Below are 57,671 nucleotides of genomic sequence, written 5' to 3'. Positions count from 1 at the left end.
TACGACATAATTGATGTTATAGGCAGTGTGACACCACTGAATGATTTGCTCCATCATGCGTTTGCTTTCTCCGTAAGGATTTTTAGGGATGGTTACAGTATCTTCTGTGATTACCTCTTCTGAAGTATCTCCGTAAACTGCTGCGGTGGAAGAGAAAATGATTGTTTTTACAGCAAACTCATTCATGATTTCTAAAAGAGCGATCAAGCCGGAAACATTATTATCGAAATAAAGTAGCGGATCTTTCATGGATTCTTCCACTGAAGAATTAGCAGCAAAATGAAACACGACATCAAAAGTTGTTTCAGTGAAAATCTTTCTAAGTAAGCTTTTGTCTTTGACATTTCCTTTGATAAACGTTGCTGGTTTGGTCACAGCTTCAGCGTGTCCTGTTTGTAGATTATCTAAAACGATGACGTTGTGGTTTGAATCAGTTAACTGTTTGACGATATGTGAGCCGATATAGCCAGCTCCTCCGACGACTAAAATATTCATGAAGTACCTCCTTGATTTAAGAGCATAGAGAGCTTGTTTAATTTTGATAGAAAAATTGTATCTGCTTTCATTATAAATTATCGAAATTTATATAGATAGATTTCAGCTGTGTAGTTATGAAATCATTAATGATTTCAGTGGAAATTTAAATAAGTTTAAGGATAAATAATTTATAGGGAAGTTATAATATGAACATGAAATTTTACTATAATAGTATTATTTCGCTCTTTTTTATTATTTTAGTTAATGATAAGATTGTATTATATTACTAAAAGTCGGAAGGGGTTTTTGAATGACAAAAATCAGTACAGATCAGGGAATTGTTAGTGAGATTACAAATAAATTTACTAGTAGTTTATCAGATGTTTCCTTTTCACAAAAAAAATCATTTTCTTTCTCTCAAAGTTCTGCTGCTTCGGGATTAAAGAGTAGTTTATCCTCCTTATCTTCAAGTATTAGTAATTTTGAAAGCTATGCATCTAGTGATGTGCAAAAGCTTACAATGATTCATCAAGCGATTGAAAAAGCTGAAAGTGGAAAAGGATAGAGGATGACTGAAGACAAGAAAAGAAAACTACGATGGCAAGCAGAAGAGGTAGAAGATCGTGTAAGAGACTTGAAAAAGAAAGAAACTGAAACGACACATCTGGTACAGGATATTGCTCGTTTGCATCAAAGGCAAAGAGAAGTCTTAAATGAAATTCTGTATTACAGTAAAGGAACGCATGCAGAACGTTCGGCAACAATTGATCTAGAAGATTTAGAACAAGAGCAGCATTCAGTCATGCGCCATTTCGAAGAAGGGCAAGAGGCGTTACATATATTAAGAAAATCAGAACAAACGAAGCAAGATCAACTAGAAGATGACCTCCTCATGCTGCAACGAAAAGAAGAGGAGGAAAAAGATGCCGAAAATTGATTATAGCGAATGGACGGAATTATCAAGTGAAATCACCACACAACGATTAAAAATCGTCAGCCAGTTCAAATCATTCAATCAAGCACAGCAACATTTTAAAGGAGCAAAAGAATTATCTGGAACAGGCTGGGATTCTTCGAGAGATTACTTTGAAGGATACACAACAGTATCAGATGCGATATTTAACGCTCTCTATGAAGTGGATGATGCAACAACGGAATATGTCTCGGCATTTACATCAGAAGTCGGTGCTGCTAAAAATCAGTTAGACACAGATCATTTGCAACGATTAAAATCAGAATTACGAAGCCTGCAAGCCGAGAATGATATGTTGATGGAAGCTGCGGCGAAAGCCTTTGAAAATGTGCCGTTTATCAATAAATTTTTTATGGAACGTAGCATGCTTGGAAAAGTGAAAGAAATCGAGATTTTGGAAAAGTATCAAGCCTTTGAAGCAACGCACGGAAGTGATTTTTCAGAAGTCCAAAGCATTATTTCTTCTATCGAACAAGGTTTAGCATTACTTGGAAACTCTGGAAATTTTATTGGCGGTGTGAATGGTTATAAGAAAATTTCATGGAAAGATCAAGACTGGTTTAAAACTATTCAAGCATTTAATGAAAAAAATAAAGAAGACCGTTATGAGATCGTTGTGATTCATGAAGATCATGATGGAAAACAGTTTGCGATTTATAAAAATGGAAAACTGGATGAAGGACGAACGCTTGATTATAATAAGTTGTTAGGGAAACAAGATTGGGAAATGTTGATGAAGCTTGGACCTGAGGCCATCAAGATGTTGCTCAATTTAGATGATGTGGAAGTTTTACTGGATGATGGATCAAGCACTGGGCAAAAAGTAAAGTCGAGTATTTTTCTTATTTTAGCAATTACGCCTGCTGATAAGGTAAAAGATCTGATTAGGGCAGCGAAGTTGTTGAAAAGAGGAGATCACTTATTAGATGGTGTGAAGTTGACTGCCAAAGAGTTGGATATGTTAAGGGATTTGGAAAAATCTGGTGAACGGGTTAAGATAGTGGAGAAAGCAAGTGGGACTAAAATTCCAACTTTAAATTCTTTGTCAGATGAAGTAGCAAGTTCTTTAGGTGGCAAAGCTTCACCATTAAAGAATGGCTATAAAGTTGAAATTTTGAACGGAAGAAAGCCTATTGTTGTACGAATTATGGATGAAGGAAGTGGCGGACGAGGTAAACCATATTATAGAGTTAGTATAGATGGTAAAGGTTCATTAACACCTGAAGGTATAATTTCTAGTGATAGAGGGTTAACTCATATTGACCTTAGCGAGAACTCAATGGGTGAAATTACTAATATCATAAATAATTATTTGGGAAGGAAGTAAATCAAAGTGTCTATTCAGCAAAGAATGAATGAATTATTTGAATCAAAAATAGTATCTTATTCAATGGATATTTTAGAAAATAAGTTAAGTTTGGAATTAGAATTGTTAGAAAATGAGGTAATAACAAATTATAGTGTAGAATTCATGAACATTAGCACATTCTATTTTATAAATAATACTACTGATGAGCGAAAAGAGATATTTCCTCCTGAAAAAGATGATTATTTAGAATTAACAAGTATCAATCTATCAAATGGCATAATCAATATTTCTTTGGATTGTGAAGAAGAAGTCTGGCTGAAACAATATAATGGTTGTGGAAAAGTTATATTAGAAATTTGGAGTAAATTAGTAGTTTTAGAAGCCGATAAGTTTAAAGTAAATAATGATATATATGATTTATAAGTGTTATTAAATAAAAAGGCACTCAATCACAAGACTGATAATCAAGTGACTGAGCCTTGACTAGTAAGAAAGAATCTCACTAATCAAGTTGCCAATAGCTAACAAAAACTAGCTGTATTTATTTAAAAAAACGCAAAGGATTTTTTAAATCATTTTGAACGGTTATTAAGTGTACAGTCGTTTTAGCTAGAAAAATGTGAGTTATTGAAACGGTATTAGTGAGAGTTTAACGACTGATATCGTTTTTTCGTGTATCAAAAATCGAAATGAACAACTAGATGATGGATCAAGTACTGGGCAAAAAGTAAAGTCGAGTATTTTTCTTATTTTAGCAATTACGCCTGCTGATAAGGTGAAAGATCTGATTAGGGCAGCGAAGTTGACTGTCAAAGAGTTGGATATGTTAAGGGATTTGGAAAAATCTGGTGAACGGGTTAAGATAGTGGATAGAGGAACAGATTCTGCAAAAACTATTGATAAAGCAAATGATATTAGGAAATATAATAACGCTGTGATGGAAGAGATTACAAGGCGAAAAGAATTTTATAGAAAGAATGATCGTTTTGATTGTTCAGAAATTACTGATGATTTGTTAGATGCTGCTGGAGGGAAGGGCAAGATTATTGAAATAACTCCAAAATCAGGTATGCCAGGTGACTTACAAGTCAAAGAGTACGGAAAAATACAAGATTTTGATTTTCATACAGTATATTCTGATGGGAAATATATCTATGATCCACGATATAATGATTTACCAATATTAGAAAATGACTATTTTAAAATGTTAGAGAGTTTGAATCCGTCTGGCATTAGCAAAAAAATTCAATAGGTAAGAAGGAGGAAGTAAAAAGTGAACAATGAAAGAATAATTGCAGAATATCTTAAAGAAAATTTTTCGATGGAACAATTAAAATATAAAATGTATTTTTCAGACGATATATATTATAAAGTTCCTGAACTCGTATTTCGCTTTTCAGATTATTTAACACCAGAAGTTTATGACGATTTCAAAAGATGCGTAGAGTCTTTCACAGGAAAAATGAAGTGGACGATTATAGAAGACTTCTTTGGAAAAAGGAAAGTAAATTACAGTTTATCACCAAATGTAATGTATCAATACTACAAAGATCAATTTGATAAAGAGGAATTTCCATCACAAGAAGAATATTTTTCAGAAGAGACTTATAGAAAGATATGTGAAGATGCAATCGAGGATATTCCAAGATTATATAAATACATTGTAGATAACTTTAAATGGAAAAAAGAATACATGAAATTTATTATAAATAGTGAAGATTAGAAATGGATCACTTGAGTAGAAAAAGACTTCGAATTTTTTTGGATGGCAACACAAAAAAGCATCTTATAATTATTAGATTTTACGTCTAATAATTATAAGATGCTTTTCATTACGCAAAATTAGTATTTTTCTATTTATAAATTAAAACTTTCTTACATAAAAGATTCCCTATTTTGAAAATAATTGTTACAATGTGTTTGGGAGAGTGTAGATTATGAATTATGAAGATGATAGTATACAAATACAGCTCAAAGAATATGATTTTTGTGAAAAAGAGGTTGAAAAGTTAAAAGATCCTTTTGAAACAAATTATCCTATTTTGTATATCTTATATAATACGGACAAAAAGAAGATGCCAGAAGCATATGTTGGACAAAGTCACCGCTTTGATAGACGAATGTCAGAACATCTAAAAAGTAATAAGAAAAATATGATGAAGAAAATCGTCATGATTGGTCATGACACATTGAATGTATCTGCAGCATTAAATATAGAAACGAACTTAATCAGTTGTTTTGTCGCTGATGAAAAATACAAAGTTGAAAATAGAAGTCAAATCAAAGGAAGTGAATCGCATAATTATTATGACAAAAAATATTATGATGAAGTGCTATTTCCAAAAATATGGACACGACTAAAAGAAGAAAAAATTGTTGAGCATAGCGTGGATTTTTTAAGAAATAAGGACACTTTCAAATTATCACCATTTCGTGGATTATCACCTGAGCAACAAGATTTAAAAGAAAAAGTAATTGATTTTTGTAAGCGAAGCTTAACTGATAAAGAGAATGAACACTATGTCTTTTTTATTGCAGGAGAAGCAGGAACAGGTAAAAGTGTTGTTTTGAGTTCTATATTTAAAACGATTCAAGATCTAGCTGAAAAGAAAGAAGATAACGAGTTTGCTGACTTTAATCAGGATAATAATTATCTTCTAGTAAACCATAATGAGATGCTGAAAACTTATAAAAGTATTGCTGAGAGTTTGCCTAATTTAAAAAAGAAAAACTTTATGAAACCAACTAGTTTTATCAATGATATTGACAAAGGAAGACGAAAACAAGCAGACATCGTGTTAGTGGATGAATCTCATTTATTACTTTCTACGAAAGACAAATACAATAGTTTTGAATATGAGAACCAATTAGAAGAGGTTATCAAAAGAAGTAAAGTCACGATTGTTGTATTCGATGAAAAACAAGTTCTAAAGCTAAAAAGTCATTGGAATGTAGATAGTCTTGTTGAAATAAAAGATAAATATCCAATTCATGAAGAGTATCATTTAACGACTCAGTTTAGAATGAAAGCTGCTCCTGAAATTGTTCATTGGGTAGATTCATTTGTGGATCGAAAAATTTTGCCATTTCCTAAAGTGACAAAACGAGAAAAAACGGAAGCAGAAAAAAGATATGGCGATGAAGAGTTTGATTTTCGTTTTTTCTCTAGTGCTGAAGATATGCGAATGGAAATAAAAGCAAGAAATCAGAAATCAGGTTTAAGTAGAATCGTTTCTACCTTTGACTATATACATAAAAAGGATGGCGGAGACTATCTTGTTGAAGAAGGGGATTTTTCTGCTCCATGGAACCGTACAGATTACAAAAAAAGCTGGGCAGAGGAAGAAGCAACGATCAATGAGGTTGGTTCAATTTATACAATACAAGGTTTTGATTTAAACTATGTGGGTGTGATTTTGGGCCCTTCGATTGGTTACGATGCTGAAAAGAATGAGTTGAAAATCGATATTGAAAAATACAAAGATTCAGAAGCATTCAAAAGTCGTGAAGGAATCGAAAATATCGACAAAGTGAAAGAACAAATCATTTTGAATTCAATCAATGTTTTGTTAAAACGAGGAATCAATGGTTTATATATTTACGCAAGTGATGATAAACTGAGAGAGAAGTTAATGACAATTCAAAAGGAGAAATCAAGATGGACGAATTAATCAAGAAAGTTAATCAATTTAGAGATGACCGAGACTGGCGACAATTTCATAATCCAAAAGATTTAGCAATTTCGATTTCTTTGGAGGCTTCTGAATTACTGGAGAATTTTCAGTGGAAAACAAGTGAAGAAGCGAAAGAGAAGAATCAAGAGAATATTGAACAGGAATTGGCGGATGTGTTGATTTATAGTTTGATGTTGGCCTCTGATTTGGAGTTGGATGTTGAGCGGATTATTGAGAAGAAGTTGGAGTTGAATGATAAGAAGTATCCAGTTGAGAAAAGTAAGGGGAAGAAAGAGAAGTATACAGGATTGTAAATTATTTATGAAATTGGTATTTATGATATTTTAAAGAAATAAATATAACTCAATTAGAATAAAAAAACAATTTATAAGGTAGTAATATAAAACTATAGGGCTTTATCTTTTTAATACTTTATGTTATTATGAAGTTGCTACAACTAATAATATTATTATATTGTTGAGTTGTAGGAATTTTGTATAACAAAGTAAAGTGATTTGACTTCGACAGTTGAAGCTTGCTTGACGTATACTAAACTTAATCTTAATATTAATATTAAGTTTAGCATACTAAGAGTAATGACCGATATGGTAAGAATGTTCAATTCTACACACCTCCAATAGATAATTGTTGGAACTACTTTCTTAGTTATATTATATACTATTTGTATTCTGTGAGCGTAGGCTCACCTCGCCATATTACAGACGCGGTAATAGTCAAGTATCCTTTTGACAAGAGTAGAGCTTAGAGGTCGCGCTTTAGGCAGGCGTACAAAGTGAGCAATTAAGTAGCGAGGCTTAGCTTATTTTTTGTTCGAATCAAAATTAGAATGGAGGAAGGAATAGATGAAAGCTCCTTATAAGTATCCCTCCAAAACATATCTTCATTTTGATAAAATTACTAGTTTTAATCGAAAGGTAGAAAACTATGTGTATGATTTTGAAGAAAATCCTACACATAGTTTTTTGCCTTTAATTTTTAATGAAGTCACTATGGACAAATTTAGGGATATGAAAAATGATGTGAAAAGTGAAAATAAGATAAGAAATGGGAAAAAGACTCCAGTTAAAGAAAAATTACGTCCGATTATGTATGCATCACATATTGATAATTACATATATAAACATTATGGAATGCAGTTAAACTCGTTGTTTAATTTGCATGTAAGTAGATTTGGATTCGACAATTCAGTAACGGCTTATAGAACTAATAAAAATGGAAAGAATAATGTTTACTTTGCTGCAGAAGTAATTAACTATATAGTTAAAAATCCTATGTGTTATGTTTATGTAGGAGATTATACAGGTTTTTTTGATAATTTGGATCATAATTATTTGAAAGATATGATTAATCTTTTATATGAGGAAAAAAGAATGCCAGATTACCAATATAAAATTTTTAAAAGTTTGACAAAGTATTCATTTATCCATAAAAAAGATATCAATCATATTGTTGGTGAAGATAAGGAGTTATATAAAAAGAAACGAAATAGTTATTTTCTAAATTTTCAAGAGTTTAGAGAATTTAAAAATAAAAAAAGTGTTCATTATAATGATGGAGATAAGATTATTAGAGTAAATGATAAAAATATAGGGATTCCTCAAGGTACCGCAGTAAGTGCAATATATTCAAATATTTATATGCTGCAAATTGATGAATACATAACTAAAACAGTTGAAGTCTTGGGAGGAATATACAGAAGATATTCTGATGACTTTATAATGGTTTTACCTAATATAAATAGAAAAAGTTTCGATCAATTATGTGAAGATATAGAAAAAGAAATACTTTCAAAAGCTAAGATGAAGATACATCCTGATAAAACTAATATTATGATTTTTGATGGTACATATTTGAAAACTTTGGATTCTGGTAAGAATACAAAGTTGGACTATCTAGGTTTTGTATTTGATGGGAAAAATGTAAAAATGCGTGAAAAAAGCATATATAAATTCTATAGAACAGCCTATAAGTTAATAAGAAAAGGAGAAATAATTTCTAAAAAGAAGGGGCATGTTGGTAAAAAGACACGCCTAACGTACAAAAGAAAACTTTATCAAAACTATCACCTTTTAGGGGAAGGCACAGATTTTAAATATAAATACAAAAAGAGAAAATTTGGTACTTTTATAACTTACGCTAGAAAAGCGCAGAAAATTTTTGAAGAATTGTCACCCATGACAAATAATTTAATGACTAGACAAATAAAAAATCATCCTAAAAATATTAGGCAAAGAATGAATAAATCTATTCGACAATTGGAACTAAAGTCCTAAAAATAATATTATCAATTAAATCTGTTCTATAAGCTAGGCTCACTTCCATAGTGAACCTAGTTTATTTTTTATCAACATCACTTCCTCAAAACTCCAACCGAAACTTTCCTCTCCCCATCCAATTTCCTAACCTTCTCCTCCTCAATCTCCATCAACCTGATAAACTCTTCAAAAAAAGCATGAAACAAATGCCCACAAGCATAATACTCCTTCACAACCTGTTTCTTATTAATCGACCCTTTCCGAAACTGAAAAAAATGATCCAATACAGCAAGCGGCTCCTCCCAAGACTGCAAGCGATCCAACGTATGCTGCAAATCCGTAATATCCTGATAAGGAATCACCTTTAAACTCTGACCTTCTTTTTTCATAACCCATTTCCTCCCATTTTAAAAGTATTCTTAAAACAATTAATTCGAAGCGCTGAACAATAGCATCCAACGCTTCATATGCTTAACACATCTATCTGCACATTAACTTAGGCAACTATTTAAATAAACCAGTGACAAAAACGACTTATGTCTGATTTTTCCAAGCCCTGCTGATGTTCCAGTCACTTTCTTCTCAAAGCAAAACAAAAAACGCTATTGTAGTTTTTGCGAACCACCAATACCGTCATCAATCCTCTAGATAAAGCCCAAACCCTCCATAAAATACAAAACCTCAACCAAAATTTTCCAGACAGACTAGAAAATCCCACTAAAATTAGGTACAATAAAAAGAGCTAGTACTTTTGTGCTAGCAATTGGCAACTTGTACAGGCAGATACCACTGTCTATGCAAGGCTTCATCATGTGATTGCTGTCAGATGATGAAGTGCCTTTTTGTTTTGCATAACCACAACTGACCAAAGAACAGAGTGGATAATGCAAAGTACAAGGTGAACGAAGTGAACGTTGTCTCCTTGTCTTATATCTATCATTGATCATTTGCTTTACTTTGAACAAAACCTCCTTTCATTAAATTTGTAGAATAGAAAAAACGATATCAGGTAGCATCACCCAATATCGTTCACAATAGTCCCAAAGAATCACCTACCACTTTTTCAGCATAACCCAAAGAGAATCCAAGAAACCTATAGAAAAATAGGCAAACTTTGGGTACAATGAAAGAAGCTAGTACATGTTGCTAGCACTATTGGCAACTTGTTTGGGCAGATACCACTGTCTTTACAAGCCTTCAACAGTCTGGTTGCTGCCGGACGTTGAAGTGCCAATTTATTTTTATATTCTAATTTGAACAGTTCATGTCACTATGAGCTGTTTTTTTTGTTGCACATCACAACGATTACTTGAAGAGCTGATGATGCGCAATACTTGGCGACCGAAGGGAAGATGTTTCCCTCGTTCTATTCTACCTCTTAAGTATATCCGAAAAGAATACGAACACGCAACATAATTTTTCTTACACATACCATTAAATAACACTAAAAATCGTTCCCCTATATATAAGAAAAAATAACAAAAAAAATCTTCTGAAACCATATCAAAATCTTCTAATAACAACCCTATAAAAGTAAAGTTATTCATTTTAAAAATTCGAAGAGTAAAAAATGCTCACTGTTAGAAAATCAACTTGAGAACATCAATGCAAAAAAATAGAGATTAGATTGGAAAATTCTAACATTGGTACTGGAAACATACTAGAGATAAAGTTCTCAAAAAAACAAGAGTTTCAAAAATATATTGATAAAAATAAGTATGTTCATATGTTAGACTGGTAAATGGAATAGATTTTATACAATAAGGATAAAAAATGGTTGGGGATCTAATTCAATTATTCCCACAAGAAATACGTACAAACAAAAATGCACAGAAAATTCGCAACAAGTATAAGAACTTTTACCGAGACTGCAATCGGAGCAAACCGCGATTCGATTAAATTAGAAAGGTAGAAATTAGAATGAAAAAGAAACATAGAGTTTTGTTAGTCATAACAATTATCGTACTAATAATATTAACGATAGGTGGCAAAATATATCTTGATGAAAAGTCTTTTAACGATGAAATGGTGAAGGTTGTAAAGAGTGAGGAAGCAAAAAAAGTTTACGAAAAAACGATTAAAAATAATGATCCTAAAGCTTTTACAGCAGATGGTATTATTCAATCTTATGAAATAGATTACGATACGATCAAACATAATCCGATGGGAGGAATTATGCTTAATTTAATTATTAATAATAACAAAAATCTTTATATACACGTGACTTTAGATAAGGAAAGTGATGGAAGATTACGAAATAGTTCTGGAGGTCCTTCTTCTGAACTAGATGATTTATTGAATGAGAGGGAAGCTACTAATGATTAGTTTTTCGAACAGGGAAATGGTTCTAATAGCTGAACAAGAATATTCTAAAGAAGTAGTAGCTAATATCATTAACTCGAGGGGAACAACAAAGAAATAGAAGAACTCTAGTCACCCAAAAAAAATACGGGGAGTAGTCAGAATGAAAAAGAAACATAAAATGTTATTAGTTATAACAATAATTTTAATAATAATCTTAGCTATAGGAGGAAAAACATATCTGGATGAAAAGTCCTTTAACGATGAAATGATGAAGGTTGTAAAGAGTAATGAAGCAAAGAAAGTTCATGAGAGAACTATAAAAAATAATGATCCTAAAGCTTTTACTACTGCTGGAGTTATTCAATCTTATGAAGTTGATTATGATACTGTCAAACATAATCCGATGGGAGGAATTATGGTAGATTTGATTGTTAACGGCAATAAAAATTTGATAATAGACGTAATTTTAGATAAAAACAATGAAGGTATTTTAAAAAATAGTACCGGTGGTACATCTTCTGAATTAGATGACTTGTTAACTAATGAGAAGGTAGATGATGAGTAAAGGGGCGAGATAGCTAAGTAATAATCTGAAGAAGGTAAAACAATAAAGATTGATAGCGGATCCATAGTAATCCGCTATGTCTCAAAATTATTCAATAATAAAAAGTAGAAGAATTGTTAGTTGAGGGGTTATTAGAGTGAAAAATAAACGGTTGAAACGTTTATTGATAATAATGATGATGCTAGGATTAATTATATTAGGCATAGGTGTTAAGGCATATATGGACTCAAAAAAATATATGACTGAAATAGTTAGAAAAAATGAATCGCTTATAGAAAATGAACTAAAAAAAGTGGCAAAATATATTTTGATGAAAAGTCCTTTAATGATGAAATGGGGAAGGTTGTAACGAGTGAGGAAGCAAAAGAAGTTTTTTAAAAAATAGAGATCCAAAAGCCTTTATAACAGAAGCTATTATTCATTCTTATAAAAGTGTTGAGCATAACCCGATGGGAGGAATAATGCTTGATTTAATTATTAATAATAATAAGTCTCTAAACATAGCCGTTATTCTTAGAAAAAGAGAATGAAATAAACACATTAAGAAATGGAGCGGGTGGAGCTTCTCCTAAGTTGAGTCAACTGTTAGAGGGCATAGAAGATTTTTAGTTAAGGAGCTATTAAAATGAAAAGTAAGCAGCTAAAATATTTAGTAGTAGTAATAGTGACAATTATGGTAATAGGAATCGGAATCGGAGGAAAGATTTATATGGATAGAAAAACTTTAAAGGATGAGATGTTGAAAATTGTAACTGATAATAAAGACATAGTAGAAAAAGAATTAAAAGCGCAAGATACATCCAATAGGATCCATAAAATCGACATTGATTATTCTACGATAAAGCACAATCCAATGGGAGGAATAATGTTTGAAGGATATATTAATGGTGAAAAAAAATTAGCATTTTCAACTGGCTTGAATAAATATGTTATGTCAGAAACTGGAGAATACAGTGATGTTCAATCTACAGGTGTAGATATAACAAAAGAATTAGATCATTATTTATCAGGAGGTCGTTTAAATGACAGGTAATCTTACAGATAAGGATAGAGAAAATATAGGCTACGTTTCAAAAGCAGTAAAAAACAAAGAAACAGACGAACAAGCCTATATCATTACAGATGCAAAGCTACCCAATAACCCAACGCCAGAACAAATAGCAAGTGTGAGCAATGTGACTGTAATTTACCGCATGCTTTATTGAAAGAAAAACAAAAACAAGCAGAAAAAGCAATAATTCAAGCATCAATCGCAAGCGCAGCACTCTCAAAGATGCAAAGAAAAGTAAATAAAATAGAGCAGAGTACCAAAGATACTATGAATGTAACAAAAGAAAGTGTTAACAATGTAACGGAGGACATGTCCAGTTCTTTAAAAGGATCTTGGGGAAATAAAGCAAAAGAAAGTTTTAAAAACAATAGTCAAAAATTAGATGGTGTTTAAATAAAGAGGAAATAGGTCAGAAAAAATAGTTTGGCATATTTCATTAGTGATAAAGTAGTGTTATTGCATCGACATCAGCTTATTAGAGAATTATGTAAGATACTCCTAAACTATGCCAATACCTGCTAAATAGTTTAGACCTACAAGTTTACTATGTATCGTAAAGGAATGACATTGTTGTTTTTAATAAAAGCTGAGCAACAAGAGGCTAAAATATCGAAATCGATTTAAAATGATTGAGACACTGGAAGAATTATTTTCAGTGTCTTTTTTTATCTAGTCTCATTATTAAAACAATTGTTCAGTAGAAATATTGATTGACAATGAAAAAATTTAAATATATCATATGATATATAACAAGTGATATATTTAAAATAAAGTCTAATTTGAGTATAAACAAAGGAGATATAAACATGCCGCCATCAGTCAGAATTGACAAAGCGACTATCTTAAAAGCAGCTCTTGACCTACTAAACGAAAAAGGAATGAGTGCGATAAATTCACGAAGTGTTGCCAAGCGTATCGGATGCTCTACACAGCCCATTTTTAGTGTGTATGGAAATATGGCGAACTTACGAGAAGACATCATTTTATCCACCGAGAATTTTCTTTTTAGCTATTTAAAAAAAGTTCCATTTAATGATTACTTTTTTTTGAATATAGGATTATCGTACATTCAGTTTGCGCAAGAATATAAACATTATTTTGAGGTATTATTTCTCTTAAATAATTTTAAAAATAGGACGATTGAAGAGTATATCAATTCCGATAATATGAAATTTATAAAAGATGGAGTCAAACAATTATTTAGTATGGATGAAGCAGGAGCAACGAGTTTATTTATTGACATGTTTATTTATTCCCATGGGATTGCCTGTATGATATCAACCAATAACCTTAATCTAAATACTGAGACAATTGAAACAATGTTGAATAATTTAGTATTCAGCTTATTGGATAGAAGTAAAAAATTGGAGGACTAAATATGAAGGTGAAAAATTATGTAATTTTTGGAACAAGGGCTCTAGGTATTCATTTTGCTAAAGCTTTACAATCAAGTGAAAATGAAATGATTATGGTAAATAGAAGTGGAATATGCCCGGAACCTAGTGTTACCGCAACAATTCAAATGGTCGATGCATTGAATAAAAAACAAGTTGTTGAGGTATTAATATGAAAAATGAAAGGTTAAAAAAACAATTGCTTGTTTGCTTGCGCTACATTTTAATTCCTCTGTTAATAGGCACAATTGCAAGCATATGGATTAAAATGTCGATTTTCACTATTACAGCAATCATTTATGCAATCTTGCTCGTTTTTATGATTCCTTCAGACATATTTTTCAGTAGTACGTTAGATTACAACACAAAATCTGTTAACCCAAGTTATAAACATGAAATATCCGACTATATTGGTAGTACGAAGCATCAACTAATTAATTTTACTGTGGTTGCTTTGGGGTTAGTGGCTTGTTTATTGATTGCTTTTTTGAACTAATTCACTTACAGATGAAAAACTAAACAGTGAACTTCAAAATAAACAATCAGAATTTTATTTTATTTATTTCAATCTGAAAAGATGGAGAACGATGCACTTGAAATCGAACGGATTTATATCGATTTAATGATGAAGCAGGAATTAGTTTGAATATAAAAAAATACTCAACAAAATTGATGTAGTCGTAGTTAATTTTGCTGGGTATTTTTATTGAAGCTAAAAGAATTATTTGGTCATAGATATGTTAGCTTCATTTATCGGAAAATCAAATTGGAGTAAGAAATATTGAGAATGGCAATAAAAATGAAAAGAAGTATTTTTATATTTATTTAGTATTTTTTTGACAGGATATAAATCAGATTTTTTTATATTCTTCTGCATATCACTTTGATTTTTGAGTAAATTTTCCGCAACGTTGCGATCCGTTGCTTGGTTGCTTATCTCTATAAAAATGTTATTTTTTTCCTTTTTTAGTGTAAGCAAAATATCATCCTGTTCGTTCAAAGCATATGAAAGTGAATGTGACAGACAATGAATAAGATCTGCAATTTGGATAGATATATCGGTTTCTTGAATAGGAGTAGGAATAGATAAATGAAGAGTAGCGTCCTTCCTTTTAGCAAGATCAAGAAATTGAATCAATAACCCTTGAATAGACGGAATTTCTATATAAGCCAATTGTTCATAAGGTGTATCTTCTAAAAGCGGTTGAGAATAATTAACAATGGAAGAAATAAATTCTAAGGCTTCTTTTGATTCTCCATTTTGAATGTAGCTATTTAGACTCAGTAAAATATTTCGATAATCATGGCGAAACTCATCAGATAATGTAATTTTCTCCATCTCTTGATTAAATTGTCGGGAAAGAATATTTTTTTCTAACACTTGTTGATCGTATTGACTATAGATAAAAGCAGTAAGGTGAACAGTGACACTTAAAATCAATAAGACAGCAGTGATATAAAAAAAGGATTCTGTAAAATAACCATTTACCATAATTCTTCTTACCGTCCCTAAAAGAATTAAAAAAATGATTCCTATAATAGACTGAATTTTGTACTTTTTATTGATCCTAGAAATTGAATCGAAGATTAAAAATCGCTTATCAAAATAGTTAAATCCTTGAATAAAAAGAAACAATAATAATTGTTGTAAGAGGATCGACACATTTGTATACTGTTGAAATTGCTGCAAACTGATATAATTCGTTTCAAATAGTAACTTTAAAAAATCGTAAGTAAATAACCAAGAAAGAATTAAAAATGAACTGTTTAGAAAAAGAAATAATACCATCAAAATCCAACTATTTAGGTGGCGAAGGACTAAAATCGGTTGGAGTATGAAGAATAGTAGTAAAAATAAATCACTATTTCCTACTTGAAAAAAATTTGAAATAAATTCAATGATTAAAAGTAATGTAAGTACTAGAGTTTGTTTCTTACTAGTATATTTTTTATAACCTAAAAACCAGGTCAGCTGCAAGAAACTCAATGTGAAAAAACTATAGTAATAAACTTGACTCTCCATTGATAATAGACACCTTCTTTTTTAGCCAGAGGAGTAAAACTTTTTCGGAAGATTTTACTCCTCTGGATTTTTAATTTTAGGTACAGAGAAAACGATGATAAAAAAATGATCTTTTTTAGAAATTCTAAAGGTTGCTTTTTTGTATGCGGCGACGATTTTGGAAAAGATATGTAGTCCTTTTCCTTGATGATTTTCCTTAGTCGAAAAATTATTTTGGAAAAACTCTTGCAAGGCGATTTCAGGATTATCCACATAAGTATTTTTGACAGTGATTGTTATGTAATCAACAGTCCCATCAATGCTAAGAGAAATTTCTTTTTCTTGACTGGTAAGAGCTGCTTCATAAGCGTTATCCAAAAGAATTGAAAAACAGCGAATGAAATCAACGAGGTTCATTGCACTAGCACGTAGATCTTGTGTGATTTGTATCGTTAGGTCAATTGAAGAGCTATCACACTTCTTAATAAAGTTTGTCAAAAGACCTTGAATAGATGGTGCATTCACAATAGCAATTTTTCTATAGAGATTAGGCGTAAGAAATGAATCAGAATAATCAATAATATCATTTAGTTGTTTAGAAGCATGAGCCAAATCATTTGCTTCCAAATCCTTTGTTAGGCTAGCAAGTAATTTTTTGTATGCATGTCTAAAGGTTGTTGCAAGCTCAATCTTTTGTTTTTCTCGTACATACATATCTGATAAGAGGATAGAATATTGTTTTTCTTTATAGTATTTTGTCAGTAAAAAAATATTCCAAGAAAAAAATGCAGTAAAGCCAACAACGATAAATGTGCTGTAAAAATAAGCAGCAGAATAGCCTCTGAATACGCCAGATTGCTGCAATCCAATTGAAACAAATAAACAAACAAGAATAGCAAGTGAGAGTCCTCGATGCTTTTTCGGAAGTAAAGTTAACGAATTGATTATCGACGATTTCTTTAATGAATAACGGGCGATAAAGAAAAAGAATGCGAGTAAAAGTTGCTGAGCGATGACGAATAAAAAAAGATAGCCTCTATATATATGCGGAGAAATAACTTTATTAAGCAATAGCATATTCCATAAATCAATAGTAGGTAGCCACGAAATCAAGATAATCGCATCTTCAAAAACCAATAAAAGGGCTGAAATCAGCCAATCATTTAATTTTCTAGTAATGAAAATAAATTGAGTGATAAAAAAAAGAAACAATAACAATGTAAAGTATGTATTATGAAGAAAAATACTAAAAGTTCCTTGAAGTAAGAGCAAACTGGTTAAAATAAGCGACTCTCTAACGGACAGAAACTGTTTATAAACAAGCATCCAAATGGCTTGGATATAATTAAGCGATAATAAAGCCACAAAATAGATATTATCAATCATCATTATATACCCGCAAAGCCTTTTTTACTTTATCAATGATCTTTGCTCCAATCGGAAGTACTTGCTTTCCTTCAAAGAAAATGTGCTCATTTTTTCTATCAATTGCCATAATATTTCCAAGATTAATAATATAAGACTGCAAAGAAGTCATCATGTAGTCCTGATTCAATTGTTTTTTTATTTTTCCGATTTTGGCTTCAATGATCATTTCTTCAGATAAAGTTTTGATTAGTAATCGTCCACTTAGTCCTTTCAACGATTCAATATAGCAAATATCCCGTGCATTAATAAAAAGTGTTTCAGAACCGTTAGAAAATTCAACTTTATCTTGCTTTAAACGCCAAAAATTTTTTGAAGTCAATTGGCTTTTATTTAACATGTCATTGATTAGCTGTTCAGTTTCAGAGGGATTTTTAAAATTTTTAACAAGATAACCCAAAGGGAAAATATTATTATTTAATACATTTATTGCTTTATCTTCTAAGCTAGTTAGAAAAATAATCGAACATTTTTTATTATACTTCCGAATTTCTAAGGCTAAATCAATTCCAGTATATGTAGTCTTTAGATCAATATCTAAGAAAAAAACATCATTATCAGTAATTGTCAATGTAGGAATTTCTTCCATAAAAGTTAAATGATTTGAAACGTTTGATAATTTTAAATCAAAAAAATTATTTTTACATTCATTTAAATAATGAATGATTTGTTTTCGCTGCTGATTATCGTCTTCAATAACATATACAATCATGTCTATCTCCCTATGTACATTTATTTACGAATGATAGTAACACTATTTATAAAAAAAATAAAGATAAAATAGTTCAGCAGTTAGTAAAATAGAACGCTTACATGGCATTTCCTTCTTTTACTGAAAAGAATAAACTATGTTTGTAAATATAAAAAAAAAATAATTTTGCAATAAAATTTAAATAGGAGGGCAACAATGGTTAAATTAGGATTTATTTCATTAAATAGTAAAAGCGAAGAATTGTGCAATCAATTACAAACATATTCTGATATTGAAGTGGTTTGTCGAGAAGAATTTAATGATTCCGACGATTATGATGCGTACTTTATTCTTGGAGGAGATGCTCAACTTGCTGATATCTGTAATTATTATATGAAAATAGAGAATTATTCTTTTTGTCCAGTTTGGATTTATAAGGAAAATTGTAGTAGAAATGATCGACTTTTACTATATAACTTGGGTGCAATCAGTGTGTTTCATAATGAAATGGATCAAGAAGAAATAGTCAAAGCAATACATAATGGACTGGTTTTAGTGCAACAAAACATGGAATCTGACAATCTTGCAAAGGCTAAAAGAAAAAATGAAAAGTATTTCAAAATGATTAGTGAAAATCTTTGTGTACTTTTGGATAATAGAAAAACGGTCTATTTAACAAAAATGGAGTATAAAGCACTTTCTATTTTGTATTCTTCTTCTCCAAAAGCTGTACCATATAAAAAAATGTACGAAGAGCTTTGGGGGATACCTTACGAGAATCAAAAATATAAAATAGCGAATATCATTTTTCACTTAAGAACAAAACTGGAAAAGGATATCAGTTCTCCAAAAATTGTCAAGACAGTCAGATCAAATGGTTATTTATTTAATGATAATTATAAATAGACTGGTAGTGATTTGGAAACTAAGGAGAGACAAAGAACGATTATATACAGGAAATGGAAGGTAAACAATGTGAGTAAGAAAAGCTATGACTATTTTCAAAAGTATCGACTCTACTACTATGGTAGTGGAATTCTATTCGTTGGGTGGATTATTTATTTCACTTTTTTTGGGTCTTTTTATGAAAAAATGATCTATTGGGTAGATGATAATGCAAGGTACCTCATTAAGTTAATATTTATATCGAATTTTTATCTTCCAGAATTATTAATGTATACATTCATCTATTTTATTTTGATGCTTGTCAGTTTGTATCTTCTTTTTTTCTTCTATTTCAAAAATAAAAAACAAGAGGATATTCAGAAAAAAACAAAATATTTTCTATTTATATATCTGTGTTTCATTATCATTGCGTCTGGGGTATTACTATGTACAATTTCTTGGCCCTATTTTTTTGCCATTTTTATTGCCTCTTTCACAGTTGTCTATATCACATATGCTATAACTAAATTTCTTTATGAAGATTCACAAATAAAATATAAAGATGGTGACTGTATCAAAGAGGCGAGTACGTTTCATACAGAAGAAGAAGCCAGAAAGAGTGTACGAGAGTTTTATGAATATTGGGCGTCGTATTTTAATGATAGAGACTTTCAGGTAGTAGAAGAAATAAAACAAGAAGGAAATGGCACATATAAGATTGCTATTTATATAAAAAAAAAGAATGATTAAATTCATTCTAGATAGGAGAATTTTTTTGAAAAAAAGAATTTATAGTTTATTTATCGTAATAAGCTGTCTTATGACATTAATGATTCCCAGCAATACAGTAGTTGCCAAAGAGGATAACACATTAGGTTTTACGGTTTCACCTGTCCAGCCTAAAACACAGCTGGATAGTGAAAAGAGTTATTTTTATATAAAAACAACACCAAGCGAAATGCAAACATTAGAAGTCCGAGTGCAAAGTACAAAGAAAGAAGAAGTCCGACTACATGTCTATGCAGTCAATGCATACACTGGGAATAATGGCACGATTGAATATACTGATGATTTATCGACTAAAGATGAATCACTTCAACAACCGCTAACTGACTTAGTGAAGATTGATACGCCCGAGATTACGATTGGGAATTTTGAAGAAAAAACAGTCAAAATTCAGGTGACACCAGCAAAAGATAAGTATTCTGGTATTAAAATGGGTGCCATCGTTTTTCAATTAGAAAGTGAGAAGAAAAAGCAAGGGGTTTCGACAGAATTTTCTTACAAGATTGGGCTGATCACTGCAGAAAATGGAGATGAATTCAACAATGGTAAAACGTTAAAGTTAAATTCTGTAAAAGCTTCTATGACGCGTGGGAAAAAAATGGTCTTAGCTCATTTACAAAACCCTGAACCTAAAACGTTAGAAGATCTAAATATTGTTGCAACCATGACAAAAAAAGGATCCAATGAAGTAATCAAACAAAAAACGGTTCAAAATTATAAATTAGCGCCCAACAGTTTTCTTGACTTTGAACTTGACTGGGGCGTGAGTAATTTACCTTCAGGATCTTATACGTTAAGTCTAAAGGCAAAAAATTATAATGAAAGCTGGGATTTAACTAAAGATTTTACGATTACAAATCAAGAAGCACAAAAAATCAATGAGGAAAGTGCCTTTAAAATCATTACGCCAACTTGGCTAAAAATCACAAGTAGTTTCTTTCTACTAATCAGTATTGTCTTAATTATTATTCTATTTTTAAGAAGAAGAAAATGGGAAAAAAGATGGAGGAAATTAAGAATAGCAAATAGGAAGAAAAAGAAAAAAAATAAACGAGAAAAAAGGTGAGGAGTATGAAAAAAGTGTTGCTTGCTTTTGGCTTGCTCGCTATGTTACTTCTTTATTTTACTCAAGTAGTGTGGGCAGTGGATGGTACAAGACAAAACGATGTGGGAATCACTTTTGAGTCACCTATAGTGGAGTCAACGAAAAAAAAACCTCCTAAAAAGTCAAATCATGAGCTTCCATCTACAAAAGGAAAAAGCGGGTATTTGCCTCATTTAGGACAAATGCTCACCTCATTTATTCTCTTATTGACGGGTGTCTCTTGTTTAGTTGCCTTTTGTGGCATCGTACTGTTTAGGAAAATTTATTATATATAATGTATGGGAGTAAACTATGACTGATTATTTATGGATATATATTCTTGGGGGTATTTCCTCTGTAACACTGATTTATTTTTTAATTACTTTTTCACGAGATGTGTTTTTAACTAGAAAATTAAAGTTGAAGAAGACCAATTTAGTACTGAACTTTTGTTTGCTATTTCTGACGTTAGCTAGTTTAGCGCTGATCATTTATTTGTTTATATTACTAAAAGATCAAATCAAATTATTAGAATAAAGCGTTATGCGAACAACTTACAACAATAACTGTCACTATTTATCTACATTTAACGAAAGGTGATGGGAAATGAAAAAGGTTCTTTTAACTATGTTAGTAGCATCAGCAGCAGTTGCTTTATTTGCTGTTCCAGCAAATGCTGATGAGGTTTCAAATGATACAACAGATTTGGGGATTAGTTTTGATACGAATGGTGATAATAAACCAGGGGAAGGCCCATTTAAAGATAATTTAGCCATTGCTTGGGTACCATCAAGATTTGATTTTGGTAAGCAAAAAGCAACTGGAAACGTTGCAACCTATAATGCAGCTTCAACTGATAATAAACAATACTTTGTTGTTAATGATGATAGAACACCGGATAAAGATGGTTCTGTTTCTGCTTGGAAAGCGAGTGCAACTTTATCAGAATTTAAAACTACAGGAGATGATACAGGCCTGAATGCAACATTAAGTTTTAATCTTGGTAATGTTCAAAAATATGATATCGGGACAACTATAGATGAAACTCTAAATGATTATACGCCGCAAGATCCTACCGCATCTGGTGTATTAACTGCTTTTAATCCAGTTGATCCTTCTATCGTACTTGGAGACGGTAGTGCCCAAACTGTAACCTTGGATGCTGATGCTAAGTCAAGTGTCACTATCTTAGGCAAAAAAGAAGCCAATCCATTAAAAGGCGGTTTTGCAACAGAGATTACAGACCAAAAACTAAAAGTAACAGCATCTAAAGAAGCAGCTGGAAAATCTTATTCAGCTACATTATCTTGGAGCTTAAACAACACATATTAAGAAAAATTATGGATTTTAAATAGAATAATTAGAAAAACGTAGATAAATAGTTCACAGTTATTGTTGTAAGTTGTTCACAAAAGTCAGAAATTAGTAAAACATAGAGTTGCATTTGAATCAAAAAAATGAGAGATGGATAAATATGAGAATAGGCAAACTGTGCTTTTTGATTTTAATGTATATAACATTGATGATGAGTCCTATTGTTGGACAAGCAGAATCAACTCATCAAATAAACTTAAATGATTTCTCCTATGAAGTAATCATGCCAAAAAATCAAAAAAACAAGGATATAGGCTATTATGATTTATTAGTTGAGCCAGAAAAATCTGAAATAGTCCAGTTAAAATTGAATAATGTATCGTCTAAGTCAATGGCTTTAGCATTAAAGTACAATAGTGCGAAAACTAATAGTAACGGTGTTATTGAATATGGTCCAAATAATTTGATGAAAGATCAATCATTACTTTACGATTTCGCAGAAATTGTTACCGGACCGGATAAGATTACGATCGAACCGAAAAGCAGTAAAACTATCAGTATAATGGTTCGCCCGCCAAAGGAGCGATTCAAGGGATACATTGCTGGAGGCATTCAAATCATGCCAGTGGATAAATCAAATGTAGATAAAGATGTAGATGAAAGTGTTGTTACAAATAAATTTGCTTTTCTTGTTGGAATGTTGCTAAGTGAAGAACGTACAATAGAAACTAAAAGTGAATTGTTATTTAATTCAATTAATGTAGATAATGAAATGGATTTCCATCAGTTGATCTTAAATTTTTCAAACGTTAGACCTGTGTTTGTAGAGGATATGAGTGTTGATATTGAAGTAAAGAGCAAACAAAACGGAGAAACGAAGTTTGAGTTAAGAAATACTGGTATGAGAATGGCACCTAATACGCAAATAAATTTACCCATTGATATAAAAGATAAATTAACTGAAGTAGGCAAATACGTAATGGAGGCTACTATTAAAACCAGAGATGGTGGTTCTTGGAATTGGGAGCAAGAGTTTACGTTGAGCGAATCAGAGGTAGAGCATTTTAATGAGCGGCTAAAGGAGAAAGAGGTTGGTTTTAACTACGTATTATTGAGCATGATTGGCGGGACAATAGTACTGTTCATTTTAATTTTATGGATGTATATCATAAAAAGGAGGAAAAAAAATGAAAATAAATAGGAGGCTAATAATAAAGTTTGTTTTGTATATTTCTGTTAGCTTACTTTTTATAGTTTTGTCAAACTCAGATGTCTCTTATGCTGTAACTGTTTCTGATGTATACACAGGTGTTTTTGCTGATGGGAAAGCCGACAATCCTAAGCCCTGGAGAGCTGATAAACCAGTAATTCGACCTATTTATAATGGTAATTCCGAAACAATTCTACAGGATGTTACTTTGAATGGGGCAAATTTTGTAGGATTTGGATGGGCTAATAGGAAACCATATGTAAAAGGTACTGTTATTCTGTACACAAATGTAGGGGTATATAATGGTAGAAAGTTAACTTTATCTATAACTTTATTGCGTCCGTTTTACCTAAATGGAGGTTTTCAGGCGTATCTTACTGATTCGTGGGGAATGCGTATGGAGCAAATTTACACAGATTCGGCTGAAACTATTAAATATCAATTAGTTTATGATGATACAAAAGAACCTGTTAAAGATATTTTGTTAGAAATTCCGATTAAGGATATTCCCGATTGGGGTAAGGCTGTAACGTGGAGGAAAATATACTATAATTTAGATAATTTGGAGCATGTATATATTAGATATAGAAATTTAAATTTAAAAACTAGTACTATATCAATCGGTTTAGATGAATTTGACAAAACAGCTACGAAGCAAAAACTCATTGTATCTCCAAGTGCCTCAGACTTTAATTCTGAGCCACCAGATGAGTATGGGACCGTTCTCCAGGCTGTTCCAACAATAGTTATTACAGATAACAACGTTCCTACTATTGTTGGTATCAGAGCTAGCTGGAAAGCGTCTCAAACATTTTTTGATAATTCTTACTCTTTACCACATTTGCCGTATTATCTAGCTCCCGATGGTACTGATAGTACGACAAAAGATGGTAAATTTATGAGTGAGTATGAAGTGTATCAAGATGTCATTGAAGCAATGGACCCGTTTTACCCAGATGTTTTTTCAATTTACTTTGAGGATGAAAAGAAATATTTTACTAATTTCGATTCAAATAATTTTGTAGTCAAAGATAAAGATGATAAAGATATTACTAAGTTGTTATCTTATACTAAAATTAGTGAGAATAAATTTAAAGTAGATATTCCAACTTCTGTTTTGAGTAGTTTGAAAAATAATTCGCTTAAATTTATTTATTCAAGTTCTGAATATGATAAGTCAAAATTATCATCTGCTTATGATGCGTCAAAAAATGCATTTGTTTTTCCTATAACTGCCTACAATTATTATAAAAAAGATGGTCTTGAGAGTACGTCCAAAAAGTCAACAATCAATAGTATTGTTCCTGTCATACTATCAGCAACAGCAGTAGATCAAAGAGTTTCTTTAAATAGTTCAACAGACGATTTGGATTTGACAAAGGTATTAAAAGACCCAGTGAGTAATATACCTGACGATCAAGTTAAACTAAGTTTAGATAGCCCTGAAAAACGATTTACAAAAGTGGGAACAGAATCGATTGCTGTAAAAGTTTCAAGTAGTAAAATACCTTCAATTACGAAATCGTATACTATAAAAGTGAACGTTGTAGATGATCTTGTAACATCAAGTTTTTTTGAAAATCAGTCATGGATAATTAATGAACTAAATAAGCAACTATCACCAAAAAAAATTGATGTAAACATGTATTTCAGTGATCTTGTGAAAATTACAAAAATTAATTTAACGAATATATCGGGAAATCAGTACATACCGAGATCCATTAGTGGATTAATCAATCTAAATGAACTGTCTTTGACAGGAAAATCCGCTCAGAATAGTGGATTGGTAGGAACAATTCCTAAAGAAATGGGTCGCCTATCTGAATTAATGATTCTTGATTTATCAGATAACAAGCTAGAAGGAACCTTGCCAGACGAATTAAATAATTTAAAGAAGTTGACTGTATTTAATGTATCAAAAAATATTTTTTTTGGTCAACTTCCTACTTTCTCAACGGTGATAGACTCATTTAATGTTAGTGAAACAGAACTAACGTATAATACGAATAGTTTACCTGCATTTATTTCACCAAAAAATGGGCTTACAAAAGATAGTTTTGTTTACAATGCTAGGGATCGTTATCTTCAACTGATATCTCCAGAAGTGAAAATCTATAATGAGCATTTGACTGAAATTAAGCCATTTGATCCATCCGAGCGCTCTAAATTTGAGCTAGGAGCAAAAGTTTATAAATCAGGTGCAGCACTTAGTGAGGTTGATAAGCCCAAGAAACTCCTGGAAGGACACATATTTACAATAAGAGATGCTGTATCAAATAAGCTATACTATGAAGGCAAAGCGGATCCGAATATATCAATTCCATATTCTAAAGGAATTATTTACAAAGTAATTATGGACAATGCTGAAAGCAATCCTAATAGTACCATTCAGATTACCACGAAAGTACAAAAACAAAAAGTTACCGTTAAATTTGTAGATGAGACAGATGAAGCTTTACATGAGCCAATCACCTTTGAAGGAATTATCGGGACTAAGCTAAACTTAACGCAAGAATCAAATGTACAAAAGGTCCTCAAAGATCTCGTAGGAAAAAACTATCAAATAAAACAAACTCCAGAGCCTGAAAATGCTGTCAAAATTCAAGAGAAAGAATCAACGGTAACCTATCAGTTTGAAGGAACTTTATTTGTTTATTCCAAACCGAATATCCTTAGTTTTGGGCTTCAGACCTTAAGAAAAGGGCATCGATTTATTAGGGTGGAAAAAGCACATTTTGATCAGTCGCTAATCATTTGGGATAATCGTAAAAAAAGTAATTCTTGGACAATCAGTGCGACATTAGAAAAGCCGCTGACAAGTGTAACAGATCCCAATTATACGCTGCCTGATGCAATTAAGTATAAAAGAAGCGAAACGGATACTCTCCCCCTTTTAACTGGAAATGCAGTAGAATTGGCTAAGAAAACAAGTAATGGTTCCAATAAATATAATGTAAGTAATGAGTGGAAAGCAGGAAAAAGTGGTTTCCAACTAGAAGTCCCGACTGGAAAAGTTATTCAGCCTGGAGGGTATCGAGCAACGATTTTATGGCAAGTAGGAGATACGCCGTAAAGCTTGTTTAAGTTATTCTTTACTAAAATATTGAGAAAATCTGATATGAGCGTTAAAATTGCATTCGTTATGTGCAGTTTTAACGCTCGTATTCTTTAAAAAGAAGTCATCAGTAAGACTAGTCTGACTATAAGCAAAATAACCTAAAAATCTCTTATGAACCTGTATAATAAGTTTATCGGTTTATAAGGGGAATGATCATGAAAGACGGTTTGTACTACGCAACACAATTTCGCGAGAAAAAACTGAGTGTAACAGAATGGATCGATGAGCGAGTGCAACAAGTAAAAAAGCTAAATCCTGAACTAAATGCAGTTGTGGATTGGGATGCTGAATCAGCGAAAAAACAATACGAAACAAAAGGAGCAGAAACTGGTCCTTTTTTTGGCTTGCCTATTCCTTATTTTAAGCAAGGATCATCTTGTAATAAGCGGCTACTATGCAAGAAAGAATTCAAACGTTTTCGACAGAAAAGTTGATATCTTAGACATAAAAAAATTAGTGAAGTTTGGTTTACCAAAAGATTTAGGGACAGTAATTCAAGAACCTACATTACGTGGAACAAAAGGAACTTACGTTTCTCAAGAGATTCAGTTTCTTTTTGAGGATGGAACGATCATTGGTTGGAATGTTCGTCCGTATACAAAAAAGTAAATAAGAGAGTTATCAGAATTGCTCTATCTAAGACATGGCATTGTGGCATGTGATGAATTGCAAAAAGAAGTGAGAAACAACAGATTCAATTGAATTTAATTTTCTGTTCGCTAGTCAAACTCAAACCTATCATCTAAAATTTAGATTAAAGGAGCGTGAGAATATGGATTGTTATAAAGGGGCATGTTTTTGTGGAGCTGTCCAATTTGAACTGAACTTAAAAAATTTGGATTTAACGATTTGTCACTGTTCCATGTGTAGAAAACTGACTGGTTCTACAGGTTTTGCCAGTTTAGAAGCAGGAGAAAGTCTTCATTTAACGGATACAGATGGCCTATCTATTTTAGATTCTTCTACGGTAGGAGAACGCGCTTTTTGCAATAAATGTGGGACGAGCTTATTCTATCGATTTAAATCTTCAAACGAATATTTTGTACCGCCAGCAATCATTTCTGATTTGCCTGAAGAAAATATTAAGTTGATTGAAGAAATATTTTATGATAATAAACCGTGTTACTATGAATTTTCAAATAATACAATCAAGAAAAATGAAGTAGATTTTCAATAAAGAACTGTTGAAATAGAATAAAAAAGAGTTTAGGAACAAAACCTGAACTCTTTTTAATACCCTTAAAAACAATTTAAGTAGACAGTAGGAGATGGTTCAGAGATGAAAAACAAAAGCTTAAAAAATCAATTACTTATTTGCTTCCTTTATATTGTAATTCCTTTAATACTAGGCGCAATTGCAAGTATATGGATCAAATTATCAATTTTCGCTATCACAGCGATTATCTACGGCATCATGCTTGTTTTCATGATTCCCTCAGATGTTTTTTTCAGTAGTACTTGTAGATTACAATATAAAGTCTGTAAATCCAAGTTATAAAGATGAGAAGCCAGATTTTATTGGCGGAACGAAGCAACAATTAATCAATTTTGCTGTTGTTGCTTTGGGTCTAGTAGTTTGTTTACTGTTTATTTTGATTGAGTGATGTAAGACTAGAAATCAAAATAAACAATGTAGAATATCTAGTAACGTTTAAAGTATTAAGTATCCAAACATTTACTGATACCTTAGCGAAGCGTAAAAACAATATATTTATCAAGCCCACACGGATGAAAAATTGATGGATGGGTTTCAAAATAAAGAGTCTGAATTTATTTCAATAAAGGACTTGCTGCATACTTAAAGATAAATAGTGATGATGCGCAAACTGAAAAAAATGAGAACGATGCACTTGAAATCAAACGGATTTATATCGATTTGAATTTTAAGAGACTGGGTCTTGGTAAGATGCTTTATAATAAAGCGATAGAACGAGCGAAAGAGTTAAACAAGTTTTCTATTTGGTTAGGTGTTTGGGAGTGTAACTTTGCTGTGATGAAATTTTATCATAAGATGGGCTTTACCCAGATAGGCGGGCATTCTTTTATATGGGAGAGGATGAACAGATTGATTTAATTATGAAGAAAGAGTTATCTTGATCTTTTGAGTATTTGAATGAAACGTATGAGTAATCAGTTGCTGAACTAAGATAAACTAGAACTGTTAAAAAGCTTGAGAAAGATTTCTCAAGCTTTTTTATATACTAAGAACAACAGAAGATACTTTTTAGTGGCTGTTCGATTACGATAATAAGTGAAACTACAAGCATGGTATACTCTATTTTATCGATGAAAGAAAGGCTATTTCATGTTGATAATAGATGATTCCTTATTGATCTCAATGAATTAGTTGAATGAGTATACGTTGTTTGATAAAAAAGAATGAAACACAAGTACTAAGATAGGAAGCAACTACATTAGACAGGAATGGATAATTATACAAAAAAAATAATTTTTTATTTAAAGAAATAAACCATAGAAACAAAATCCATTTAGTTATTATAACTTTCGTTATATCCGTTTGATAGCGCATATATTTTTTGTTTTAAAAAAAATAAAATCAAATGATTTTATTTATAATTTATAATTTAAATGTTTTTTAAAATTTATTTCTTGTTATATTAACAAATAAGTAATTTTGGTAAAAAATGAAAAACACTTATTTGATATAACCAATAATATACTCTAATTATCGTGTTGTCAACATTTTTTTTATTTTGTATTTTTTAAATCAATCTATTTTCTTTTGTATTTAGTTATTTATTGGTATTATGAAGTGGTATTTATACGCCGTCAAATCGCCGTCAAAATAAGGGAGGAAATGTTCATGGTTAGAAAAGGAGAAAATATTTATAAAAGAAAAGATGGTCGTTGGGAAGGGAGATATATAAAGGGAAGAAAGGAGAATGGAAGTGCTATATATGGTTATATCTACAATAAGAAGTACCTAGATTTAAAAGAAAAATTAATGAATATGAAAGCGCTGTATTCGAATAACTATACATTTAAAACAATCATCTATAAAGGGACACTTAATGATTGGGTGACTTGTTGGCTGAATGAAGCACAAGCACATTTAAAACCAAGTACTTTCGCTGGTTATACGAATAAGATGACAAAACATGTTCTACCATTTTTAGGAGATATTCTATTACAATCCATCACAACACCGATTTTGAATGACTGGATAAAAAAAATAGAGAATGATTTATCGCCCAACTCTGTCCGTATTGTTCATCAAGTTTTGACATCTTGCTTCATTGGGGCAGTAAAGAGAGGTCTCATCAAAGAAAATCCGTGTAAATATGTCGTTTTGCCTAAAAAAACAATTAATAAGGTTAGTGCACTTACTTCATATGAACAAAAGCAATTAAAAAAACAAGCTGCTACACATGCTAAAGGCTTAGCAATCTTAATCGCTTTGGAAACTGGAATGAGAATTGGAGAAATTTCTGGATTAAAATGGGAAGATATCAACTTTTCATCAAACATTATTACTGTAGAACGCACAGTACAAAGAATTCAAATGAACAATGATAGGAATAAAAAAACGAAAGTTATTGAAGGGACACCTAAAAGCTTTTCTTCTAAACGGACCATACCGCTTTCTAAAAATTTAAGCAAGCTTTTAATTAAACAGAAACTAAAAAATAATGGTAGCTATGTATTGGGGGGAACAAAACCAGCGGAACCACGATTGATATCTATTTGGTTGAAAAAAATATGTCAAAGTATGAAATTTACCAATATTCACTTTCATCAACTTAGACATAGTTTTGCTACTAGATGTCTTGAAAAAGGGGTAAACATAGCGACCATTAGCGCTTTATTAGGGCATCATTCGCCTAAAATGACCTTAGATACTTATTTAAGTTCCTTTATGTCAGAAAAAAGAAAAGCAATTAAATTAATAAGTTAGTCTATCTACTTTTCAAAAAAATACAAGTTTTGGAAATAGATAGATTTTTTTGTGATTTTCAAATAACGATGGTTTTATGAAAAAGGTAGGGACTTATTTTTTTAGTTGAATAGTGTAATGAAGAATATAAAGATTAATATAATTTACGCCGTCAATTTTGCCGTCAGATAGTCCTTTAAGTACTGATATCAATAGCTTAAAGAAGTTTTTCATATTTGTTAATAAAACAAGAAGTAAATATAAAAAAATCAGAATGGGAGGGACGAGTATATGCAAGATATAATTGGTATATTACATATCGGAACGAACATTGAGCAAAAAAATAATATTGATCTCTCGATTAAAGGTACTCTTAGCGATCTCAGTTACACATTGATTGAAATCACAGAAAAAAAGCAAATTGGTTCGTTAGATGGTTTGATTATTAATTTGGAACAATCATCTGCTTCTATAGAAGTGTTTCAATGGTTGATTAACCTGCAAGAAGATCATTCCTTATTTATCTGGATTCTTTGTGAAGATGAAGAATCAGAGTTAATCAAATTGTATCCTCATTTAAGTAAGAATTCAGTAATAGAAGTTTTTCAATCAAGTCACGGTGTTGAAATGTTAAGCATTGCAATAAAAAATGCACTCAATTATAAACGATATTTGTTAAATAAAACAGAATTTAAAAAAAATAAGAAGGAAATTTTTCTAGATCCATCTAAACTAAGCTTCGTTGTTCACAATAAAAGCATACCATTGACAAGAAAAGAATTCAAAATCATTGCGTTATTATATAGAAATATAGGCAATGTCGTTACTTATAATGAGATTAATAAAGAAGTCTATGGTGATTCCGAAGGTAGAACAGTTGGAAAGTATAGAGTAGCAAATTTTATTTTTGGTATTAGAAATAAGCTTAAAGAACAAACTTATTTTGAAATAGAAATTGTTCGAACAAAAGGATATATTCTCAGATGTTCAGAAAATGAGGAACAGTTTATCGAAAATACTAATGAAATGCTCTTATAAAAGACATGTTTATTGATACTATTTAAGAATGCACAATTTGTGGAGCCGGAGTGATTATGTAAAGAAATGGATGGAAATATTTGTGAAAAACAAAAAGAAATATTATGAAAAATATAAAGTGTATTATTTCTGCGAAATTCTACTTTTAATTGGGTGGGTCATTAATTTTATTCTTTTCTCAAGATTTTATGAAGAGAGTGTATTCTACATTGATAAACAAGCCAAGCTACTTATTCAGCTAATATTTATGGTGAATTACTACTTGGAAGATTTATTACTATACTTATTTGTTTCATTTGTGTTAATGACCTTAAATTTACTTCTTATTTTAACATTTTATATCAAGAGCAAGCAATCGGTGAGTGATCAAAGAGCATCAAAGTATCTAATAATGTTGTTCTTAATCATTATTGGAATCAATGCTTTAGCGCTTCTTAAAATGATTGTTTGGCCACTGTTTTTACTATTATTTATTTTTTCACTAGTGATCATTTATGTTATTTATGTTGTTACAAATTATTTGCACGAAGAGAAAGATGAATCGTATGAAGAAAATGAATTGGTAAAAAAAGAAGAAGGATTTCAAACAAAAGAAGAAGCAGAAAAATATACTAGAAAATTTTTAGATTATTGGGCAGAAGACTTTGAAAATAAAGGTTATTGTTTAGTAGATACTATAAAAAAAGACCAGAAAAATGAATGGTATGTTGAAATTAGCGTGCAAATGATTAAGTGAGAAGAGAGTTAAGAATAATTAGGAGGAAATTTATTCATGAAAAAAATGAATATACTATATACTACATTGATTTGTGTCTTTTCAATATTTTTTTTTTCAGATCGAGTGAGTGCAGCAAGTGGAAAGGACAATTTAGGCTACACAGTAACTCTTGTGCAGCCGAACACCCAGATAGATTTAACTAAAAGCTATTTTTATGTAAAAACTACTCCAGGAGAAGTTCAAACATTAGAAGTAAGAATCAAAAGTACTAAGAAAGAGAATGTTCGAATAAAAATATATGGAACAAATGCAATTACAGGTGATGGAGGGACGATCGAATATAGTGATGATAAAGCTTATTACGATAAGACCTTAAAGGAACCTGTAACATCCATGATTAAAATCCCAATGGCGAGTGTTACTGTTGGTAATTATGAAGAGAAGACAGTGAAAATCCAGTTGACACCACCTAAAAATAGTTATGATGGCATAAAAATGGGTGCTTTAGTTTTTGCTTTAGATCAAAAAGAAGAGACAAAAAGCGCTGTTTCAACAGAATTTTCCTATCGAGTTGGATTGATTACGTCACAAACAGGAGATGAATTTAATAATGCTCAAACACTAAAATTAAATTCAGTAAAAGCATCAATCAAGCGTGGGAAAAAAATGGTGTTAGCTAATTTACAGAATCCTGAACCAAAAGTATTAGAAAATTTAAAAATTGTAGCAACTATGACCAAAAAAGGATCAAATGAAACGGTTAAAAGAAAATTAGTAGAGAATTACTCGATGGCACCAAATAGTATTTTTGATTTTGAGATAGATTGGGGTATTGCTGCCTTACCAACGGGGACCTACACGTTACGTTTGGATGCTTCTAATGATTACCAAGAATGGCAATTAAGTAAGGATTTCACGATCACTAATCAACAAGCCAAAAAAATGAATGAAGAAACGGCATTTAAAATTGTAACACCAAATTGGATCAAAATAACAACAATTGTCTTAATAACGCTTGTAGCTTTGAGTAGCTTTGTAATACTTCTTAGAAGAAAAAATTGGGAGAAACAATGGAAGAAAATCAAAATTGCTAAACGAAAAAAAAGGAAGTCACAGGAAAAAAATAAAAATAAAAAGAAAGATAAAAAAGAGGATAAGTAATGATGAAAAAGCCTTACTTTATTTGGCCGATACTTATGGGAATATGTACTCTTTTCGTTTTATTTAGTCAAGTAATCGTCGTTTTTGCCGATCAAGAAAAAACAGAAGCTGGGATTACATTCGACCAGTTTGTTGAACAAGAAAAAACAGATCCGCCTATCTATGAAACAAAGCCAATCAATGATCTTACAGTAAACGGAGCTCTGCCTCATTTAGGACAAATGATGACTTCTTTTATATTGTTATTACTAGGCGTTACCTGCTTAATCATATTTTTAGGTGTTATAAGCTTAAGGAAAGTTTATGACATAAATATATAGGAGGAGAATATGAAAGATTATTTATGGGTTTATATATTAGGAGGCACTGCAACCATTTCGTTGTTACTTTTTTTAGGAACACTTTCTAGAGATGTATTTTTAGTCAGAAAATTAAGGAAAAAAAGAAAAGATTTAGTGTTTAATTTTAGTTTATTAGCATTATCTATTGTGAGTTTATCGTTAATTATCTATTTGTTTATTTTACTAAAAGATCAAATAAGATTAATAGGGTAGGAACACTAGAAATGTATTATTCTGTGAACAATTTATAACAGTAGCTGTCACCAATTTTATTTAGGTTAAATAAGAAAGGTGATTAAATTTTGAAAAAAATACTATTTACAACATTACTTGCTTCATCAGCATTGCTGATTTTTGCAAAGCCTGCGAATGCAGAAGAAATTGGAAATGAGCAAACAGATGTAGGAATTCGTTTTGATGCTGATGGTCCTGTAAAACCTGGTGAAGGACCTTTTAAAGATAACTTAGCATTGGTTTATACGCCAACTAAATTTGATTTTGGTCGTCAATCAGCAACAGCGAATATTGCTACATACAGCAATACTGTAGTTGGAGATCAATATGTTGTTGTAAATGATGACAGAACAGGAACGGATGCTGAACCACCAACAGAGGGTGGAACAAGAGCTGAAACAACCTCTGCTTGGAAAGTTACAGCTACTATGTCTAAACTAGTTTCTAAAGATGATGCTACTAAAGAATTACCATCAAAACTAACGTTTACTTTAGGCGCTCCTCAATCTTATGATATTGGTGAAGTTGATCCAGATACAAATGACTATTTACCAAATCCAATTGAAGGAAACCTAGGGGCTCTTGCGGACCCTAACAACATTGTTGTTGGCAAAGATGTAACTTTAGAAGCTGGAAATACAACTGGAACGAATATCATTGCCAAAACAAAAGCAGATGCTGTTAAAGGTGGTTTTGCTACAAAAATAACAGATACAAAATTGACTGTTACTACAGGTACAGGCGCTGCTGGTAAAGCATTCCAAGGTAGTGTCAACTGGAGTTTAGATAACACATACTAAAAATAAAATAATAAAAAGAAAAATTTTTAAGTAGGTTGGTCGATAGTTACTGTTATAAATTGTTCACAGAAAAATGACTAAATTTATGTATTTATTGAAGAAAGGTAGCACATTAAATGAAAAAAAATCCTTTTTATTTATTTGCATTAATATTAATTGGGTTTGGAATTTTCTTTAACCCAGTAAAAAGTTTTGCTGATCAAGATTCAGTTAATTTAATTAATGGATTATCATATGAGGTGTTATATCCCGAAAACCAAAAAAATAAGGAGTTAGGTTACTTTGATCTAAAAATGGAGCCAGGACAGGAACAAACAATTGCTCTTAAATTGTACAATTCACTATCTAAAGCATTAACGATTCAAATAGAACTCAATACAGCCAAAACGAATAGCATTGGTAAAGTGGAGTACGGTCCAAATAATCTAGACTCAGATTCATCCTTAGCACATGATTTCGTAAAGATAGCCAAAGGACCAAAAAAAGTTGTTATTCCTGCAAACAGTAGTAAAACAATAGAAATTTTAATTACTTTACCAAAAGATACTTCTGATAGTTTGATTGCTGGTGGCATTCAATTAAAACCGATTAACGATAATAATGTAGACAATCAAAATAAGAAAGATACTGTTATCAATGAGTTTGCTTTTTTAATTGGCGTCTTATTAAGAGTAGGAGACGTCAGTAAAATAAAACCAGAATTAAAACTAAACAAACTATACATAGCATTTACAGACGGAAAAAGTCATTTGTTTGCGAATATTTCTAATATCCATCCAATATATATTGAAGATATGAGTATTGAAGTTCAGGTAAGAAAAGCTGATAAGCAGAAAGATTTGTTTGTGTATCGTAAAGAAAAACTGCGAATGGCACCAAATTCAATCATTAATTTTCCAATTGATTTAGCAGATAAAGGGCTTACAGCAGGAAAGTATACCGCTCAGATTAATGTCTCCTCTAAAAATACTGGTAGTTGGTCTTGGACTGAAGATTTTACGATCAATACATTAGAAGCGAACACACTTCATGTACAGCATGAAGAAAAGAGACCGCTTAGTGAATCTCTTTTCATAGTATTTTTTTTCATTTTAGGCTTAGGAATCTTTATTTTAATAGTAATTTATAGACGAATAAGGTATAAAAAGACGCATAAGTGACACTAATGTAAAGGAGGTGTTGCGATGAGAGAATATTTAAAAGAAACAAAATAAGAAAGAAAGGAGAAGAACGTGAATTACAAAAAAAAGAACGTTAAAAGGCTCTGGGGACTCGTAGGTCTAACTGTATTTAGTTTTTTTTCTGTTACTATTTTATTTGCTAAAACAACTCCTCTGCTCGCTAAGGTAGAAAACAGTGTAGAAAAATCGGAATTTGACAAAAGAGATCAACATTCAGTCTCACCGTTAAAGAAATCGCTACAAACAGAAACGCAAGCAAATGATTTAGGAAGGGTACTTGATCCAATAGAAAATGAATCAGGGTTGAAAATAACTCCAAAAGTGTTGAAAATAGCACAATATGATTATCTTCCTGATCTTTATACTGAAGAAGGTCGTAAGTTGCTATTTTCGAAACAAGTCATACCTAAACCCGAATTTGGGGTGGAGTATGAATATGTGGATGCTAAAGGTTTACCAGCTAATCCAGATAGTGAGCAGGTAGGATTTCAAATGATTTACGTAAAGGTGACCGAAAATTATAGTCAAACCAGCGTTCTGGTACCTATACCCGTAACAGTAACAGATATAGGAACATCCTTCTTATTAACAAATCAAGTTGCCCTTCAAATAGACCATGCAGAGGGCAAAGTTCTCTTATATCCAGAAGAAACAAAAAATAAGACGGAAGAACAGTTGCAACAGTTAGTAAAGGAGAAGTCAAAGGTACGTGCTTGGAATACAGAAACTGGTGTAGAGGTTTCGACTGAGGTAATCAAAACGACCATTTCAACAACTTCTGTCGGGACGTACAAAGCTGATTTTGAAATCACTATGGGTCATGGTGCAGAGGAGCAGAAAGCTTCTATTCAAAAAAACGTTGTCGTCTTCGGAGCTAATTTCCAGCCTTTTACGACTGTACAAAATACTGAATTTGACTTGTTTAACAATCTACTTCAATCAGGTAATAAGTTTCAAACAGTTAATGGTCAGCAATTTGATAACGCAGATTACGAAATTGTTGATGAAACTGGTAATTTGACGGAAGTGGATACTACCACTGTGGGCTTTAAATGGATATATGTAAAAATGTCTGAAATAACCATGGAAAACGTCTCCACGATTATCAAAGTTCCATTAAATGTGATGAATGAAGATACTACTGCTTTGTTAAAAAACAAAGTAATAGTCAATGCTAAGGCAACCACTGTTTTTTATCCGAATGAGACAAAAGGAAAAAGTAAAGATGAGTTACTTGAGGCCGTCCAATCGAAAGTACATTTAAGTGCATGGAATATGAATACAGGGGAAATGATTCCGGCTTCTTTTACTAAAACGACTATGCCCAATAATTCAGTGGGAACTTACACGGGAACAATCACAGTAGAATTAAACGGAGAAGTTGGGACCACTAATCGAAATTTTTTAGTTTTTGGTGCGGATTTGAAATCACCACATTATGTTAAAGTGAAGATAGATGAAGAGTTCGATATGGGGGAGGATGCTAACAATGTATTCTCAAAATATCAATCCTTAACAAGTAGTTCTTCTGATACTGCCTATTATGAATGGGTTAAGGATGAAGAGGGCAAGCCAGCTAGTAATGTGTTGGATACTAGTCAAGCTGGATTTCAGTGGGCCTATATTAAAATGACAGATAAGGTTAATCCAGAAATATCAACAGTTATTCCGATACCGGTTAACGTGATAGCGGACGAAGAAATCTTTATTGTACAATCAAAAGCAGGGCTGAGTTTTGAAACGAATAGACCATTTATGGCAAATGAATTTAAGAATAAAACGGTTGAAGAAATCAATCAAATATTAACAAAAGGCTTATCGCCAAAAGCTTGGGAATTAACTTCAGGAGAAAGACTAGACGTTCAGATTACCCAAACAACAATTAATGATCTCAGCACAGGTTCGGTAGAAGTAATAGCAAATATTACACTAAATAATGTCCAACTGATATATAAATTTAATATCTATATTTTGACTATACCAATATTTGAAGATAGTGATTTAGATGGATGGATAAGTCTTCCTCTGAATTCTACTAATGGAGTTATTGTTAATCCACTAAATGAATCGAAGATGGGCTTCATGAAAAGGGGAATTAATCCTGTTAAGGAGCCAAATGAAACATCTGAGTATGGCTTTATGATCCTAGATAAAAATAATACTGGTTATGTATTTTCTTATAGTGGTAGTGGTACAGGGCGAGTATCAAATATACCAGGAGTGAATAATACAGTTTTATATGGTGATGAATGGGATACACGGTTTGGTCTAGGCGCAGATGAATTTCTTCCAGAAATGACTAAGAGTTATTATCTACGAAAAGGAAATAAACTGAAGCAAATTTTAATAGATAAAAAAAAGAGTATAGTGTATGTCTATGATTTATCTTTAAATAAAAATTTGAATTTTAGTATTCGTTTAAACATGTATAATCTATCTAATACCAAAAAGAAATTTGCAATGATAGAGAGTGTAGATACAGAGTATTATTCAGATAATGTACCTATATATGCTTTGGAAAATAATAGCGGTTTTTATATGGAGCCACAGGAAGGTTCTAGACTCTCAATTAAATTAAAAGATTTTAACGGAAGTTGGTTGTCTGATTATACAAAATATTCGGTGCTACCCCAGTGGGACACGTTTTCTAGTTCCTTTGGGAATGATTTTAAGTTAGATACCACTGAGAGTATGAACTATGATAAAGATGCTGTAATTTTAAAGGATAAAGATACGGCTTATCAATTAGGAGCACCATGGAAAGATATTGCGCCTAATGAGGCACTAGAAACTGGGTATGAGATTTTTGTTGGTGATGAAATTCCTTATATGCAGATGAAAGCGAATCCGGAGGTCTTTACAGTTTATGAAGACCACAACATGGACGTGGATACAAAGTATAAATTGAGTGAGATTCCCGCTGTTGGCGATCATGGGACTGTCTATGCGGTATATCCTAATGGGAAAGAAGTCACAACGCCGTTTACTGCGAATGGTAAGAAGGAATTTGATGGTAAATTGACAATTCCAAGAGCTGAATTACCAAAGCAACTGAATGAAGAACCAGGTACAATAAAAAGTTATGATACTGGATTATTAGCGATTAATGAGACGAAGGGGAACTATAACGGCTTACCTTCGCAAGACTATTCAGTAAAAATCAAAGTGTACAATCTTGGAGCAAAACCAGTTCCTCAAATTATTCAAAAGGGAGATAGCTTTAATAAAAAAGCATCCGAATTAGTGCGAGATGCAGTTATATTACCAGGTCATAAGCCTTCATATAAATACGAAGGCGAGATGCCGGACACTTCTGTTACTGGAATAACAAGTGTGACTGTGCGCATGACAGATACGAACCAGCCAGAAAAGACGACGTTAATCAAAGTGCCGATACAAGTAATAGATGGAACTCCCCCAACTAATGGGCTTTATCTGTTAGCAAATGACTTTAGCAGTAGCGGAGGAATTTTTCAAGATCTGAATGAGAATGAACGGGATGATTTGATTTTAAAAAAATCAGAAGCAATTGCTTGGGATACAGAAACTGCTTCAACTGATAAAATCAAACTGTCTGTTGAATCAACGACACTCCCTTCGAATCCTGCACCAGGAAGTTATAAAGCAACGATTAAAGCGACCAGAGATACAGAAACAATTAAAAAGACAATTACGATAGATATTAAAAATCTCAATCAGAAAGTCAATGTTGAGTTTGTAGATGAAGCAGGAGAGTCTTTACATGATAAAATTACGTTTGATAAAACGGTTGGTGCAACGATTGATCTAACAAAAGAAAAAGAAGTTCAAAAAGCACTTGAAACGATTCAGGCGAAAAATTATCAATTGGTGAAAAAGCCAGATAATGAAACACAAATTCCTGTTTTAAGTGAAGAAAGTACCGTGCAATATCAATTTAAAGGTATGCTGTATATACAATCTTCCCCGGATTTTCTGAATTTTGGACGTAAGTCTTTAGGAATACCATTTATAAAAGTAGAAAAAGCGAAGTATGACAAACCATTAATTATTTGGGATAATCGCAAAAATGGTAGTGCATGGAATTTAACAGCAACATTAAAAAAACCATTAACGAGCCAAGAAGATTCAAGCAAAATTCTACCTTCAGCGATTCGCTACAAGGTAAGTGATACCGAAACAGTGATCTTATCTGAAAATACAACACAGTCAATAGCGAAAAGAACACATGAATCCAAAGGACAGTATAACGTTAGTAATGAGTGGGATAAAAATGAAACCGGCTTATTGTTAGAAGTTCCTTCTGGAAAAGTTTTACAAACAGGTAGCTATCGAGCGACGATTTTATGGCAAGTTGAGCAAACACCTTAATAGAAATGTGAAAAGTTCCGCCCGAAAGAATTAATGTAGGGCGGATTTTTAATAGTTTGAGATTTTAGTTGAACTCTTTTATTAGGTAAACGTACTATGAAAACTAGCTAAGCAAAATAACTTAAAAATCTTCCATAAACCTGTATAATAAAATCATCGGTTTATAAGGGGGATGATCATGAAAGACGGCTTGTACTACGCAACACAATTTCGCGAGAAAAAACTAAGCGTAACAGAATGGATCGATGAGCGAGCGCAACGAGTAAAAAAGCTAAATCCTGAACTAAATGCATTTGTGGATTGGGATGTTGAATCAGCGAAAAAACAATACGAAACAAAAGGAGCAGAAACTGGTCCTTTTTTTGGCTTGCCTATTCCTTTGAAGATGTTAGGACAAGATAAAGCAGGCATGAAATCAACGTCTGGTTCTCGTTTATTCACAGAAAATCGTGCTAGTTCTACGGATAATTTTGTAAAAGGCTTAGAGCGATTAGGCTTGATTCCATTAGGGAAAACCAATGCGCCTGAGTTTGGGTTTAAAAATATTTCCGATCCAACGATTTATGGCCCCGCTAGAAATCCGTGGAATCTTGAGTATTCGCCTGGTGGTTCTAGTGGCGGTGCGGCAGCGGCGGTTGCTAGTGGTTTGTTTCCGATTGCTGGAGCAAGTGATGGCGGCGGTTCGATTCGGATTCCTGCATCGTTCAGCGGTTTGATCGGACTAAAACCAACACGCGGCAGTATGCCAGTTGGACCTGATGGCTGGCGTGGTTGGCAAGGGGCTTCAATCGATTTTGCGTTGACTGTTTCGATGCGCGATACGGAAACGCTATTTTATCATTTACGTGGAACAGAAAAAGCAGCACCGTATCAAGCACCAAAAGCGGAGTGGGAACATCAATCAGCAGCAGATAAAAAAGTCTTGAAGATTGCTTTTTTAACAGAGTCCCCAGTTGGAACACCTGTTTCAACAGAGGCGATAAAAGCAACGCACAATGCTGCGAAGTTTTTATCGCAACAAGGACATGAAGTGACAGAAATTCCATATCCAGTAAATGGTCGTCAATTGATCGACAGCTATTATTTGATGAATGGAGCAGAAACAGCTGCCATGTTTGAAGGGATTCAACAAGTCATTCAGCGACCTGTTACTAAAACAGATATGGAATTAATGACTTGGGGCATTTACCAATATGGGGTACAGATAGCTGCGAGTCATTATACAAGATCTCTGCAACTGTGGGACCAAGCGGCGTATAAAATGGAGCAATTATTTGAAGAATATGATGTATTGTTAACGCCAACCACAGCGGATACTGCACCTAAAATAGATGCGGAGTTACAAAGTGATCAAATTCGTAAAGATTTAGCACAAGCAGATTCGTTATCGACTTTACAATTAAAAGATTTAATCTATGATATGTTTGAAAAAAGTTTGACGATCACCCCCTTTACTCAACTTGCAAATCTAACGGGACAACCAGCAATCAGTTTACCTACTCATGTAGCAGAATCAGGGTTACCGTTAGGCATTCAATTTATGTCGTCAAAAGGGAGAGAAGACATCCTTTTTCAAGTCGGCAAGTTATTCGAACAAGAACAAAAATTCTTATTACCAAACTATTATCGTGAATCATAGGAGGTTCAAATGAAGAAAGTATTTGCTAGTTTTAGTATTGTTGTATTGATTTTAGTGTTAGTGGCGTGTGGCGGGAAAAAAGACGAGACAGCTGGAAAAGATAACAGTTGGAAAAAAGTCGAAGAAGTGAAGAAATTAACGGTTGCTACATCAGGAACCCTGTTCCCATCCTCTTATTATAATGATAAAAATGAATTAACGGGTTATGATGTGGATGTCATCACAGAAGTTGCCAAACGATTAGACCTTGATGTTGAATTTAAAGAATACAATGTCGATGGTCAGATTACGTCTGTAGATAAAGGTGAATCAGATTTAGCAGCGAATGATTTAGGTTTATTGGGAGATAGAGGGAAAAAGTTTATCTTATCTTCGCCGATCAAGTATTCTTTTGACAGTATGATCGTCAGAAAAAGTGATGACTCTGGGATTGCTTCTCTTGAAGATTTAAAAGGAAAGAAAGCAGCTGGTGAGCCAAATACAAATTATATGAAAATCGCTGAAAAATATGGCGCAAAATTGGTAACTTATGATAATGCGACAAACGATCAATATTTGACTGATGTAGCGAATGGTCGGACAGATGTTATTTTAAATGATTATTATTTACAAAAAATGTCAGTAGGTGCACTGCCGGATATTCCAGTGAAAATTTTAGAAGGTGTCTATTTTAATGCAAACTTCACTGGATTTTTAATGAAAAAAGAAAGCAAGGCATTAAGTAAAAAAATTGACGAAACACTAAAAGAAATGCAAAACGATGGGGCAATGAAAAAAATCTCTGAGAAGTATTTCCAAACAGATGTTTCAGTTGAACCAAAAGAAAAAGTGACAGAAAGTGTTTCAGCAGAATAGATGTATATACCAAAAATCGATTTTCAGTTAATGATTGATTCTATTCCCTTTCTTTTGACTGGTTTGCCGTATACATTAGGCATCAGCTTGGTGACGTTTTTGATGGGGAATGTTTTAGGCATTCTTTTGACTGTCTTAGGGATGTTGCCTTCAAAAGTAATCAAAGGATTTGTGCGTTTTTATATTTCTTTTTTACGAGGCGTTCCTGGTTTGGTGTTGTTGTTTCTTTTGTATTTTGGTTTGCCGTATCAATTAAGTGCGTTGACTGCAGCCTGTATTTGTTTTAGCTTGACGAGTAGCGCTTTTATTGCTGAAATTTATCGAGGTTCAATCGCAGGCGTTGAAGCAGGGCAGTGGGATGCAGCTTATGCCTTAGGATTACCGTTTGGGAAAGTGATGCGTAAAATTATTTTGCCGCAAGCGTTTCGGATTTCGATCCCAGCACTAGGGAATGTTGCAATGGATCTGCTAAAGGGAACATCGTTAGCTGCGATGATTACCATTCCCGATATTTTTCAAAAAGCCAAAATCGTCGGAGGGAGAACGTTTGACTATATGACGATGTATATATTAGTGGCAGTGATTTATTGGCTGCTTTGTGTGGCAATCGGTTGGGGGCAAGGGTGGTTAGAGCAACATTATGCTAATCGTTATAAAAACAAGCCTGAAGTGAAAGTGTAAATGATTCTGTGTAAGTAGCCGAGTATCTTAAGGCTGCTTATACAGTTTTTATTTTATCGTCATAATGTCTACTTATCATTCTTTTATTCTTAAAAACGAGTATAATCAATAGAGAGGGATTTACGAAGACAAAAAAGAAAGTAGGAAAGAAAATGGATATGAAAGACATAAAAGAAACAAGTCAGTTTTTAGTGACGGAGTATAAGGATAGTCTTATCAATGGATTCGTTGAAACGCCAAGTCAATTTATGATACGAATGAATGTAGAACCAAAAGTTGAACACTATCTACGACCATTATTAAATCAAGCGGAACAAGAATTTAAAACTAGCAAAAAATAATTTAGACTTGTTGTTGAAGGAGAAGAAGAGCATGTTCGTTTATATTTGCTGTGCTGGTGGGATGACTTCCAGTATGTTTTGTCAAAAAATTGCGAAAGCGGCGAATCCTGAGGAAGTTTATTTTGGGCATCTTCATGATTTAATTGCTGACTTTCAACACTTATCTGAAACATACCCGACACTTATTGCATACGGTGGCGAAGGGGAGATCAATCAGCTAACACTTGAACCAACTTTTAAACCCTATGTTGATCGTGTACTAGTTTGCCCCCAAGTTCGATATAAAACAGCAAGTTTACAAAAGCTTCTGAAGACTATCGATATTCCTTGTGCAGATATCGATATGAAGACATTCGGGAATATGAATGGAGAAAAAGCATTAAGAGATATTTTGGATTTTCAGAAAAAATCTTAGGTATCTTGCAAATAAAAATGTTTACTGCATGATCATCAAAGCTTGCCAAAAAAGAGTTATATAGATGATTGTAAAACAATTAGACAAAATGAACATAAAACAAGCGACAGAACTTTATATTTCTGTATTTTCAGGAGAACCATGGCATGATGAATATGACTCTTTTGAAGAGGTAGAACAATTCATACAAAATTTTATGACTAGTGAAACGTATTTGAATTTTATTGCACTAGAAAATGAAGAAATAATAGGATTATGTCTAGGAATGAAAAAGCCTTGGATCAAAGGAATCGAGTATTACATTGATGAATTTTGTATTAAAAGAGAGCGACAAGGATCAGGATTGGGGAGTACTTTCCTAGCTAAGATAGAAAATGATATTTCTTTATTAGGGATGAATGGGTTGATCTTAAATACGGAAGCAAGTTTTGAGTCCACTAATTTTTATCTTAAAAATGGTTTTCATAAGCTGTCTGATTTAATTGTGTTAGGAAAATAGGCAGAACTGAGAGATACATCAGTGTACTCAAAGAACCGTCAAAAATTGCCTGTAAAACAGGCAATTTTTGACGGTTCTTTTTTACGAGTAACTAGTTTAATTTGAAACTAAGACAACGGAGGCACTTGTATTTCCTTTAATATCTTTATTTAGCAAGTGTAAAATGGTGCCTGATTCTTGCTTTGGAATGGCTAAACTAAAGTAGCCGTTTTGATCTGTAGAAACTTCTAAGAGCACTTCGTGAGTAGCAAAAACAAGTTGAATCATCGTTTCAGGTTCACCTTGACCTTTAATAAGTGTCTCGCTTGGCGTAGTCGTGACTTCATTTATTTTGACTAGGTCTGGGGCTGTTTTATCCGCATTTATTAATTTTACATTTGATAAATACATCACAGTACTTGTGCGACCAAGTAGGCTATAGTGTGTCATCTCGGAGCCTAATGTGATGTTTTGCGATTCGTTTGCTTGAGGCGTGTAGATCATTTTTTTATTGATTTTATTTTTAGCTGTTTGCGTTTCTTGCGTCAAGCGTTGCCCAAATCCGTATTTTATGACTTGTTGACTATATTCTTTTGGATTTGGATTATAAGCGTCAAAACTTAGCTCATATGGTTGGCCCTTTATCAAGTCTACTTCTTGTCGAACATAAGCTGCTGAGTTTTTCCACTTTTTGTAGAATTTTAAGCCATTCTGATCTGTAGAAAGAGCGGAGATAATTTCTTTTTTATATTTTTTTAAGACAAATTCATAAGGATTAGACTCTGTAATCGAATGAAAGGTATTTCCATTATTGCTTAGTTGCCAAGCATCAAAACTAGTTTGGGCTGCGTTGCGCTTAAATTCGGTATTAAGGAGTAAATTTGTATCTTCAGCTAGTTGGGGACGTAATGACTTCATTTCATTAACGCTAGCTAAAAAGGACTGGACTTTTTCTTTGTAAAGAGTGCCGCCAACTTTTAAATTCACGCCATGTCCTGCATCTGGAATTGCCAACTGTTCTTTGTACCCTAAAGAGGCTGTATATAATTTGTCTTTGGCAACTGGAGGAATAAACCAATCAGCTGTACCATGAATAAATAGCTTAGGTACGTTTGATTTAGAAACTGCATCAAGAGGTGCAATAGAAAATAAATCGACTTTTAGAATGGGTTTTACAAATTCATTATTCAGAGCATCGATCAATTCATTTTCACAATTATACCAATCGATTTTATTAACCAAAGGAATGTATTGCAGTTTTGAGGTAAGTAGACGCATAACATCTCGTGCTTGTTGTTCGATTGAGTAGTAACCGCAATCTTCAATGACAGCCTCTACATTAGGATGTGGTTTCTCTTGAGACATCATAACAGTTGCCGCACCCATGGAAACACCGAATAATAAGAATTTTTGATTCGGTTTTCCCGCAAGTTCTTGATCGATCCAAGCGTTTATGTCGTTTCTTTCATAAGCGCCAAATGTGATATAGCTACCTTCACTTTTTCCATGTGAGCGTGCATCTGGAATAATGACATTGTAGCCTAGCTCATAAAGAAATTCCGCTTCTAACATGATCTGCATTGGATTAGAACGGTACCCATGCTGGACCACAGCTGTTTTGTTGGAGTGATTGTCTACATAATAAGCGTGAAGTTTTAAATTCGACTGGGTCGGTTCATCAAAAACAGTGATATAGCGCTCACTTTTATCAGCAACTGTTTCAAACCAAGGGCTTGTCATCTCTATTTTATCCAATCCAGATAATTCAGAAAAAAGTGTGTTTTCTCTTTTTACAGTGATATCGAAAGCTAAAGAAGCAATCAATTTATTTAATACTGGGCCAAAATTACGTGCATTTGGATTAGAATTTTCTGTTAGATATTTTTCAATCTGATCAATGACTTCCTGTTCTTTTGGTGGTAACTGTTCTCTTTCGGCTGGAGTTTTCGCTTCAAAAGGGTCATTTTGTTGTTCTTGAAGAATCCTTCTACTAGCAGAATTCAAATGTTTATCGGGTTCGTTGTTAGCCTCGATAATTAGAATATTTTCGTTAGCAGCTGCAGTAGTTGGTATTAAAAAACTGAGTAAAACCAATCCAACAATAAATTTTAAGATTTTTTTCATTTTTCATTTTTATCCTTTCTGTGATTCGATAATCACTAATAGTTTATTATAATTATCTAAAAAGTCAATAAAAATTTCTAATTAATAAAAATAAATATATTTATATACTATATAAATGACTATGAGATTTTTAAATACGGGCTTTCTTGCAGGAAAAAATACCATCTATTTACCTTCGATCCAAACAGTGAGATAATTATTCTGAAAAAAGTTTAATTATGGAGGGGAATAAGTTGGGGGAATCATTAGTTCAAAATCAGTGTTCATCTTGTGGGGGAGCGATCACTGATCCAAGTTTTAAAAATTGTCCGCATTGCGGAACATTGTTGGATAAGGTACAAAAGACAATCAACGAAAAAAATAAAAATATCGAGCTTTGTCAAAATTGTGGCTCACCGGTAACCTTTAATATTGAAAAACAACAATTTGCTTGTGACTTTTGTCATTCCACATTCACGACAAAAACAGAAAATGATCTTGATAATCTGATATTTGAGGCAGATAATTTGATTCCGTTTCAAGTACCGGAAGGTCTAGTGAAGAAGCAATTTCTTGAATGGTTGATCAAAGGAGTAAATGTACCGTTAGATATTTTTGGGAAAATCAATACAATCCAGCTTGAACAAGTTTATATTCCATATATGGGCGCAAACGTTACGTATGAAGGAGCTTGGGGAGCAGATATTGGATATAATCGATCACAAACATATACGGAGTACGAAACAAGGGAAGATAAAAAAGGAAATAAATATTCTGAACCAGTCACAAAAACACGCACAGTTGTTGACTGGAATCATTCAAGCGATATTTTTTCTGGTACTGCGTTTAAGAGCTTTATGATCAATAATGAGTTGACTGGATCAGTTGCGGAGTTCGCTGAAAAAGTGAGCCATTTGGTTTTTTCAAGTGAGATAAAACCGTTTGATGACCATTATACTGCTGGCACTAGACAGTTAAAGATTTCATCAGATCGAGTTTCTGAAGTTCTGCGTTCAATTCGTGGCTTTACTGAGAAAGAAGCAGGTAAAAAAATGCAAAGTATTTTACCAGGTGATAGCAACAAAAATGCCAAAATAACAAAATTGACGTATAAATTGACGTCTAATTATACGTATGTACCGTTTTGGAAAATCACATATAAATATGAAGGTATTGATTATATCGTAATTGCTACGGCAGTCAAGAAAGACAAAATTGAAATGGAAGGCAATAGACCAGTAAGTCAAGAAGATTCAAGTGTTGAACGGAGAATGAAGAAAAATGGTCGATATGGTCTTTTGACAAGTCTACTATTTTTCTTGATCAATATATTTGATGTTTTTTCAGATGCTGCAGGTCCAGTTCTTGCGGGACTGGTTTTAGTTGGGATTGGTGTCTGGATTTATTATGCCGTTAGGAGACATCATTTCTTAAGTACAAATAAAAATTATCTGAAAAATAATCTACTTGAATACCCAGAATATACAAGTTTACTAAATGAATATCCAGAATGATGGAAAACGAGGTTGGGACAGGAGTGTTTAATCCCGAGAACCAAGTAGGTACTGTGTAACAGTTTCAGCTTATTTTCGAAGGGATTGCTTCTGCTCTCACCGTTTATCTGGATTCCATGTGAGTGGGATATGACTCAAAGAGTTATGTCCCACTCCTATTTTTTTGTAATGAAATTATTTTATTTTAATTCTAGAATGATATTCTAAACCTTTTCGTTTTGTGCTATTATTATGTGTAATTGTTAAAAATAAATTATCGTAGGAGGGGAAAATAAATGGAAATGACAGATATGTTAAGTAAACTAAATCTAAATTCTACTTCAAAGAACAAGCTAGATTTAGACCACATTTCAATAGAAAAAAATGTCATCGCTCTCGATGATCGCACACTTCAAATCAGCAATGTCTCCCAAATATTTGTAGCAGAGCCAGATTCAAAGATTCCTTGGTTAGCAGGGCTTTTATTTATGATTTCTGCAGGTTGGTTTTCACAACGTCATTTTTCGGGTATTTTAGGAATGATTATTACTGGTTTTTATATCTTTTTAGTAATTATGGGCAATTTAAATAAGTGTTATTATATCTATTTCAATTTGAATTCTGGATTCACCTATTTGATCCATTGTGAAAATAAAGAATTTGCTGAAAAAGTGCGAGAAGTGATAGAAGGGTGCATCAATGATGTTCATCGCAAAGAAAAAGTAGTTATCAATATGAGACAAGAAAATATCCAGATCGACAATCGAGTCGTAAGTGTTGACCAAAGTATCAAGGACAGTACAGTTGTAGCGGGCGATAATAATGAGGTGAATAGATGAAAATAAGAGGAAATGATTTTGGCGGCATCCATAATTCAACAGTTGTGATAGGAAATAATAACAAAGTCACGAATGGAAAAAGTGAAGATATCGATTGGGATACGTTTTCAGCAGAACTTAAATCATTGTTAATGGCGCTTCCACAAAATAGTGAAGAATTTCAAGCTTGTATGGAATTGCTGACGGAGTCGACTTCAAAGGATGAAGGTAAGGTAACGACATTTTTGAAAAAGCATGTGCCCCAGTTTACATCAGATGTTTTTAGCAGCTTAGCAAGTACACTTCTTTCTGATACAATCAAGAAATTGATGGTCGGTATGTAAGCAAGTTGGCAAAGTAAGTTAGGTGCGAGTCCTAAGCTCACATGAAATCACTGGGAGACCCGCACCAGTTTTTGATGGGAAAGAAGTAGTTTTAGCAGGATTTCTCATTGAAATCACATTTTTCGGTTTTTTTTAGGTGGAAATATAGTGTTTTGATTGGGAAATACTGTATTTTCACGGTCTCACTCTATTTAGAGTGAGTGGATTGAAATATCAAACTTGGCGAACGTATGAGTGGATTAGCATGTCTCACTCTATTTAGAGTGAGACAATTTGAAACTAACAAATAAAAACCATTCAAAATTATTAATTATCCGAGATGGAAGCAGTTCACCATACATAATTGTAATAATCAAGTTGTAAAAGAGATGGACGCGGTTCCTACTTTTCGATACTATGAGTATACATAGGATTTTTATAAAAAAATAGATGTATGTTTTTAAAATCAAGGAGGAGTTACAGAATGAAAAAATCAGTAAAATCATCAATGATTGTATTGGCTCTGGGGTTGGGATTGTCGATTGGAACCTCTGAAGAAGTGGAAGCTGTGACTGAGCCAGCTTACTCTTATTTTAATGATATTGGAGTAAGAGTTTCTTTATTTTCTGGCGTTGAAAAAGTTTATTCCGATCGTTACCAAGCTGAGTTGACTAAGTTGAGTGAAGAGTATGAGAACGGGTTGATTACTGGGGATAAATTTGATAAATTAGTAGATCAACTGAATGAAAAGGATGAAAAAAGTTTTCTTGAAAGAGAAGCACTGTTTAATACCTATAGTTTGCTGAAGAAAGATGATATAAAAAAAGTGACTCACTTTGATACAGATTTTGACGAATATTCCTCTCTTACTGGGTTTGAGCAGATGGCAGCTTTAGAACAAGTCCAAGGTGAAGGTGGAAAATTCAATAGCTTTAGAGAACTAGGTGAGTTAAAAAAATTGAAAACAGTTATGTTGGAAGCAAACAATCAACTAACGTTAAACAGTTTTAAACAATTAACTAACCTAGAAACCATCGTATTATGGTTCGATGGATTTGAAAATAGTGAAGAACGTAGTAGTCGGGAATATACACAAGCTTTAACGACCGACATTTCAGCATTGTCCAATTTGGATAAATTAAATGAATTACGAATTAATGCTAGAGGGAGAATGGCAACAATCACTTTGAAAAAGGGAACCACTTCTTACCAATTGTTCGATCCAATCGTGCCATCAAAACAATTTTCTGGTGCTACGATGAAGTATTCATCAGGAATTGAGAGCAGTGAGTGGTTGGAATGGAACGATTTAAAAGGGGACGAAAAATATTTGGAATTTAGCTGGCAGATAGAAAAAGGACAGAATATCTCTTATTCTGGAGAGGGCCAAATTCCTATTCGCTGGAAGTGATACTCTTTGAGCAAATCACTGCAGAAAAAGAAGTAGGAAAATCTTATTCAAGATTTTCCTACTTCTTTTTGTTTTATGAACCAGAACTAACAAACGGGCTGATCAAACCAGCAAGTCCTTCGATATTTCTCGTTTGGATCATGATTGTACCTACACCGTGGAATTCATTGACCACGCCTTCACCTGTTGTAAACCCGAAAATGCCGGAAGCTACTTTAATAGAGTAGTCCAGTGATTCTGACCAAGCGACAACATGCTGATTATCAACAACAAATGGTTTGGTTCCATCTAAATGGATTTCTACGATATCACCATAGCTATTGATCAACAATGAACCTGAACCTGCTGTTTCCATCACGAATAAGCCGCCAGTACCGCCAAAAATTGCACCGCTAAGTTTTTGGCGCTTCATATTATAAGAAACAGAGGCATCACAAGCCAAAAATGCTCCTGTATTTAAACGCCAATGTTCTGCTCCCACTTGGAGTTCTTTGATTGCCCCTGGTGTTGCTGGTGCTAAAGCGACTTTAGCTGTGTCGGTCAAACCAGTTGCTTTTGTAATAAAAAAGCTTTCGCCACTAGACATTGAACGGCCTAATGCGCGGATTGCTCCACCTAAACCAGATTTTCCATTGCTATTCATTTTTCCTTCAAGATTGATCTCACTGTTATGATAAACCATTGCGCCACTTTCTAATTGAATGCTTTCACCAGTTTTTAAATCCACCTCTACTAATGGAAAAACGGTATTTTCGGTCATTTTGTAATCCATTAACCCAACCTCCTTTATAATTTCATCTACTAGTATAACGTATATCTAGTTGACTTTCTTCTGAATTTTTTTATTTTTCTAAAAAGAACTGAGCACGATAAAATACTATAATTAGTCAAATAAAGGTAAGGAATAGTAAAAATAATAATTGACTTGTTGGAAGGATGTTTTATAATAGAATAAAAGCAGGTGCTAAAAAATATTTTTTAGCCTTTATAAATATTTAGTTTTCTGGTTGTTGAATGAGAGGTGATCATTATAAATCAGATAGCAAACACAACCGCGGTTGTTTTATGTGGCGGAAAAAGTTCACGGATGGGATTTGATAAGTCGTTATTGCAGATAGACGGTGAGTTTATGCTTTTAAGAACTGTGAAGCAGCTCAAAAAAATTTTTACGGAAATTGTACTAGTGGCAGATAAAAAAGGCAAATTTCCAGTTGTTTTCTCACAAGTTGAAATCCTTGAAGATCACTATTTTGAAAAAGGACCTCTTGGTGGATTAGTGACAGCATTAGAGCAAATTGAAACAGAGTATCTATTTCTATTTGCATGTGATATTCCTAACTTGAATATTGATCTGATTAGAAAAATGGCGGAATCTATCGCAGCTCATGACATCGTTATTTATGAACAAAATGATCGCTTAGAACCTTTATTTGCTTTTTATCGTCGTTCTTGTTTACACGTTTTTAAACAGCAACTTCAGACAAATGATCGTCGTATTAGAAAAGAATTTGACCGATTTTTAGTAAAAGTGATACCTCTGGAATCGTGTGTTTCGTTAAAAAATGTAAACTCACCAAAAGAATTAGCATTATGGAGACAGTGAGAGTGAGCTGTATGAAAGGAGTTTAGGATGGATTTTGAAAGTAGCGAAGATGTTGTGACAAGTTTAGGCAATAAAGCGGTGGAAAAAAGTCAGTTATCTTTTTTTAGATTGAGTATATTAGGAATCATGGCTGGAGCTTTTATTGCATTGGGGTATTTGTCATTTATTAGGATTTCAGGGACGATGCCTAAAAGCTGGGGAGGGTTCTCAACATTTTTAGGTGGTTGTTTATTTCCAATTGGATTGGTAGCGCTTACTTTTGTTGGAGGTGAGTTAGCAACTGGAAATATGATGGTGATGACATTAGGTGTGTTGCAAAAAAAGATTAGTCGTACAAGTTTGCTCTACAATTGGTTGGTTGTGTTGGTTACTAATTGTATCGGCGGGTTTTTAGTAGCTTATTTCTTTGGACATGTTGTCGGATTAACGGAAGGAGCTTTTTTAGAAAAGACGCTTTCGGTTGCGCAAGCCAAGATCAGTGAGCCGCCGTTGGTAGCATTTATTTCAGGAATCGGTTGTAATATTTTTGTTTGTTTAGCAGTCTATCTTGGTGCAATGGGTAAAACATATCTTGGAAAAATGTTTGGTCTTTGGTTTCCAGTCATGGTGTTTGTAGTTTGCGGTTTTCAACATGTGGTAGCCAATGCGTTTATCGTACCGGCAGCAATTTTTACGACCGTTAGTAATATTCAGTGGTCAGAGTACCTTATTAACACATTCTTTGTTTTTTTAGGAAATGCTGTAGGAGGTAGTTTATTTCTAGCTGTTCCGTTGATGTTTGTAACAGCTGGAAAGAAGGAAGCGAGTGAGCCAGATGGTGTTTACGAAAAGTATTGAGATTCCTAACATGATCCAAATCGGTTCAACTGGGCGAAATAGTGGTAAGACAATGATTGCTAAACAGTTAATCACTGAAAATCATCAACGTTTTGCGATCTATGGTTTAAAAATCATTACAATCAGCGGGGCACGCGGCAAATGCCAACGTGGAGAAGCCGGCTGTGGTATTTGTACAAGTATTGATGAAGGGTATGAGCTGATAGAAGAGAGCAATTCTGGTGGATCAAAAGATACGATGCAGCTGTTAAAAGCTGGATGCAAGAAAGTATATCTCTTAAAAGTATTTCATGACCATTTGTTGGAAGGCTTTTTAACGTTCTTACAGTTTGTTCCAAGAGATACTTTGATCGTTTGCGAATCAAATTCAATTCGTGAGGTGGTCAAACCAGGATTGTTTGTCATGATGAATAATCAAAAGAGTATTAAAAAATCAGCAGCCAAGGTGATAGGTTTTGCAGATATTATTTTAGAGAATCCGAAGCTGCCAAATAGATTTAATCCTATAAAAACAACGAACGGTGTTCGATTTTCTCGCAAAAAGAAAGAAGATAGGAGAGAAAAAGTATGAGTTCATTAAGTTTGTCAGAAAAAGAAGCAATTATTTTAGAAAATGATTCAGATCCACAGCGTATATTGAACATGTTGATTGCGATTCAATATGCTTCAGAAGAAGGGTATATTGACGAAGAAACAGCTAAATTAGTAGCGGATCGATTGCATTTATCACAAGCTCGTGTGTATGAGATCTTAAGTTTTTACGCAATTTTGAAAACGGAACCACAAGCGAGATATGTATTGAAAATTTGTAATAGTACGCCTTGTCTATTTACTGGCGGAGATAGGTTAGCTGAGCTGCTAGAAATGATATTAGAAGTTCCAGAAGGCCAACCAACACCAGATGGATTGTTTATGTACCACAGCATTCCTTGTATTGGTGCCTGTGACCAGGGACCTGTGATCAAAATCAAAGATACTGTTTTTGGGAAGTTGACAGAGGCGAAAGTCTATCAATTGATCGATGACCTCCAGAGTGGACGTTATCAAGAACTATAGGGGGAAGAAAAATGATCAAACGAAATCAACAAGTTCTACTAGCGCGCATAAATAAAATGAAACAAGCGACAGATGTTGAAGAATATCAGAAGTATAATGGTTTTTCAGGGTTATTGAAAGCAATCGATATGGATAAAGAAACGATTTTAGATGAGTTGGATTTAGCTCATTTGCGAGGACGTGGCGGAGCAGCCTTTCCACTTGGAAAAAAATGGCGGCATTTATATGGAGCGAAAGGCGAGACAAAATATATCGTTTGTAATGCAGATGAAGGAGAACCAGGAACCTTTAAAGATAAAGCTTTGTTGGAACATGATCCATTGAGCGTGATCGAAGGAATGGTGATTGCAGGCTACTTATTTTCTGCTAAAGCCGGTTATATTTACATGCGGGGAGAGTATCGGCGAATTCAGAAAGTTTTTCAAGAAGCATTGGATAATGCTGAAAAAGCTGGTTTTTTGGGAGAGAATATTTTAGGAATCAAGGGGTTCAATTATAAAATCACGATTATTTCTGGTGCAGGAGCGTATGTTTGTGGAGAGAATTCAGCCTTATTAAATTCCATAGAAGGAAAAACCGGCAGACCAAGGGTGAAACCACCTCATTTAGCAGATGTTGGTTTGTATTTACAGCCTACTTTAGTGAACAATGTGGAATCTTTTGCAGGAATTCCTGTCATTTTACGTGAAGGAGGACAAGCCTTTCTTGATCTTGGGACCAAAGACGGCGGTGGAACGAAGTTGATTTGTTTATCTGGTCATATTAAAAATCGTGGCTTATATGAAGTAAACCTTGGAACACCACTGCAGGAAATTCTTTATTCTGAAGAATATGGAGGAGGTTCATCCACGGGTCACCCATTAAAATTTATTCATTTCGGAGGACAATCTGGGCCAATCGGAGCAGTTCAGAATCTTGATGCGTGTATTTATTCTTATGAAGGCTTGTGGGATAAAGATTTATCTGTTGGTTCGGGTGCCATCGTTGTGATGGATGATCAGGTGAGCGTTGTTGATTATTTAGTCCAAGTAGCGGCTTTTTTTGCCCATGAATCTTGCGGTAAATGTACGCCATGCCGTTTAGGAACGACACGCATCTTAGAGCTTCTAAAGAAATTCAATACTCAAACAGCAGTTACAGGTGATCTTGAACGGCTTGAAAAAATGTTGATGCATGTGACGAACCTTTCTGCTTGCGGATTAGGTCAATCTGTTGCCAATCCAATGAAAAGTGGTTTAGCTTATTTTCCAGAGGAATTTGAAGCAGGTGTCCGAGAAACAGCTGTGTCAGTAAAAGGGGGACTTTGGTAAGATGAACATGAAAATAAAAACAGCAACCGTCACCATGTCGATCGATGACCAAGAAATTACTGTTCCAAAAGGGACAACTGTTTTAGAAGCAGCAACGATGTTGAACATTGAAATTCCCACACTTTGTCACCTGAAAGAGTTAGCACCAGATGGCTCATGCCGTATGTGTACGATCGAAGTCGAAGGCGGACGAAAAGGTGGTTTAACAACAGCTTGTACAGCTCATTGTCAAGAAGGGATGGTGGTTTATACAGCATCTCCTAGAGTGAACGATTCTCGTCGTTTTGTCTTGGATCTCTTGTTGAGTAATCATAAATTAGAGTGTTTTTCATGCGGTAAGAATGGTGACTGTAAATTACAAGATTATTGTTTAGATTATGGAATCGACGACACTAGTTTTACGGATGGAAAGAGGATGCCTTGTCATCAAGAAGATACCAGTAACCCGTTTTTTGATTACGATCCAGAAAAATGTATCATGTGCAGACGTTGTTCCAAGGTTTGCCAATTACGCCAAGGACGTGATGTGATCAGCATTGCTCAACGTGGCTTTGATACAAAAATGACACCAAGTTATGGTGCAGCATTTGATCAGTCACTTTGTGAGTCTTGTGGGAATTGTGTTTCCGCTTGCCCAACAGGAGCTTTAGTCAGCAAGGACCACAAAGATTATCGAGAATGGGAAACGAAAAAAATTCCAACGACTTGTCCTCATTGTGGCACTGGTTGTCAGATGAATTTAATAGTGAAAAATAATAAGCTTGTTGGTGTTGAGCCAATCAATGGCGCAGCGAATAAAAATCTTCTTTGTGTCAAAGGAAAGTTTGCTTCATATAAATTTGTCGGCTCAGGAGATCGCTTGACGGAACCGTTGATCAAACGTAATGGCGTTTTTGAACCTGCTACTTGGGATGAAGCGTTGACTTTAGTTGCGGACAAATTTAGTCAGTTGAAGAGCGATCATGGGCCAGATTCATTGGCAGGTTTTTCTTGTTCTCGTTCGATCAATGAGGACAATTATGTCTTCCAAAAAATGATGCGGGCAGCTTTTGGGACCAATAATGTGGATAATTGCGCCAGAGTTTGTCATTCTGCTTCTGTACACGGTTTGGCTCATACACTTGGATCTGGTGCGATGACCAATCCAATCGCTGATATTACGACAGACGTAGAGGTAATTCTATTAGTTGGCTCAAATCCAGAAGAAGCACATCCTGTCATCGGATCACAAATTCGTCAAGCGATGCAACGTGGAGCTAAAGTGATCGTAGTTGATCCTCGTAAAATTGATTTAGCGAAAAATTGCGAGCTTCATTTACAAATTCAAGCTGGCACAAATGTGGCTTTTGCCAATGGAATGATGCATGTGATATTAAAAGAAGGCTTGGCTGATCATGCCTTTATTGAAGAAAAAACAGAGGGCTTTGAAGCACTGGAACGAATAGTTGCAGAGTATACGCCTGAAAAAGTTGCTGAAATTTGTCATATTAAAGCAGAGGATTTAATCAAAGCCGCTAGATTGTATGCTACCGCAGAAAAAGCACCTATCATCTATTGTTTAGGAGTGACTGAGCATTCTACTGGGACAGAAGGAGTTATGAGCATGTCAAATATGGCAATGCTTGTAGGGAAAATCGGTAAACCAGGTTGCGGTGTCAACCCTCTGCGTGGTCAAAATAATGTGCAGGGTGCCTGTGATATGGGGTGTATGCCCTATGATTTTCCTGGCTATCAAAAAGTTGCAAACCCGCAAGTGATGGAGAAATTTGAAAAAGCATGGGGAGTAACTTTGAATAAAAATGTCGGAATGACGTCAACTCAAGTGTTGCCTGCTGCGACAAAAGGCGAGATCAAAGGTTTATATATTTTTGGTGAAGATCCAATCGTGACAGATCCAGATACGAATCATGTGCGCAAAGCTTTAGAAAATTTAGAGTTCTTTGTTGTTCAAGAATTGTTTATGACGGAAACTGCGGCCTATGCGGATGTGGTATTGCCAGGTATCAGTTACGCTGAAAAAGACGGCACATTTACAAATACCGAAAGGCGCGT

The 57,671-nt window shown here is 33.3% G+C and carries 64 protein-coding genes (2 of these 64 cut by a window edge); 57 read left to right on the top strand and 7 right to left on the bottom strand.

Annotation, left to right across the window (positions count from 1 at the left end):
- Positions 1–495: the beginning of a UDP-glucose 4-epimerase GalE gene (galE, locus tag AC4BB7_RS12400; protein ID WP_490483246.1), read on the bottom strand. It extends 501 nt beyond the left edge of the window; only the first 495 of its 996 coding nucleotides appear in the window; its start codon is at positions 493–495; its stop codon lies beyond the left edge, outside the window.
- 292 nt (positions 496–787) lie between these two features.
- Between galE and AC4BB7_RS12395 the strand changes: the two genes are divergently transcribed.
- From AC4BB7_RS12395 to AC4BB7_RS12355, 9 genes are all read left to right on the top strand, one after another.
- Positions 788–1,042, top strand: coding sequence for a DUF3130 family protein (locus AC4BB7_RS12395; RefSeq protein ID WP_490483245.1), 255 nt, complete (start codon positions 788–790; stop codon positions 1,040–1,042).
- Positions 1,043–1,045: 3 nt separating this feature from the next.
- Positions 1,046–1,414 carry a hypothetical protein gene (locus tag AC4BB7_RS12390; protein WP_490483244.1) on the top strand — a complete coding sequence of 123 codons (369 nt, stop codon included), beginning with the start codon at positions 1,046–1,048 and terminating at the stop codon, positions 1,412–1,414.
- Positions 1,401–2,777 (top strand): T7SS effector LXG polymorphic toxin, encoded by a 1,377-nt coding sequence (locus tag AC4BB7_RS12385; protein ID WP_490483243.1) that lies wholly within the window; start codon positions 1,401–1,403, stop codon positions 2,775–2,777. The genes AC4BB7_RS12390 and AC4BB7_RS12385 overlap by 14 nt, the downstream gene beginning before the upstream one ends.
- A 6-nt stretch (positions 2,778–2,783) precedes the next feature.
- A complete protein-coding gene (locus tag AC4BB7_RS12380) occupies positions 2,784–3,182 on the top strand; it encodes a YxiG family protein (RefSeq protein ID WP_490483242.1) in 399 nt (132 codons plus the stop codon).
- A 379-nt stretch (positions 3,183–3,561) separates the two neighbouring features.
- The gene (locus AC4BB7_RS12375; RefSeq protein ID WP_490483241.1) at positions 3,562–4,011 is read left to right on the top strand and encodes a hypothetical protein; all 450 of its coding nucleotides are present in this window, start codon (positions 3,562–3,564) and stop codon (positions 4,009–4,011) included.
- A 21-nt stretch (positions 4,012–4,032) separates the two neighbouring features.
- A complete protein-coding gene (locus AC4BB7_RS12370) occupies positions 4,033–4,482 on the top strand; it encodes a hypothetical protein (RefSeq protein WP_490483240.1) in 450 nt (149 codons plus the stop codon).
- A 214-nt stretch (positions 4,483–4,696) separates the two neighbouring features.
- Complete coding sequence (locus tag AC4BB7_RS12365; RefSeq protein WP_490483239.1) at positions 4,697–6,430, top strand: DNA/RNA helicase domain-containing protein; 1,734 nt, start codon at positions 4,697–4,699, stop codon at positions 6,428–6,430.
- Complete coding sequence (locus tag AC4BB7_RS12360) at positions 6,418–6,747, top strand: nucleotide pyrophosphohydrolase (RefSeq protein ID WP_490483238.1); 330 nt, start codon at positions 6,418–6,420, stop codon at positions 6,745–6,747. The genes AC4BB7_RS12365 and AC4BB7_RS12360 overlap by 13 nt, the downstream gene beginning before the upstream one ends.
- Positions 6,748–7,296: 549 nt before the next feature.
- On the top strand, positions 7,297–8,727 hold the full coding sequence (locus tag AC4BB7_RS12355) for a reverse transcriptase domain-containing protein (RefSeq protein WP_490483237.1): 1,431 nt from the start codon (positions 7,297–7,299) through the stop codon (positions 8,725–8,727).
- A gap of 77 nt (positions 8,728–8,804) precedes the next feature.
- Here the strand turns inward: AC4BB7_RS12355 and AC4BB7_RS12350 are convergent, their stop codons facing one another.
- The gene (locus AC4BB7_RS12350) at positions 8,805–9,098 is read right to left on the bottom strand and encodes a hypothetical protein (RefSeq protein WP_490483236.1); all 294 of its coding nucleotides are present in this window, start codon (positions 9,096–9,098) and stop codon (positions 8,805–8,807) included.
- Between the two features lie 1,531 nt (positions 9,099–10,629).
- Here AC4BB7_RS12350 and AC4BB7_RS12345 point away from each other — a divergent pair.
- The 10 genes from AC4BB7_RS12345 to AC4BB7_RS12300 all read left to right on the top strand — a co-directional run bounded on the left by AC4BB7_RS12345 (position 10,630) and on the right by AC4BB7_RS12300 (position 14,519).
- Positions 10,630–11,034 (top strand): DUF1310 family protein, encoded by a 405-nt coding sequence (locus tag AC4BB7_RS12345; RefSeq protein WP_490483235.1) that lies wholly within the window; start codon positions 10,630–10,632, stop codon positions 11,032–11,034.
- Positions 11,035–11,173: 139 nt separating this feature from the next.
- Positions 11,174–11,578 carry a DUF1310 family protein gene (locus AC4BB7_RS12340; protein WP_490483234.1) on the top strand — a complete coding sequence of 135 codons (405 nt, stop codon included), beginning with the start codon at positions 11,174–11,176 and terminating at the stop codon, positions 11,576–11,578.
- A gap of 136 nt (positions 11,579–11,714) precedes the next feature.
- Complete coding sequence (locus tag AC4BB7_RS12335; protein WP_490483233.1) at positions 11,715–11,927, top strand: hypothetical protein; 213 nt, start codon at positions 11,715–11,717, stop codon at positions 11,925–11,927.
- 52 nt (positions 11,928–11,979) lie between these two features.
- Positions 11,980–12,108 carry a DUF1310 family protein gene (locus AC4BB7_RS12330; protein ID WP_490485152.1) on the top strand — a complete coding sequence of 43 codons (129 nt, stop codon included), beginning with the start codon at positions 11,980–11,982 and terminating at the stop codon, positions 12,106–12,108.
- Positions 12,109–12,203: 95 nt separating this feature from the next.
- A complete protein-coding gene (locus AC4BB7_RS12325) occupies positions 12,204–12,611 on the top strand; it encodes a DUF1310 family protein (RefSeq protein ID WP_086313784.1) in 408 nt (135 codons plus the stop codon).
- Positions 12,601–12,783 carry a hypothetical protein gene (locus AC4BB7_RS12320; protein ID WP_490483232.1) on the top strand — a complete coding sequence of 61 codons (183 nt, stop codon included), beginning with the start codon at positions 12,601–12,603 and terminating at the stop codon, positions 12,781–12,783. Before AC4BB7_RS12325 ends, AC4BB7_RS12320 begins: the two co-directional genes overlap by 11 nt.
- Positions 12,780–13,022 (top strand): hypothetical protein, encoded by a 243-nt coding sequence (locus AC4BB7_RS12315; RefSeq protein WP_490483231.1) that lies wholly within the window; start codon positions 12,780–12,782, stop codon positions 13,020–13,022. The genes AC4BB7_RS12320 and AC4BB7_RS12315 overlap by 4 nt, the downstream gene beginning before the upstream one ends.
- Positions 13,023–13,435: 413 nt before the next feature.
- A complete protein-coding gene (locus AC4BB7_RS12310) occupies positions 13,436–14,005 on the top strand; it encodes a TetR/AcrR family transcriptional regulator (protein ID WP_490483230.1) in 570 nt (189 codons plus the stop codon).
- Between the two features lie 2 nt (positions 14,006–14,007).
- Positions 14,008–14,199: a hypothetical protein gene (locus AC4BB7_RS12305; protein WP_490483229.1), complete on the top strand. Its 192-nt coding sequence runs from the start codon at positions 14,008–14,010 to the stop codon at positions 14,197–14,199.
- Positions 14,196–14,519 (top strand): hypothetical protein, encoded by a 324-nt coding sequence (locus AC4BB7_RS12300; protein ID WP_490483228.1) that lies wholly within the window; start codon positions 14,196–14,198, stop codon positions 14,517–14,519. The genes AC4BB7_RS12305 and AC4BB7_RS12300 overlap by 4 nt, the downstream gene beginning before the upstream one ends.
- A 225-nt stretch (positions 14,520–14,744) precedes the next feature.
- On the opposite strand, the gene AC4BB7_RS12295 is transcribed toward AC4BB7_RS12300, so the two are convergent.
- The 3 genes from AC4BB7_RS12295 to AC4BB7_RS12285 all read right to left on the bottom strand — a co-directional run bounded on the left by AC4BB7_RS12295 (position 14,745) and on the right by AC4BB7_RS12285 (position 18,162).
- The gene (locus tag AC4BB7_RS12295; protein WP_490483227.1) at positions 14,745–15,515 is read right to left on the bottom strand and encodes a hypothetical protein; all 771 of its coding nucleotides are present in this window, start codon (positions 15,513–15,515) and stop codon (positions 14,745–14,747) included.
- A gap of 585 nt (positions 15,516–16,100) precedes the next feature.
- Entirely contained in the window at positions 16,101–17,414 is a 1,314-nt protein-coding gene (locus tag AC4BB7_RS12290; protein WP_490483226.1) for a GHKL domain-containing protein, read from the bottom strand.
- Positions 17,404–18,162: a LytR/AlgR family response regulator transcription factor gene (locus AC4BB7_RS12285; protein ID WP_490483225.1), complete on the bottom strand. Its 759-nt coding sequence runs from the start codon at positions 18,160–18,162 to the stop codon at positions 17,404–17,406. The genes AC4BB7_RS12290 and AC4BB7_RS12285 overlap by 11 nt, the downstream gene beginning before the upstream one ends.
- Before the next feature lie 195 nt (positions 18,163–18,357).
- On the opposite strand from AC4BB7_RS12285, the gene AC4BB7_RS12280 reads away from it, so the two are divergent.
- From AC4BB7_RS12280 to AC4BB7_RS12145, 28 genes are all read left to right on the top strand, one after another.
- Positions 18,358–19,047 (top strand): winged helix-turn-helix domain-containing protein, encoded by a 690-nt coding sequence (locus AC4BB7_RS12280; RefSeq protein ID WP_490483224.1) that lies wholly within the window; start codon positions 18,358–18,360, stop codon positions 19,045–19,047.
- A gap of 69 nt (positions 19,048–19,116) precedes the next feature.
- Complete coding sequence (locus tag AC4BB7_RS12275; protein WP_490483223.1) at positions 19,117–19,776, top strand: hypothetical protein; 660 nt, start codon at positions 19,117–19,119, stop codon at positions 19,774–19,776.
- Between the two features lie 25 nt (positions 19,777–19,801).
- Positions 19,802–20,878 carry a WxLIP family cell surface protein gene (locus AC4BB7_RS12270; protein ID WP_490483222.1) on the top strand — a complete coding sequence of 359 codons (1,077 nt, stop codon included), beginning with the start codon at positions 19,802–19,804 and terminating at the stop codon, positions 20,876–20,878.
- Positions 20,879–20,883: 5 nt separating this feature from the next.
- Positions 20,884–21,192, top strand: a complete 309-nt coding sequence (locus AC4BB7_RS12265) for a hypothetical protein (RefSeq protein WP_490483221.1) — start codon at positions 20,884–20,886, stop codon at positions 21,190–21,192.
- Positions 21,193–21,208: 16 nt separating this feature from the next.
- Positions 21,209–21,433, top strand: a complete 225-nt coding sequence (locus AC4BB7_RS12260; protein ID WP_490483220.1) for a hypothetical protein — start codon at positions 21,209–21,211, stop codon at positions 21,431–21,433.
- 69 nt (positions 21,434–21,502) lie between these two features.
- Positions 21,503–22,228 (top strand): WxL domain-containing protein, encoded by a 726-nt coding sequence (locus AC4BB7_RS12255; protein ID WP_490483219.1) that lies wholly within the window; start codon positions 21,503–21,505, stop codon positions 22,226–22,228.
- Between the two features lie 142 nt (positions 22,229–22,370).
- Positions 22,371–23,411 (top strand): DUF916 domain-containing protein, encoded by a 1,041-nt coding sequence (locus AC4BB7_RS12250; RefSeq protein ID WP_490483218.1) that lies wholly within the window; start codon positions 22,371–22,373, stop codon positions 23,409–23,411.
- Entirely contained in the window at positions 23,398–26,493 is a 3,096-nt protein-coding gene (locus AC4BB7_RS12245; RefSeq protein ID WP_490483217.1) for a MucBP domain-containing protein, read from the top strand. Before AC4BB7_RS12250 ends, AC4BB7_RS12245 begins: the two co-directional genes overlap by 14 nt.
- 200 nt (positions 26,494–26,693) lie before the next feature.
- Positions 26,694–26,972, top strand: coding sequence for a hypothetical protein (locus AC4BB7_RS12240; protein ID WP_490483216.1), 279 nt, complete (start codon positions 26,694–26,696; stop codon positions 26,970–26,972).
- A gap of 22 nt (positions 26,973–26,994) precedes the next feature.
- Positions 26,995–27,147 carry a hypothetical protein gene (locus AC4BB7_RS12235; RefSeq protein ID WP_490483215.1) on the top strand — a complete coding sequence of 51 codons (153 nt, stop codon included), beginning with the start codon at positions 26,995–26,997 and terminating at the stop codon, positions 27,145–27,147.
- Between the two features lie 163 nt (positions 27,148–27,310).
- A complete protein-coding gene (locus AC4BB7_RS12230; protein WP_490483214.1) occupies positions 27,311–27,715 on the top strand; it encodes a GFA family protein in 405 nt (134 codons plus the stop codon).
- A gap of 262 nt (positions 27,716–27,977) precedes the next feature.
- Positions 27,978–28,142 (top strand): hypothetical protein, encoded by a 165-nt coding sequence (locus AC4BB7_RS12225; protein ID WP_490483213.1) that lies wholly within the window; start codon positions 27,978–27,980, stop codon positions 28,140–28,142.
- A 164-nt stretch (positions 28,143–28,306) separates the two neighbouring features.
- Positions 28,307–28,612, top strand: coding sequence for a GNAT family N-acetyltransferase (locus AC4BB7_RS12220; protein WP_490485151.1), 306 nt, complete (start codon positions 28,307–28,309; stop codon positions 28,610–28,612).
- A 750-nt stretch (positions 28,613–29,362) separates the two neighbouring features.
- Entirely contained in the window at positions 29,363–30,454 is a 1,092-nt protein-coding gene (locus tag AC4BB7_RS12215) for a tyrosine-type recombinase/integrase (protein WP_490483212.1), read from the top strand.
- Between the two features lie 270 nt (positions 30,455–30,724).
- Positions 30,725–31,471, top strand: coding sequence for a winged helix-turn-helix domain-containing protein (locus AC4BB7_RS12210; RefSeq protein WP_490483211.1), 747 nt, complete (start codon positions 30,725–30,727; stop codon positions 31,469–31,471).
- An 82-nt stretch (positions 31,472–31,553) separates the two neighbouring features.
- On the top strand, positions 31,554–32,207 hold the full coding sequence (locus tag AC4BB7_RS12205) for a hypothetical protein (RefSeq protein WP_490483210.1): 654 nt from the start codon (positions 31,554–31,556) through the stop codon (positions 32,205–32,207).
- A gap of 36 nt (positions 32,208–32,243) precedes the next feature.
- Complete coding sequence (locus AC4BB7_RS12200) at positions 32,244–33,350, top strand: WxLIP family cell surface protein (RefSeq protein ID WP_490483209.1); 1,107 nt, start codon at positions 32,244–32,246, stop codon at positions 33,348–33,350.
- 2 nt (positions 33,351–33,352) lie between these two features.
- On the top strand, positions 33,353–33,670 hold the full coding sequence (locus AC4BB7_RS12195) for a hypothetical protein (RefSeq protein ID WP_490485150.1): 318 nt from the start codon (positions 33,353–33,355) through the stop codon (positions 33,668–33,670).
- A 9-nt stretch (positions 33,671–33,679) separates the two neighbouring features.
- Positions 33,680–33,904, top strand: coding sequence for a hypothetical protein (locus tag AC4BB7_RS12190; RefSeq protein ID WP_490483208.1), 225 nt, complete (start codon positions 33,680–33,682; stop codon positions 33,902–33,904).
- Between the two features lie 89 nt (positions 33,905–33,993).
- Complete coding sequence (locus tag AC4BB7_RS12185) at positions 33,994–34,725, top strand: WxL domain-containing protein (protein ID WP_490483207.1); 732 nt, start codon at positions 33,994–33,996, stop codon at positions 34,723–34,725.
- A 116-nt stretch (positions 34,726–34,841) separates the two neighbouring features.
- Positions 34,842–35,885 (top strand): WxLIP family cell surface protein, encoded by a 1,044-nt coding sequence (locus AC4BB7_RS12180; protein WP_490483206.1) that lies wholly within the window; start codon positions 34,842–34,844, stop codon positions 35,883–35,885.
- Between the two features lie 72 nt (positions 35,886–35,957).
- Complete coding sequence (locus AC4BB7_RS12175; RefSeq protein ID WP_490483205.1) at positions 35,958–40,256, top strand: MucBP domain-containing protein; 4,299 nt, start codon at positions 35,958–35,960, stop codon at positions 40,254–40,256.
- A gap of 178 nt (positions 40,257–40,434) precedes the next feature.
- Complete coding sequence (locus tag AC4BB7_RS12170; protein ID WP_490483204.1) at positions 40,435–41,895, top strand: amidase; 1,461 nt, start codon at positions 40,435–40,437, stop codon at positions 41,893–41,895.
- A gap of 9 nt (positions 41,896–41,904) precedes the next feature.
- Positions 41,905–42,750 (top strand): transporter substrate-binding domain-containing protein, encoded by an 846-nt coding sequence (locus AC4BB7_RS12165; protein WP_490483203.1) that lies wholly within the window; start codon positions 41,905–41,907, stop codon positions 42,748–42,750.
- Entirely contained in the window at positions 42,751–43,431 is a 681-nt protein-coding gene (locus AC4BB7_RS12160; RefSeq protein ID WP_086313772.1) for an amino acid ABC transporter permease, read from the top strand.
- Between the two features lie 152 nt (positions 43,432–43,583).
- On the top strand, positions 43,584–43,772 hold the full coding sequence (locus AC4BB7_RS12155; RefSeq protein WP_086313771.1) for a hypothetical protein: 189 nt from the start codon (positions 43,584–43,586) through the stop codon (positions 43,770–43,772).
- A gap of 31 nt (positions 43,773–43,803) precedes the next feature.
- Positions 43,804–44,187 carry a PTS sugar transporter subunit IIB gene (locus tag AC4BB7_RS12150; RefSeq protein WP_490483202.1) on the top strand — a complete coding sequence of 128 codons (384 nt, stop codon included), beginning with the start codon at positions 43,804–43,806 and terminating at the stop codon, positions 44,185–44,187.
- A 64-nt stretch (positions 44,188–44,251) separates the two neighbouring features.
- The gene (locus AC4BB7_RS12145; RefSeq protein WP_490483201.1) at positions 44,252–44,686 is read left to right on the top strand and encodes a GNAT family N-acetyltransferase; all 435 of its coding nucleotides are present in this window, start codon (positions 44,252–44,254) and stop codon (positions 44,684–44,686) included.
- 96 nt (positions 44,687–44,782) lie between these two features.
- Here the strand turns inward: AC4BB7_RS12145 and AC4BB7_RS12140 are convergent, their stop codons facing one another.
- The gene (locus AC4BB7_RS12140; RefSeq protein ID WP_490483200.1) at positions 44,783–46,789 is read right to left on the bottom strand and encodes an alpha/beta hydrolase; all 2,007 of its coding nucleotides are present in this window, start codon (positions 46,787–46,789) and stop codon (positions 44,783–44,785) included.
- Positions 46,790–47,022: 233 nt separating this feature from the next.
- Here AC4BB7_RS12140 and AC4BB7_RS12135 point away from each other — a divergent pair, with 233 nt between their 5' ends.
- From AC4BB7_RS12135 to AC4BB7_RS12120, 4 genes are all read left to right on the top strand, one after another.
- Complete coding sequence (locus AC4BB7_RS12135; protein WP_490483199.1) at positions 47,023–48,282, top strand: zinc ribbon domain-containing protein; 1,260 nt, start codon at positions 47,023–47,025, stop codon at positions 48,280–48,282.
- Between the two features lie 275 nt (positions 48,283–48,557).
- A complete protein-coding gene (locus AC4BB7_RS12130; protein ID WP_490483198.1) occupies positions 48,558–49,100 on the top strand; it encodes a hypothetical protein in 543 nt (180 codons plus the stop codon).
- Positions 49,097–49,423: a hypothetical protein gene (locus tag AC4BB7_RS12125; protein WP_490483197.1), complete on the top strand. Its 327-nt coding sequence runs from the start codon at positions 49,097–49,099 to the stop codon at positions 49,421–49,423. Before AC4BB7_RS12130 ends, AC4BB7_RS12125 begins: the two co-directional genes overlap by 4 nt.
- A gap of 463 nt (positions 49,424–49,886) precedes the next feature.
- Positions 49,887–50,813: a hypothetical protein gene (locus AC4BB7_RS12120; protein ID WP_490483196.1), complete on the top strand. Its 927-nt coding sequence runs from the start codon at positions 49,887–49,889 to the stop codon at positions 50,811–50,813.
- Positions 50,814–50,886: 73 nt separating this feature from the next.
- Here the strand turns inward: AC4BB7_RS12120 and AC4BB7_RS12115 are convergent, their stop codons facing one another.
- Positions 50,887–51,585 (bottom strand): TIGR00266 family protein, encoded by a 699-nt coding sequence (locus tag AC4BB7_RS12115; RefSeq protein WP_086313763.1) that lies wholly within the window; start codon positions 51,583–51,585, stop codon positions 50,887–50,889.
- 249 nt (positions 51,586–51,834) lie between these two features.
- On the opposite strand from AC4BB7_RS12115, the gene mobA reads away from it, so the two are divergent.
- The 6 genes in view from mobA to fdhF are tightly spaced (at most 27 nt apart) and all read left to right on the top strand, a layout consistent with a single transcriptional unit that may run on beyond the window.
- Positions 51,835–52,416, top strand: coding sequence for a molybdenum cofactor guanylyltransferase (gene mobA / locus AC4BB7_RS12110; protein ID WP_490483195.1), 582 nt, complete (start codon positions 51,835–51,837; stop codon positions 52,414–52,416).
- 27 nt (positions 52,417–52,443) lie between these two features.
- Positions 52,444–53,253 (top strand): formate/nitrite transporter family protein, encoded by an 810-nt coding sequence (locus AC4BB7_RS12105; protein WP_490483194.1) that lies wholly within the window; start codon positions 52,444–52,446, stop codon positions 53,251–53,253.
- On the top strand, positions 53,231–53,824 hold the full coding sequence (locus tag AC4BB7_RS12100) for a hypothetical protein (RefSeq protein ID WP_490485149.1): 594 nt from the start codon (positions 53,231–53,233) through the stop codon (positions 53,822–53,824). Before AC4BB7_RS12105 ends, AC4BB7_RS12100 begins: the two co-directional genes overlap by 23 nt.
- A complete protein-coding gene (locus tag AC4BB7_RS12095; RefSeq protein WP_086313760.1) occupies positions 53,821–54,309 on the top strand; it encodes an NADH-quinone oxidoreductase subunit NuoE family protein in 489 nt (162 codons plus the stop codon). Before AC4BB7_RS12100 ends, AC4BB7_RS12095 begins: the two co-directional genes overlap by 4 nt.
- Positions 54,310–54,320: 11 nt before the next feature.
- Positions 54,321–55,619 carry a complex I 51 kDa subunit family protein gene (locus tag AC4BB7_RS12090; protein WP_490483193.1) on the top strand — a complete coding sequence of 433 codons (1,299 nt, stop codon included), beginning with the start codon at positions 54,321–54,323 and terminating at the stop codon, positions 55,617–55,619.
- A 1-nt stretch (position 55,620) separates the two neighbouring features.
- A protein-coding gene (gene fdhF / locus AC4BB7_RS12085; RefSeq protein WP_490483192.1) for a formate dehydrogenase subunit alpha crosses the window boundary here: on the top strand, positions 55,621–57,671 show its 5' portion. Its footprint extends 670 nt past the window's final position; 2,051 of the gene's 2,721 nt are visible here — the first part of the coding sequence; the start codon lies at positions 55,621–55,623; the stop codon falls past the right edge of the window.

The sequence above is a fragment of the Enterococcus sp. AAFC-DPL-5182 genome, assembly GCF_058216605.1.
The sequence above is the reverse complement of the archived record's forward strand: the minus strand, read 5'-3'. Positions and strand labels throughout refer to the sequence as shown.

Bases quoted from the DNA above. Each gene is read 5' to 3' on its own strand.
- AC4BB7_RS12260 (WP_490483220.1), top strand. From the start codon at position 21,209: ATGACTGATTATTTATGGATATATATTCTTGGGGGTATTTCCTCTGTA.
- AC4BB7_RS12300 (WP_490483228.1), top strand. From the start codon at position 14,196: ATGAAAAATGAAAGGTTAAAAAAACAATTGCTTGTTTGCTTGCGCTAC.
- AC4BB7_RS12255 (WP_490483219.1), top strand. From the start codon at position 21,503: ATGAAAAAGGTTCTTTTAACTATGTTAGTAGCATCAGCAGCAGTTGCT.
- AC4BB7_RS12355 (WP_490483237.1), top strand. From the start codon at position 7,297: ATGAAAGCTCCTTATAAGTATCCCTCCAAAACATATCTTCATTTTGAT.
- AC4BB7_RS12190 (WP_490483208.1), top strand. From the start codon at position 33,680: ATGAAAGATTATTTATGGGTTTATATATTAGGAGGCACTGCAACCATT.
- AC4BB7_RS12215 (WP_490483212.1), top strand. From the start codon at position 29,363: ATGGTTAGAAAAGGAGAAAATATTTATAAAAGAAAAGATGGTCGTTGG.
- AC4BB7_RS12095 (WP_086313760.1), top strand. From the start codon at position 53,821: ATGAGTTCATTAAGTTTGTCAGAAAAAGAAGCAATTATTTTAGAAAAT.
- AC4BB7_RS12150 (WP_490483202.1), top strand. From the start codon at position 43,804: ATGTTCGTTTATATTTGCTGTGCTGGTGGGATGACTTCCAGTATGTTT.
- AC4BB7_RS12390 (WP_490483244.1), top strand. From the start codon at position 1,046: ATGACTGAAGACAAGAAAAGAAAACTACGATGGCAAGCAGAAGAGGTA.
- AC4BB7_RS12325 (WP_086313784.1), top strand. From the start codon at position 12,204: ATGAAAAGTAAGCAGCTAAAATATTTAGTAGTAGTAATAGTGACAATT.
- AC4BB7_RS12105 (WP_490483194.1), top strand. From the start codon at position 52,444: ATGGATTTTGAAAGTAGCGAAGATGTTGTGACAAGTTTAGGCAATAAA.
- AC4BB7_RS12285 (WP_490483225.1), bottom strand. From the start codon at position 18,162: ATGATTGTATATGTTATTGAAGACGATAATCAGCAGCGAAAACAAATC.
- AC4BB7_RS12200 (WP_490483209.1), top strand. From the start codon at position 32,244: ATGAAAAAAATGAATATACTATATACTACATTGATTTGTGTCTTTTCA.
- AC4BB7_RS12120 (WP_490483196.1), top strand. From the start codon at position 49,887: ATGAAAAAATCAGTAAAATCATCAATGATTGTATTGGCTCTGGGGTTG.
- AC4BB7_RS12280 (WP_490483224.1), top strand. From the start codon at position 18,358: ATGGTTAAATTAGGATTTATTTCATTAAATAGTAAAAGCGAAGAATTG.
- AC4BB7_RS12310 (WP_490483230.1), top strand. From the start codon at position 13,436: ATGCCGCCATCAGTCAGAATTGACAAAGCGACTATCTTAAAAGCAGCT.
- AC4BB7_RS12340 (WP_490483234.1), top strand. From the start codon at position 11,174: ATGAAAAAGAAACATAAAATGTTATTAGTTATAACAATAATTTTAATA.
- AC4BB7_RS12225 (WP_490483213.1), top strand. From the start codon at position 27,978: ATGTTTTTTTCAGTAGTACTTGTAGATTACAATATAAAGTCTGTAAAT.
- AC4BB7_RS12115 (WP_086313763.1), bottom strand. From the start codon at position 51,585: ATGGATTACAAAATGACCGAAAATACCGTTTTTCCATTAGTAGAGGTG.
- AC4BB7_RS12320 (WP_490483232.1), top strand. From the start codon at position 12,601: ATGACAGGTAATCTTACAGATAAGGATAGAGAAAATATAGGCTACGTT.
- AC4BB7_RS12145 (WP_490483201.1), top strand. From the start codon at position 44,252: ATGATTGTAAAACAATTAGACAAAATGAACATAAAACAAGCGACAGAA.
- AC4BB7_RS12195 (WP_490485150.1), top strand. From the start codon at position 33,353: ATGAAAAAGCCTTACTTTATTTGGCCGATACTTATGGGAATATGTACT.
- AC4BB7_RS12245 (WP_490483217.1), top strand. From the start codon at position 23,398: ATGAAAATAAATAGGAGGCTAATAATAAAGTTTGTTTTGTATATTTCT.
- AC4BB7_RS12240 (WP_490483216.1), top strand. From the start codon at position 26,694: ATGAAAGACGGTTTGTACTACGCAACACAATTTCGCGAGAAAAAACTG.
- AC4BB7_RS12250 (WP_490483218.1), top strand. From the start codon at position 22,371: ATGAGAATAGGCAAACTGTGCTTTTTGATTTTAATGTATATAACATTG.
- AC4BB7_RS12360 (WP_490483238.1), top strand. From the start codon at position 6,418: ATGGACGAATTAATCAAGAAAGTTAATCAATTTAGAGATGACCGAGAC.
- AC4BB7_RS12385 (WP_490483243.1), top strand. From the start codon at position 1,401: ATGCCGAAAATTGATTATAGCGAATGGACGGAATTATCAAGTGAAATC.
- AC4BB7_RS12230 (WP_490483214.1), top strand. From the start codon at position 27,311: ATGGATTGTTATAAAGGGGCATGTTTTTGTGGAGCTGTCCAATTTGAA.
- AC4BB7_RS12130 (WP_490483198.1), top strand. From the start codon at position 48,558: ATGGAAATGACAGATATGTTAAGTAAACTAAATCTAAATTCTACTTCA.
- AC4BB7_RS12350 (WP_490483236.1), bottom strand. From the start codon at position 9,098: ATGAAAAAAGAAGGTCAGAGTTTAAAGGTGATTCCTTATCAGGATATT.
- AC4BB7_RS12180 (WP_490483206.1), top strand. From the start codon at position 34,842: ATGAAAAAAAATCCTTTTTATTTATTTGCATTAATATTAATTGGGTTT.
- AC4BB7_RS12265 (WP_490483221.1), top strand. From the start codon at position 20,884: ATGAAAAAAGTGTTGCTTGCTTTTGGCTTGCTCGCTATGTTACTTCTT.
- AC4BB7_RS12305 (WP_490483229.1), top strand. From the start codon at position 14,008: ATGAAGGTGAAAAATTATGTAATTTTTGGAACAAGGGCTCTAGGTATT.
- AC4BB7_RS12160 (WP_086313772.1), top strand. From the start codon at position 42,751: ATGTATATACCAAAAATCGATTTTCAGTTAATGATTGATTCTATTCCC.
- AC4BB7_RS12165 (WP_490483203.1), top strand. From the start codon at position 41,905: ATGAAGAAAGTATTTGCTAGTTTTAGTATTGTTGTATTGATTTTAGTG.
- AC4BB7_RS12295 (WP_490483227.1), bottom strand. From the start codon at position 15,515: ATGGTAAATGGTTATTTTACAGAATCCTTTTTTTATATCACTGCTGTC.
- AC4BB7_RS12100 (WP_490485149.1), top strand. From the start codon at position 53,231: ATGGTGTTTACGAAAAGTATTGAGATTCCTAACATGATCCAAATCGGT.
- AC4BB7_RS12170 (WP_490483204.1), top strand. From the start codon at position 40,435: ATGAAAGACGGCTTGTACTACGCAACACAATTTCGCGAGAAAAAACTA.
- AC4BB7_RS12125 (WP_490483197.1), top strand. From the start codon at position 49,097: ATGAAAATAAGAGGAAATGATTTTGGCGGCATCCATAATTCAACAGTT.
- AC4BB7_RS12395 (WP_490483245.1), top strand. From the start codon at position 788: ATGACAAAAATCAGTACAGATCAGGGAATTGTTAGTGAGATTACAAAT.
- AC4BB7_RS12345 (WP_490483235.1), top strand. From the start codon at position 10,630: ATGAAAAAGAAACATAGAGTTTTGTTAGTCATAACAATTATCGTACTA.
- AC4BB7_RS12290 (WP_490483226.1), bottom strand. From the start codon at position 17,414: ATGATGATTGATAATATCTATTTTGTGGCTTTATTATCGCTTAATTAT.
- AC4BB7_RS12140 (WP_490483200.1), bottom strand. From the start codon at position 46,789: ATGAAAAAAATCTTAAAATTTATTGTTGGATTGGTTTTACTCAGTTTT.
- AC4BB7_RS12210 (WP_490483211.1), top strand. From the start codon at position 30,725: ATGCAAGATATAATTGGTATATTACATATCGGAACGAACATTGAGCAA.
- AC4BB7_RS12365 (WP_490483239.1), top strand. From the start codon at position 4,697: ATGAATTATGAAGATGATAGTATACAAATACAGCTCAAAGAATATGAT.
- AC4BB7_RS12155 (WP_086313771.1), top strand. From the start codon at position 43,584: ATGGATATGAAAGACATAAAAGAAACAAGTCAGTTTTTAGTGACGGAG.
- AC4BB7_RS12090 (WP_490483193.1), top strand. From the start codon at position 54,321: ATGATCAAACGAAATCAACAAGTTCTACTAGCGCGCATAAATAAAATG.